Here is a 57671-nt window from a genome sequence, read left to right as displayed (position 1 = left end):
GTTATCGGTGCTTTTTTAGTCGCTCCTGCAGATGTCGATTCGCCAGAACACACGCCAGAATGCACAAGAAATTTTTCGCCAATTCCGCTTTATCACTTGCCTTTTTCTTCGGTAGTTGTGGCAAGCGAAAATGATCCTTATGCTTCTTTTGAAAGAAAAAAATATTTCGCTGAAAAATGGGGAAGTGATTTTGTAAATGTTGGCCAACAAGGTCACATTAATTCTGATTCCGATTTAAAATATTGGGAAGAAGGACAGGTTATTTTGCAGAAGTTGATTGAAAGGATTGAATAGTGGTCAGTATTTTAGTGGTCAGTGTTCAGTTTTTTTTTAGTATTCAGTATTCATTTTTAAAGAAAGCTCAACACTAATTTCTTTTCGCTCTTTTAAAACTGATCACTAAGAAACTGAACACTGATAACTTTCACTAAACTGATCACTAATAAACTGACCACTGAACACTTACCCAATACGTAATCCATTAGGAATCTTAAAATCTGGAGCCAATAAAATAACATCTCCTTCCTCGCCTACTGCGCCAAGCACCAGACATTCACTCATGAACTTTCCGATTTGTTTTCTTGGGAAATTGACAACTGCCACAATCTGACGATTTACTAAATCTTCCTTTTGGTATCGTTTTGTAATTTGTGCAGATGATTTTCTAATTCCGATTTCTGAGCCAAAATCGATCGTTAATTGATAGGCAGGTTTTCTTGCTTCAGGAAAATCATTGACTTCAATAATAGTTCCTACGCGCATATCTGTGCGCTCAAATTCATTCCAGGTTAAATCCATTTTTAAATTGTATTATTTACAAACCTATAAATTTTGTAATTAATGCGCCTAATTCTATAACCTATTTCTTCTACTTACGAGCTAATTTTACTTGAAGAAAAACGAAAATACTCACGTAAAAAGATATAACATGGAACATACTGAACCAAATGCATGCATGTCAATTAAGGATTTTGAATCTAATTTAAAACAGGTTCATACCGATAAATATATAGAAACTGCTCAAAATGTGAGGCTTTATGTAAAGGATTACGGTCAGGGAAAACCTGTTATCTTAATTCACGGCTGGCCGCTTTCTAATGAAATGTGGGAATATCAGATTGATCATTTAGTACAAAATAATTATCGCGTAATTGCCTACGACCGACGCGGATTTGGAAAATCTTCTCAACCGTGGGATGGTTACGATTATGATACTTTAGCAGATGATCTAAAGGAAATTATTGAGCAATTAGAATTAGAAAATGTAACTCTTGTTGGTTTCTCAATGGGCGGTGGCGAAGTGGTTCGTTATTTCAGCCGTCATGGCGGAAAAGGAGTTACAAAAGCAGCTTTGATTTCGTCAATCATTCCTTTTCTGCTAAAAACGCATGATAATCCAGACGGACATCCAAAAGAGAAAAGCGAAAATACGGCAGCAGCAATAAAAGAAGATAGAATTGCTTTTATTGATAATTTCGGAAAAACTTTTTTTGGCGTCAATATTATCAATAAACCTTTAAGTACGCCTTTATTAGAATACTACAGAGCTTTATGTTCAGCGGCTTCTCCACGCGCTACTTTAAAATGTGCTGAATCTTTTTCATTCACAGATTTTAGAGATGAAGTAGATTTCATTAAAGTTCCAACTTTAATCATTCACGGAGACGATGATAAAATTGTGCCAATTGACCTTACATCCAGAAAAGCAGCAAAATCTATAGCCAACAATACTTATATCGAATATGAAGGTGCACCTCACGGACTTTTTTATACCGATAGAGAAAAGCTAAATGAAGATTTACTGGCTTTTTTGAATTCATAAAAACTTAAAAAAGTATCCAAAGAAGCAAGCTGGATCAGCTAACTGCTTTCTTTGGGTATTTTTTATTATTGTGCTCTTTTATTTACAGATTTTTAAAGCTACTTTTGAAAATCAAATTTCGAATAAAATGGCACGAACTGAATCAACAATGCTTCCATTAGGAACAGTTGCACCTGATTTTTACTTAAAAGATACCAACTCGAACAATACTTTTTCTTTTGAAGATTTAAAAGGTTCGAAAGGCACTTTGGTAATGTTCATTTGTAATCATTGTCCATTTGTGCATCATGTAATAAGCGAAATTGTAATGATTGCAAATGATTATCGCGTTCAAGGACTTGGAGTAATTGCCATTTCTAGTAATGATGTTGTTAAATATCCTGAAGACAGTCCAGAATTAATGACGGACTTTGCCATGGAAAACAAAATTGATTTTCCTTATTTGTACGATGAAAGTCAGGAAACAGCAAAAGCTTATCAAGCGGCTTGCACTCCAGATTTCTATTTATTTGATAATCAAGACAAATTATTCTATCGCGGACAACTTGACGATTCAAGACCTGGCAACGGAATTCCTCTTAGCGGAAGCGACCTTAGAGGGGCGATTGACGCCTTAATTTACAACAGAAGTTTAAAAGAACCACAGAAACCTAGTTTGGGCTGTGGCATTAAATGGAAGTAAAACCTCACTAAATTCAAAAAGATTAACTATCTTTGCAAATCAATTTAATCCTCCTTATGGGAAATATAGTATCAATTACAGGCTCTATAAAGTCGTTTTGCTTAGCAAAACCGCTACCTGCTGTAATTATTTCACATAATAAGGCCTTTATTTTTTAGGCCTCCGTCTACTTCACTTTTCTTCTTTTTGACGGAGGATTTACATCAGCTTAAACATTTTATTATTTGACAAAAATCAATTTTTGATCAGATCTTTTTTTGTTTTTCAGATTAAACATTTCGATTCTGTTAAAGTCAGAGAAATTTTTACTTGTAGATTATTCTAAGAAGAAAACATCATTTAAAATTTTATAACAATAAATTCAATATAGATATGAAACCAACACCCACTTTCTGTAAATCAGATTATCAATTTTTAAGAGAATTGATTTTAAAAAGTAAAAACTCGACAAATACTAAAGAAGCCAATCAGCTTTCGCAAGAATTAGATCGCGCTGTAATTAGTAAAGAAAGCGAATTGGATAGTTCGGTAATACGAATCAATTCATTTGTAACGATAGAAGATGTAAAAGCCAAGAAACAAATGAAAATTCAAATCGTTTTACCTTCAGCAGCAGATGTAAAACAATCTAAAATATCAATTCTAGCACCTTTAAGTGTTGCTATTATTGGGTTTAAAGAAAATGACGAAGTTGATTGGGAATTACCCGCTGGCATCAAAACTTTAAAAGTAATAGCTGTAGATAACTCTGCAGTACATCATTCTTAAATTTAAAAACACCTCATTTTGTGACGGTGTTTTTTTTATATCTATTTGAAAACAAAAAAACTGTTCGATTGAACAGTTTTTTTTATTCTTATTACTTAAATCTAAATTACAATTGCGAATCAATATAATTTGTAATTGAAGCCATTTGAGTTTCGTTTAATTTTGCTTTTTTACCCATTTTTACCAAAATCGGCGTCCATTCTGTTTTTGTATACTCTTTTGGTTCATAGAGCTTATGACATCTCGCACAACTGTTCTCGTAAAGACTTTTGCCTTCTGCTAATTCTGGAGTTAATTCTTTTGTTTTAACTTCCTTTTCAACAGGAGCAGTTTCTGCGACAGCCGTTTTTTTAGTACCACATGCCGCTGCAAACAACATTATGGCCATTAAACTTAAAATCGTTTTTTTCATTTCTTGGTTTTGCTTTTTTTAATTCAAGTAAATATAAAAAAATCCCATACGCTACGGCGCATGGGATTATTATTTAAAACAATACTAAATTGTTTTTAAAGTCTTATTTTACGTCCATTAATTCAACGTCGAAAATCAAAGTTGCGTTTGGTGGAATAACTCCTCCAGCACCAGCTGGTCCATATCCTAAATCAGATGGAATAACAAAACGAGCTTTGTCTCCAACTTGCAATAAAGCAATACCTTCGTCCCATCCTTCAATAACTTGTCCAATTCCTAATTTGAATTCGATTGGTTTTTTACGTGGGTAAGAAGAATCAAATACTTTTCCGTTTTCTAGAGATCCTTCGTAGTGAACAGAAACTGTTTTTCCTGCTTCAGCTCTTTTTCCTTCTCCTTTTTGAATCATTTTATAACGTAAACCGCTTTCTGTTCTATCAAAACCAGCAGCTAATTGTTCCATTTTTGCTTCAGATTCTGCTTTTAAAGCTGCTTCTCTTTTTAGACGAGCACCTTTTAAACCAATGAAAGCTTCAATCGCATTCCATTTTTGAGCTTCTTCTCCAACTCTGATAATCTCAACTGACTCTAAATTGTCTCCTTGAGCAACAGCATCAACAACATCTTGTCCTTCAACAACGTTTCCAAAAACAGTATGTTTATTATCTAACCAAGGAGTTGCAACGTGAGTAATGAAAAATTGAGAACCATTACTTCCAGGTCCTGAATTTGCCATAGATAAAACTCCTGGACGATCGTGTTTTAAACTTGGGTGAAATTCATCATCAAATTTATAACCTGGATCTCCAGTTCCAGTCCCTTTTGGACAACCACCTTGAATCATGAAATCTGCAATTACTCTATGAAAAGTTAATCCGTCATAGAATTTTTGTCCTTGAGGCTTCACTTTATTTTCCATAATTCCTTCTGCAAGAGCAACAAAGTTACCTACAGTTCCCGGTGTCAAATCGTGCGTCAATTTTACTAAAATTGAACCTTTGCTAGTATTAAATTTAGCGTATATTCCGTTTTCCATGTTGTTATTTTTAATTTGAACGCAAATTTACAAATTAATTTTTTAATCAATTTGCGCTTTTGCCTTTTTAGATTTTGATTTATAAGTAAGTCCATAGACTATTAATGACAAAGTAGATAAAATCATACATCCAATAGCTACAGCGTGCCATCCGCCCCATTTCCATAGCATTAAACCATAAGCAGATCCTGCAGCGGTACCTAGAAAAGTAAGCGACATAAACACCGTATTTAATCTGTTTCTAGCTTCTGGCAATAATGAATAGACTCGTGTTTGGTTTGAAATGTGAACGCCTTGAATTCCGATATCAATAAACACAATTCCGATTGCAATACCGATTACACTTTCAATAGCAAAATAGAAAACTATAAAGCTTATTAAAACTAATAAACAGCCATAACCTACTGCAATTCTAGAGTTTCCTTTATCTCCTAATTTACCAACCAAAGGCGCAGCCAAAGCTCCAGAAGCTCCAACGATTCCAAACAGACCAATTGTAGCACTATTAAAATTAAAAGGTTCGCCAGAAAGCAATAAAACCATTGTAGTCCAGAATGCTCCAAACTGAGCAAAACTAAAAACATTAATTGCCGTTGCTTCGCGCAAAACAGGTTGCGTTTTGATTAGCGTAAATAAAGATTGGATTAATTGGCCGTAAGTTCCTTGAAACTGTGGTTTATTCTGCGGAAATTTACTTTGAATGACAAAAAAGATTAAAAGACAAATTCCGGCTGCGATATAAAACATCGATCTCCAGCCTAAAACTTGGCCGATAAATCCGCTTAAAGTTCGCGAAAGCAAAATCCCAACTAAAAGTCCGCTCATAATAGTTCCAACCACTTTTCCTCGTTCTTCAGGCGCGCTTAAAGAAGCGGCAAGAGGAAGAATAAGCTGTGGCACAATCGACGTGATTCCAATTAGCAATGAAGCAATTTGCAAAACAAGAAAACTTTTGGCTGTTGCTGCAATTAATAAAGCAATTACAGTAGCAAAAGTGGTCATTAAAATTTGCCTTTTTCGTTCTATTTTATCGCCAAGCGGAACCATAAAAAACAGTCCGATCGCATAACCTGCTTGAGTTAGATAGGTTATTGTTCCAGCGCTGGCTTCAGGAATTTTAAATTCGTTGGCAATTAAAACAATCAAAGGCTGGCAGTAATAAAGATTTGCAACTATAAGACCAGTGCAAACTGCCATAAAAAGTACATTTGTTTTAGATAAATTCATGCTGCAAAAATACCGATCTAATCTTAATTGAATCTTTAAAAAAGTTATAAAATTTTTAAATTTAAGATTAGATCAGGATTTTAAACCCAAAAATCAACTGATTTTAAACCTGTTATGATTTTAAAAAATCTTCTCTCGCAGGGCCAAAAACATCCGTTAGCATTCCTGTTTCCAAACAAACAACTCCATGAATTGCATGAGGCGGAATGTAAAAACTATCGCCTTCCTTTAACGTTTCGGTCACACCGTTTATCGTAACATCGAATTTTCCGCTTGCTATGTAAGTAACTTGTGTATGATAATGTTCGTGTAAAACACCAATTCCGCCTTTCTCAAAATGCACATTTACCAGCATCACTCTTTCATCAAAAGCTAAAATTTTGCGTTTTATTCCTTCTCCGACTACTTCCCACTCGATTTCATCTCCTTTTATAAATTCCTTGCTTGTTCCTATACTCATAATCTTTTTATTTTTATTGAATGCTTTTAAGGTCTTTTTCCATCAATTCTAAACCTTCATTTAATTTATTTCCCTTGAAGTACTTTTCTAACTCAAGTAACCTTTTTTTATTATCGTATTTTAATCCCGAATTTAGTTTTCTTTGACAAAGAGAACACAATCTAAGGGAATGCCTATCTGTTTCTACCATGCTATTTGTTCCGTTCATAACACAATTCGCTTCAATGCAATGATGCAAACCGAACATATGCCCTATTTCGTGTGAACAAATCTTCAATAATCGATCTAAACTCAAATTAAAGTCTGCTTCTTTTTGCATTCTGTACATCGAACTTACCGCAATTTTATCCCTATAAGATGCTAATCCAAAAACATAATTCCATTCTGGCTTTGGGTACAAATCTTTTTCTGTTATGGCCATTAAAGCAACTCCTTTATCGGGCTTTTCTTTTTTTAACACATCGGTTAAAATATAACCTGCTAAAAATTGTTCCTGCCCAACAGCTCCAATTCTTCTAGCATTATTCGGAATAATATCATTTGAAACATCTTTTAAAACTTTGGTTTCTAGCTGAAAAAATATTTGCAAATATTGACGAACCAATTCAATTTGTTTGACTTGCAACGAATTAAATGTTCCTATAGGCTGCAGATAAATAATATTTTCTTCTTTGGATGGAACAACATGTTTTGTTTTAATAAACTGCTCAAAAGTCTGCCCTTTTTCATTACGAGAATACAGCCAATTTCCAAAAACTGGCTCAGCAAGCTTAACATCATTAACTTTAATATCTACAAAATAAGGCTCAGGAGGTAATATTTGCTGTAAAGTTTGTTGTGGCAACGAACTTTCTTTTTCCTTTTTATCAGATTGACATGAACAAAGAATTACAAATACCAATAAAAAAAGTCTCTTCATAAACATGAATTAGATTAAATTTTTCGAAATAAAATCGCAACTCGTTTTAATGGATTCAAAAGAATTTGAAGCAAAATTATTCTCCTGTTCTACAAAAAAATGAACTATTCCCGATTGTTTTGCTTCTTTGAAAATAGGTTTAAAATCGATTGTTCCAGAACCAATTTCGGTATTTAGATCCTTATTTATTTTGTCTTTATCTTTTACGTGCCACATTTTAAAGCGGCCGGGATTTTCTTTGAATAATTTTAAAGGATCATTTCCAGAATGAATTACCCAATACAAATCCAATTCAAAAAAGACCAAATCTTTATCCGTTTCTTTTAATAAAATTTCATAACCCGTTACGCCATCGTGCTTTTGAAATTCAAAATCATGATTATGATAAGCCAGTTTCAAACCTGCACTTTTACACATTTTTGCGGCTTCATTTACACGAGCGGCTATCTTTTTATAATCTGCAATATTTCTTCTGAAAGGTTCATCAACCCACGGAACAGTTAGAAATTCGCTTTTTAGAATTTTAGCAGCTTCAATTGATGCAATTAGTTCCTCGGTGTTTCCATCGTACAAAAAGCTTCCTAAATTGTAATGTCCGCTAACGGCTTTCAATCCATTATCATATAAAATCTTTTTAAGTTCTTTTGGCGTTAATCCCCAAAACTGATCTTTTGTCGAAAAACCATATGTTTCGACATTGGTATAACCTGCTTGGGCAACTTTTTCTAAAGTTCCTTTTACATCTTTCGGAAGTTCTTCACGAAGCGTATACAGTTGTAAGCCTATTTCTTTTTTATTCATAGAAAATGCAAATGATGGTGAAGCCCAAACAGCAGTTGTAGCAAGACCTGTGGTTACGATAAAATTTCTTCTGCTAATCATTTTATGATATAAATTTCAGAAAGTAAATATATTATAAAAATTGATTCTTAACGTTTTCTGCAAAATTTTGAAGTGCTTTTGCAGTTTCTTCTGATGCGATTTCGCCTTCAGCGCTAACTTTTCCGCGAACTCCCTGAATTAAAAGCTGTGTTGCATCATCAAATTTAGCTTCAAGCGTTTTCATTACCAACAAAAGCTGCTCATGTCCCATTTCTCCAGAGGCAGAAGCTGTAATAAGACCTGTATTTTTGTTTGAAAAAATCGTGGTTGAAACACACCATTCTAAAGCATTTTTTAAACTTCCCGGAAGACTAAACAAGTATTCGGGCGTGCAAATAATAATGCCATCAGCATCTCTTATTTTATTTCTAAATGAAGTGATTTCTTGCGGAGGATTATCAGTATCTAAATCGGGATTAAAATGAGGAAGGCTTTCTAAATCTTCGAAAATTTCTATTTCAAAATTAGGTTTTAAATAATTTGAAATGTATTTCAGAATTTTGAAATTACTGGAATTACTTCTCGTACTTCCAGATATGGCAAGGATTTTTATTTTGGGTGAAGTCATTAAATAAACAATTCGTATTTCTAAATAAATCTAAAAATACGAATTGTATAAAAATATAGGCCAAAAAATTACTTAGAAGTCAATAAGTTTAGTCCTTCCATTTTTACAGAATCAATTGCTTGAGGCGGATAATTCTGTTTCTCTTGTCGTGTTGCCGTTACTTTACCAACTGTATTTATATAAATATAATTATAACGCCAGTAATTTGATCCGGCCAAAGACGTTGTTCCGTCTTCAGAAAAAACCTGATCTGCATAGACTAGTATTTCTCCATTTCGATTATTATCTAAGGTTCTTACCGGATTACCTAGGATCTTGAGGACTTTCGATTTTTCTTCTCCCACGGCTACACTTGCCGTATTGGTACTTGCACACGACATAAAGAGTGCAAATACAGCGGGAATTAGTATTGTTTTTTTCATAACTAAGTTTAAATTTATGTTCGGCATTTGGATATTATTATCTGATAATCAACATTGTAATAATAAATAAAGTTATTACTTTAAATTTTATACAATTCAAAAATTATGTTATATAATTATTACCAAAAGACTCTCTGCAATATTTGTATCTTTGCCAGAAAGAAAATTATCGAATAAAGATGCGAATTGACATTATTACACTTTTACCCGAATTATTAAGAAGTCCGTTTGAGGCCTCAATTATGAAACGCGCCATTGATAAAGGTTTGGTCGAAGTGCATTTTCACAATCTTCGTGATTACAGTACAAATAGACAAAAAAGTGTAGATGATTATCCTTTTGGTGGAGGTGCCGGAATGGTAATGACAATTCAGCCTATTGATGATTGCATTACGCATTTGAAAAGTCAGCGAGAATACGACGAAGTAATATATATGTCACCAGATGGCGAGACTTTAGACCAAAAAATGGCAAATAAGATGTCAATGTATGAAAACATTATCATTTTGTGCGGACATTACAAAGGTGTTGACCAAAGAGTTAGAGATCATTTCATTACAAAAGAAATCTCGATTGGCGATTATGTTTTATCTGGAGGAGAATTGGGCGCCATAGTTTTATCTGATGCTTTAATTCGATTAATTCCTGGTGTTTTAAGTGACGAAACCTCAGCCTTAACAGATAGTTTTCAGGACAATTTACTTTCAGGACCAATATATACAAGACCTGCAGATTATAAAGGATGGAAAGTTCCAGAAGTTTTAACCAGCGGACACGCAGCCAAAATCGACAAATGGCGAGAAGACATGGCGTATGAACATACTAAAAATAGACGACCAGATTTGTTGGAAGATAAATAGTAATCAGTGTTTAGTGTTCAGTTTTTAGTGACTGAGACCGAAAACTGTGACTGAGACTAAAATCTATCCGCTATAATTCATAGATGTAATGTGATTGCCAGATAGTTCTATGTCCAGCAAATGATCTCGGTAAAAATCATCTCCAGCAGTAACAGATGTGAAAGTACCATCATCATTAATAATTATTAAAACTCGATATAATTCTAAAGTATCATACCAATCAAGATCTGCTCTAATTTGCGAATCATATTGTTCTTTGTTATAAAAATCAATTAATTCGTTTTTACAATTTGAAAGCCAATTAATGTGCTCAACTATTTTATCAAAATACGCTTCAATATGATTATTTGGTAAGTAAATCGAAAATTTACCTTTTTCAAGAACCTTATTAAATACAACAATATTTTTGTTTTTAATTTTAAATTTCTTTTCGTCTTTTTTTGACTGTGAGAAATCATTCAGAACTAATTGCACTTTTTCTTTTTTCCCTCTAAGTTTCCTAAGATCCTTTATAATAAAATTGTTTTCATGCGAATTCGCTTTCTGCTCCAAAAAATACAGTTTAGAAGTATCCTTTGTGTTTTTTGAATCTGCAGCTTCTTTAAAAGTTTCAAAAGCTGATCTATGAAAACCCAAAAGAATATAAACATTTGAAAGAACTAAACTTTCCTGTTTGTTTTTCTCAATGCTTTCTAGTTCATACAAAAGGTCATACATTTTCTCAACACTTTCTTTAGAACCATTCGATTTTCTAAATTCATTAGAAAAATCGATATATTCTTTCATATAATTTTTATCCATCGTATTTTAATCAAAACCTATACAAATGTAAGATTTCACCTTAAATAACATAGCAAAAATACAATTCTCATGTTCAAACATTAATAACAACAAAAACCATAAATTAGAACCATAAAACACATTTTATCAAACAGTTAAAATAATTTACAATTTATAATTCATAATTTATAATTATTTTTTACATTTGCACCCGAATTAGACTAACCTCTGGCGAGATCCGTGAATGTTACTCTATTAAAAACAATAATAAAAAATTATCATGGCAGATTTATTAAAATTCGTTCAAGACGAATTCGTTGCTAGAAAAGATTTCCCTGTATTTGGAGCTGGAGATACTATTACAGTTTTCTACGAAATTAAAGAGGGTGAAAAAACTAGAACTCAGTTTTTTAAAGGAGTTGTTATTCAAAGAAGAGGTTCTGGTAACACAGAAACTTTTACTATTCGTAAAATGTCTGGAGCTATTGGAGTTGAGCGTATCTTCCCAGTAAACTTACCAGCTTTACAAAAAATCGAAATCAACAAGAAAGGTGCTGTACGTAGAGCTAGAATTTTCTACTTCAGACAACTTACTGGTAAAAAAGCTAAGATTAAAGATAAAAGAAGATAATCATTTATCAATCTGTTATAAAAAACTCGTTTCATATTGCTTGAAACGAGTTTTTTTTATGTTCTATTTCTACCACTAACAAAACCGTAATTTTTTAATACCAAAATCATCGATTTAGCAATTTAACGAGCTCGAAATAACAATCTGTTAATTTCGTCTTTTCTCATCAAAACTCAACCGTTTTCGTTGTGATTTTATTATATTTGCTCCGCTCATTTTGAGCCGAATATATCTTTTACATCGTTAACTCCTGACGATACGATTATAAAAAAAAAAGAAAATGAATAAATCAAAAATTTTTTACACCTTAACTGATGAGGCGCCGTTATTGGCAACTTACTCTTTGTTACCAATTGTTCAAGCTTTTACAGCAACAGCTGGAATTGAAATCGAAACCAGAGATATTTCGCTGGCAGGAAGAATTTTATCAAATTTCCCAGATTCTTTGACAGATGCTCAAAAAACTGGAGATGCATTGGCAGAATTAGGTCAATTAGCAACTCAGCCAGAAGCTAACATCATCAAATTACCAAACATTTCAGCATCTGTACCACAATTAAAAGCGGCTATTGCTGAATTACAATCGCACGGATACAACGTACCAAATTTCCCAGAAGATCCACAAAACGATGCTGAAAAGGAAATTAAAGCTAAATATGCAAAAGTATTAGGTTCTGCTGTAAACCCAGTTTTACGTGAAGGAAACTCTGACCGTAGAGCTCCAAGAGCAGTTAAAAACTTTGCAAAAGCAAACCCGCACTCTATGGGTGCTTGGTCTGCTGACTCAAAAACTAAAGTGGCTTCTATGTCAGGCGGTGATTTTTACGGAAGTGAAAAATCACTGACTGTAAATGAAGCTAATGATGTAAAAATCGAATTTGTTGCTAAAGACGGAACTGCAACTGTTCTTAAAGCAAGTACGCCATTAAAAGCTGGAGAAATTATTGATAGCTCTGTTTTAAGCGTAAGCAAATTAAAAGCTTTTGCTGCTGATGTTATCGCTGAAGCTAAAGCTGCAGGAGTGTTACTTTCTGTACACTTAAAAGCTACAATGATGAAAGTTTCTGATCCAATTATCTTTGGCGCTATCGTTGAAGTATATTTTGCAGATGTTTTCGAAAAATACGCTTCTTTATTTGCTGAATTAAACGTTGACACTAGAAATGGTTTAGGCGATATCTACGCTAAAATCGCTGGAAGACCTGAGCAAGCAGAAGTTGAAGCTGCTATCGATCAGGCAATCGCAAACGGACCAGCTTTAGCAATGGTAAATTCTGATAAAGGAATTACAAACTTACATGTTCCTTCAGACGTAATTGTTGATGCTTCTATGCCAGCAATGATCCGTACTTCTGGACAAATGTGGAATAAAGAAGGTAAAGCACAAGATACATTTGCTGTTATTCCAGATAGATCTTATGCTGGAGTTTATACTGCAACTATCGATTTCTGTAAAAAACATGGTGCTTTTGACCCGAAAACAATGGGAAGTGTTCCTAACGTTGGATTGATGGCTCAAAAAGCTGAAGAATACGGATCTCACGATAAAACTTTCCAAATTAAAGGTGACGGTGTTGTACGTGTGGTTGATGCAAACGGAAATGTTTTAATGGAGCAAAATGTTGAAGCTAATGACATTTTTAGAATGTGTCAAGCAAAAGACGCTCCTATTCAAGACTGGGTTAAATTGGCTGTAAACAGAGCTCGTTTATCTAGTACTCCTGCTGTTTTCTGGTTAGACGAAAATAGAGCACACGATAGAGAATTGATCGTAAAAGTTCAAAAATACCTTAAAGACTACGATACTACAAACTTAGATATTCGTATTTTAAACCCAATTGCTGCTACAGAATTTACTTTAGACAGAATCATCAAAGGTTTAGATACGATCTCTGTAACAGGAAACGTTTTACGTGACTACTTAACAGATTTATTCCCAATCTTAGAATTAGGAACTTCTGCTAAAATGCTTTCTATCGTTCCGTTAATGAATGGTGGTGGATTGTTTGAAACGGGTGCTGGAGGTTCTGCTCCTAAACACGTTGAGCAATTTACAGAAGAAGGATACTTACGTTGGGATTCATTAGGAGAATTTTTAGCTCTTGGTGCTTCTTTAGAGCATTTAGGACAAACTTTAGACAACTCTAAAGCTATTGTTTTATCTGAAACTTTAGATCAAGCTAACGATAAATTCTTAGCAAACGATAAATCTCCAGCTCGTAAAGTAGGTCAAATTGACAACCGTGGTTCTCACTTCTATTTAGCTTTCTATTGGGCTCAAGCTTTGGCTGCTCAAACTAAAGATGCTGAATTGCAAGCTATCTTTACTCCAATTGCTGCTGAATTTGAAGCTAACGAAGCTAAAATCGATGCAGAATTAATTGCTGCCCAAGGAAAAGCTCAGAACATTGGAGGTTACTACCAACCAACTCCTGAGTTAATAAGCAAAGCAATGCGTCCTAGTGAAACTTTCAACGCTATTGTTGCTAAAATCAAATAATTCAGAATACATCTGTATTTCGAAATAAACAAAAAGGACAACCCACAAAGGTTGTCCTTTTTTTATCTTAACTTATGTTTAACAAAAGTTCCGTAAGAATATTTAGTAAGAATTCATTATCTATGTAAATCAAAATCAATATAATGATTACAAAAAATACCTGTACATTTCTTCTTTTCATTTTAACGATCTTCACCTCATTTGCGCAGGAAAAATTTACTTTAAGCGGAACTATCAGCGACAGTAAAAACAACGAAACTTTAATTGGAGTTAATATCTTTATTCCAGCTTTAAAAATTGGAACCACAACCAACGAATACGGCTTTTATTCTCTTTCTGTACCCAAAGGCGAATATGAAATCGAAATTAGCTACGTGGGCTATCAAACCATTCAAAAAAATATTGTTTTAGATCAGAATATAAAAAGCAATTTCTCGCTCAAAGAAGGTGGCGAAGAACTGCAGGAAGTCATCATTACAGAAAACAAAAGCAAATCCAATATCAAATCGCCAGAAATGAGCGTGAACAAACTCTCCATTTCGACCATAAAAAAAATGCCTGTTGTTTTAGGAGAAGTGGACGTTTTGAAATCTATTTTATTACTTCCTGGCGTTACCAATGCAGGTGAAGGAGCTTCCGGATTTAATGTCCGCGGAGGCGGTGCAGACCAAAACCTTATTCTTTTAGATGAAGCGACTATTTTTAATTCGTCTCACGTTTTCGGATTCTTTTCGGTTTTTAATCCAGATGCTATTAAAGATTTAAAACTGTATAAAGGCGGAATTCCTGCACGCTATGGCGGAAGAGCTTCTTCTGTTTTAGAAATTTATCAAAAAGACGGGAGCAGTAAAGATTTTCATATGAATGGCGGAATCGGATTAATTTCGAGCCGTTTACTGGCAGAAGGTCCAATTGTAAAAGACAAAGGTTCTTTTTTGATTGGCGGAAGGGCTTCTTATGCGCATCTTTTTCTTAAACTTTCTGAAGACAACAAAGACAATGCTGCTTATTTTTATGATTTAAATACCAAATTAAACTATAAACTCAACGATAATAACAGTTTGTATTTATCTGGATATTTTGGACGAGACGTTTTCAGATTAAATAAAAGTTTTACCAATACTTATGGAAATTCAACTTTAAATCTGAGATGGAATCATCTGTATTCTGATAAATTATTCTCCAATCTATCCTTAATTTACAGTGATTACTATTACGGATTGGATCTTGATTTTGTTGGTTTCAATTGGGATTCAGGAATCAAAAACTATAACATCAAATACGATTTCAAACATTATCTTTCAGACAAATTAAAACTGAATTATGGCGTTAATGGAATTTATTACAACTTTAATCCAGGAACCATAAAACCAACTGGGGAAGATTCTGGTATTAATCCAGATCAATTAGACAGAAAATATGCTTTTGAGCCTTCTATTTATTTAGATGCCGAAAGTCAAATTTCTAAAAGACTTACTGTCGCTTACGGATTGCGTTACAGCTTATTTTACAGATTAGGCGCTTCCACTATTAATTACTACGATAACAATGAAGCCGTAGTTTTTAATACCGACATGCAGATTTACGAAAAAGGCACGCCAACTTCAACACAATATTTTGGCAAAAACAAAGTCATTACGAGTTACAACAATCTTGAACCCCGTTTTTCTATTTCGTACCAATTAAACGAAGAACAAGCTCTAAAAGCGAGTTACAATAGAATGGCGCAATATCTTCAATTAATTTCTAATACCTCATCTCCTACTCCGCTAGATGTTTGGATGCCGAGCGATAATTACATTAAACCTCAACTTGCAGATCAGGTGGCGCTAGGTTATTTTAGAAATATTTATAATGACGCTTATTCGCTAGAAGTAGAAACCTATTACAAAAAAATACAAAACAGACTGGATTATATTGACGGAGCCGATTTAATTGCCAACAATGCCATAGAACAGGTTATTTTAAATGGTCAGATGCGCTCATATGGTTTAGAACTGATGATAAAGAAAAACAAAGGCCGATTTAATGGCTGGATTTCGTACACGCTCTCAAGATCAGAACAACAGACTCCAGGAAGAACTCCAGAAGAAATTGGCATTAACGATGGCAAATGGTACGCATCTGCTTATGACAAAACGCATAATTTAGCGATTACATCTGCATACAATTTAAACGAAAAATGGTCATTTGGTGCTAACTTTGCATTGCAGTCAGGACAACCCGTAACATATCCGAACGGGCAGTACCAATATCTAGGCATTATAGTTCCAAGTTATGGTTTACGAAACGAAAATCGACTTCCTTCTTATAATCATTTGGATATTTCTGCAACACTAACGCCGCGCAACAACAAAAATAGAAACTGGAAAGGCGAATGGGTTTTCAGTATTTACAATCTTTATAATCGAATGAATGCCGCTTCAATCAACTTTAGGCAAAATGTCGATACAGGAGCAAATGAAGCAGTGAGATTATCCATTTTCGGAATTGTTCCTGCAGTAAGTTATAATTTCAAATTCTAAAAAAATCAGTTCAAAAACTAAAAATAAGCTTATGAGAAAATTAGTTTTTTTAATCGTATTTTTTACATCATTGTTTTTCACTAGTTGCGAAGAAGTAGTTGATGTTGACTTAGATACAGCTCCTCCAAAACTGGTGATAGAAGCCGCTATAACTTGGGAAAAGGGCACGACTGGAAAACAACAAGTTATCAGATTAACATCGACAACAGGTTATTTTGAGAATGTAATTCCTGCAGTATCAAATGCGGTGGTTTATGTGACAAATAGCAAAAATCAGAAATTTAATTTTATTGAATTTAATAATACAGGGCGTTATATCTGCCCTAATTTCAGACCTGAAATTAATGAAGAATATACTCTAACCGTTATCGACAAAGGAAACACTTACACAGCATCTGAAGTTTTAAAATCAGTAGCGCCAATTAATCGAATCGAACAAAAAAATAACAGCGGTTTTACAGGAGAAGATATCGAAATAAAAGCTTATTTTACAGATCCTGCAGAGGAAGACAATTTTTATTTATTTAAATATGTCTATTCGAATAAAGTAACTTCAAATTATTATGTGTCTGAAGATAAATTCTATCAGGGAAATGAAATTTTCAGCAGCGCCATTGATGAAGATTTAAAAGCAGGAGATGAAGTCGAAGTAACGCATTACGGGATTTCTAAGCAATATTATAATTACATGAACATCTTGGTAAGTATAGCGGGAAGTAATGTTGGAGGTCCGTTTCAATCGCCGCCAGCCACCGTAAAAGGAAACATCATCAATACAACAGACAAAAATAATTATCCGCTTGGGTATTTCTCTCTAAGCGAAACCAGTACACAGAAATACAAAATTGAGTAATTATGCTACCCATCATTAAAAACTTAACCGAGAAAAAACTCGTTGGACATTCTATCGAAATGTCATTTATCGAGAATAAAACTTTTCAATTATGGAGTGGTTTTATGCCCAATCGAAAAGAAATAAAAAATGCTATTGATGCCAATTTATATTCTCTAGAGGTTTATGCAGAAAATCATTTTGATAATTTTGATCCTAATGACAGTTTCCAGAAATGGGCCGCAGTAGAAGTTTCAGACTATCAAACTATTCCAGAAGGAATGAAAACTTTAATTGTTCCAGATGGTTTATATGCCGTTTTTCTTCATTTAGGCCCAGCAACAGAAGCTCATAAAACATATCATTACATTTTTGCAGAATGGCTCCCAAATTCGGAATACACGGTAGATGACAGACCGCATTTTGCCGTAATGGATCATAAATACAAAAAAGACGACCCAACTTCTGAAGAAGAAATCTGGATACCGATAAAAAACAGAAATTAAAATGGTTATAGAATCACTAAAAATTCTTTTTAATAGAGATCTTAACAAACTAAAATTTGAGATCGAATCTTACGAATTCGAAAAACAAATTTGGGTAATAGATAAAAACATTTCCAATTCAGCTGGAAACTTATGTTTGCATTTAATTGGCAATCTTAATACTTACATTGGCGCAGAAATAGGCAAAACAGGTTATGTGCGAAATCGTCCGTTAGAGTTTTCATTAAAAGATATTCCAAAAGTAGAATTGATTTCTAAAATCGAAGACACGATTGAAGTGATCAATAAAAGTTTAGATTCCTTAACTGAAAAAGATTTAGAACAGATTTATCCTCAGATTGTTTTTGAAAAAGAAATGACAACAGGTTTTTTCTTAATTCATCTTTCAGCGCATTTAGCGTATCATTTAGGACAAATCAATTACCACAGAAGACTTCTTGATTTCTGATTGTAGATTGTAGATTTTTACTACGATTTTAAAAAAATCTAAAATCTAAAATCATAAATCTAAAATTCTAACCCGTACCTTTACACCACATTCAAAAAAACGCTTATGTCATCACACCATATAGTTCGCGACGATCAAGAACCCGCTTTAATAATTGCAAATGGCGCAGCCTGCGATCCCGAATTATTAGGACAATTATTAGAATGGTCGCCACTGGTTATCGTATTAGATTCGGCTATTGAAAGAGTGATTGAATTAGGCATAAAAGTCGATGTGCTTTTGGGTGATTTTGACCGCGGTTTTGATCCTGAAATTTATAAAACTTCGCAATTTCCAATCGAAATCGTTCATACGCCAGATCAAGATAAAACAGATCTAGAAAAGGCTTTTGATTATCTTATCGAAAGAAAAATTCCTGCCGTAAATGTTGTTTGGGCAACCGGAAAACGCGCCGATCATACGATTACAAACCTTACACAGATTGTTCGTTACAGAAATTTACTCAAAATTGTAATCTTAGACGATCATTCAAAAATATTTTTACTTCCAACAAAATTTGAGAAATGGTATACCGCTAAAACACCAATTTCACTTATTCCAATTGGTGTTGTAAACGGAATTTCTTCTGCCAATTTAAAGTACGAATTAAACAACGACACACTTACAATGGGCTACAGAACCGGAAGCAGTAATTCTGTCGAAAAAGATGGCATTGTAACCATTACACATCTTGAAGGGGATTTGCTTTTAATGGAGTGTTTTGATTAGAAGCTAATTCCTGCTGTCCGCTATATCTTTTGTGGTGAACCCCACCACAAAAGGATGCCGCTCCCATCAGGGCTAGGCACTCATTTTCAAAACAACTCTTTCTACAAAAAAGGAATACCTATCTTTGCACTCGAAATCAATGAAAATGAAAACAAACGACAATTCCGAAAAAAGCAATTTACACCCAAGAAATCTTCATCGAAACCGATATGATTTTGAAAAACTGATTTCAAATTGCTCAGAATTGAAAGCTTTTATTTCTATAAATAAATACGGAATCGAAACTATTGATTTTAGTAATCCGTCTGCTGTAAAAACATTAAACAAGGCTTTACTGAAAACCTATTACGGCATTCAAAACTGGGATATTCCTAAAAATTATCTTTGCCCACCAATTCCAGGACGTGCCGATTATATTCATTATATCGCCGATTTATTGGCCGAAAGCAACAATAATCAAATTCCAGAAACTTCGCATGTTTTAGGATTAGATATCGGTACGGGTTCCAATTTAATCTATCCGATATTAGGGAATTCGATTTATAACTGGAGTTTTGTCGGAACAGATATTGATCAAAAATCAATCGAAAATTGCAGTAAAATTATCGAAGCCAATCTAGAATTAATCGATTCTATCAGTTTGCAACAACAGACTGAACCGCGATTTATTTTTAAAAATATTATCACGCCCGAAGATCGTTTTACATTCACGATGTGTAATCCGCCTTTTCATGCATCTGCAGAGGAAGCTAACAAAAGTACTTCCAGAAAAGTTTCTAATTTAAATCCGAAAGAAAAAAGAAATACAAATCCCGTTTTGAATTTTGGGGGACAAAATGCCGAATTGTGGTGCAATGGCGGCGAAATCGGATTCATCACGCAAATGATTTACGAAAGCGCTAAATATCCTTCGCAAGTTTTATGGTTTACCACTCTGGTTTCTAAAAAAGAAAATCTTTCTTCGATTTACAAAATCTTGAAAAAAGTAAACGCCGTTTCTGTCCAAACAATCGAAATGTCGCAAGGACAAAAAAATAGCCGAATTGTGGCTTGGAGCTTCCTAAATGATACTGAGCATAACTCTTGGAAATTTTAAGATTTTCAAAACCAATAGTATCGTTTTGTTTTGTAACTTCGATAAAATTATGCAATCATGAACACTCTCGAGCTTAAAAATATTTTAATTTCTGAAATTGGAAAAATTGATGACGATCAATTTTTATCTGCACTAAAAACAATTTTAGATAGTCGTAAAACTCCTGTCAATTATTCTGAAAGATACAATGAAGATTTAAAAGTTGCCGAAGAAGATATTCAAAGTGGCAATTTCTACTCTCATAATGAAATTAAGGATCAAATTGAGCAATGGAAAAAGAAATAATTTGGTCTAAAGCTGCTAAAAATCAGCTTGAAAAGATATACTTTCATATATTTAAAGAATCTAAAAGTAAGAATATCCCAAACAAAGTAATTGATACTATTTACAACTCCGTAACAATCTTAAAAACAAACTGGGAAATTTACGAATTGGATGAAATGAAAATTCCAAACAATGGAGATTATCGCGCATATGAAATCTACAGTTATAGGATATCATACAAAATAACTTTCAATGAAATTCATATTTTAAGAATTCGCCATACAAGTCGTAATCCCAAGAAATTATAATCCTTTTTCTAACTAAAGAACTCATTTCCAAAACAAAACCTTGATTTTATAATTAGCTTTTGCTACATTTATTGTAAACTATTTAAAATCAAGATTATGGCAGAATACATTGGTTATCTCGCATCTGTATTTATCGTTGGAGGTTTTTTGCTAAAAAACCTTAGAGCAATCCGATTCATTAATATGTTGGGCTGTATCTGTTTTGTCATTTACGGCATTTTTTTAAATGATTACAGAGATTTCAACCAATGGCTGTGGCCGGTAATTATTCCGAACGCGATTTTAGCTTTTGTACAGATTTATTATTTGACCTCCAAAAACGATAAATCTTAAAATTATGATATTTTAAAATAAAATTCTGATACCCTTTTCACCTACTCTAATCGTAACTTTAAGCTGAAAATTGAATTTTATTATGATATTAAAAATATATTCCCGCTTAGCAATTGTACTTTTTTTAGTGACAAGTTGTGCTTCAAAAAAAGCAAAATTTGACGATTACGTTTTTAAAACCAAAGCCGAAGAAGCAAAATACCAAACTGCTTACGACAAAGCTTTAAAACTTTGGAACATTCCATACACTGAAGAAGACGTAAAAACAAGTTTTGGAACCGCACATATTGTAATCGCAGGGCCAAGAAACGGGAAAAGCCTAGTCTTACTTCACGGAATGGACGCGAGTTCTACCATGTGGTACCCAAACATTAAAGTTCTAGCCAAAAATCATCGCATTTACGCCATCGATTTTATCATGGAACCCAACAAATCCCATCTAACCGCAAAACCGCTTTCATCTGATGATATTGTTGTTTTTTATAACGAAATTTTCGATCATTACAAATTAAAGAAATTTGATCTAATCGGGGCTTCACGAGGCGGATGGATTGCTACATTATTAGCAACTCAAAAGCCAAATTCGATAGATAAAATTGTTTTATTAAGTCCTGCACAGACTTTTAAATTTCTTGATAAACCCAGAAAAACGACTTCTGCATTAATGCTGAAACTTTTTCCGAGCGAAAAGAAATTCAGCAAAACCGTATCCACTTTTTCAACTCATCCTGAAAACATAAGCCGTATTTATAAAAGACAGTTTTATTTGGCTAATAAATATGCAAAATCCAATTCTAGTATGCTTAAAATGATGCCTTTTTCAGATAAAGAATTAGAATCGATTCAAAATCCTGTTTTGGTTTTAATTGGAGATAAAGACGTTATCAATTCAGAAGAAAGTCTAGAAAGGGCGAAAAAACATTTGTTAAAAAGCGAAACTAGAATCATCAAAGATGCAGGACATTTTCTAACTATTGATCAGCCCAAGATTGTAAATGACGCTGTTATTAATCTTTTAGATTAAGAGTTTTTTCTGTCACACATTTTTACAAATAAGCTTTGCATTTACATTGGTTTCACAAACAAAATTAGTGCAAATTAGTACAATTCGGGACAGACATTAAACTGCTTACTTACACAAACTTCGTATCTTTACAAAACCAAATTTTCAGTATACGCAAATGAAATTTCAAGTTTCTTCAGAATATAGTCCAAAAGGAGATCAGCCACAAGCCATACAAAAATTGGCGCAAGGCGTGGTTGACGGAGATAAATACCAAACATTATTAGGAGTTACCGGTTCCGGAAAAACGTTTACTGTTGCCAATGTTATTGAGGAAGTGCAAAGACCCACTTTGGTTTTGGCACACAACAAAACTTTAGCAGCGCAATTGTATTCGGAGTTCAAACAGTTTTTTCCAAACAATGCGGTGGAGTACTTCGTTTCTTATTACGACTATTATCAGCCAGAAGCTTTTATGCCCGTAACGGGAGTTTTCATTGAAAAAGATTTATCTATCAATGAAGAATTGGAGAAAATGCGTTTAAGCACCACTTCTTCCCTACTTTCAGGAAGACGTGACGTTTTGGTTGTAGCTTCTGTTTCTTGTCTATATGGTATCGGAAACCCTGTTGAATTTCAGAAAAACGTAATTGAAATTAAACGTGATCAGGTTATTTCGAGAACTAAATTATTGCATAGTTTAGTTCAGAGTTTATATGCCAGAACTGAAGCCGATTTTAATCCTGGAACTTTTAGAATTAAAGGAGATACAGTAGAAGTTTATCCGAGTTATGCCGATGATGCGTATCGAATTCATTTTTTTGGAGATGAAATTGAAGAAATCGAAGCATTTGATGCCAAAACTTCTCAGGTAATAGAAAAATTTCAGCGCTTAACAATCTATCCTGCCAATATGTTTGTGACTTCTCCAGAAGTTTTACAAGGCGCGATTTGGCAAATTCAGCAGGATTTAGTGAAACAAGTTGATTATTTTAAAGAAATTGGAAAACATCTTGAAGCAAAACGTTTGGAAGAAAGAACCAATTTTGATTTAGAAATGATTCGCGAATTAGGTTATTGTTCTGGAATTGAAAATTACTCAAGATATCTTGACGGACGTGAAGCAGGAACAAGACCTTTCTGCTTGTTAGATTATTTTCCAAGTGATTATTTAATGGTGGTTGATGAGAGTCACGTGACCGTTTCGCAAGTTCATGCCATGTACGGAGGTGACCGAAGCCGAAAAGAAAACTTGGTAGAATATGGTTTCCGTCTTCCTGCAGCAATGGACAACCGACCTTTGAAATTTGAAGAATTTGAAGCGTTGCAAAATCAAGTGATTTATGTTTCTGCAACTCCTGCAGATTACGAATTGCAAAAATCGGATGGTATTTATGTTGAGCAAATTATTCGCCCGACTGGATTATTAGACCCTGAAATTGAAGTTCGTCCAAGCTTAAATCAGATTGATGACTTGATTGAAGAAATTCAGGTTCGCTGTGAATTAGACGAAAGAGTTCTTGTTACGACTTTAACCAAAAGAATGGCCGAAGAATTGGCCAAATACTTAACAAAAGTAAGCATTCGATGCCGTTACATACATTCTGAAGTTGATACTTTAGAACGTATTGAAATCATGCAAGACTTGCGAAAAGGTATTTTTGATGTTCTTATTGGAGTAAACTTACTTCGTGAAGGTTTAGATTTACCAGAGGTTTCTCTCGTTGCCATTTTAGATGCCGACAAAGAAGGTTTCTTGCGTAACCATAGATCTTTAACACAAACTATTGGTCGTGCAGCGAGAAACTTAAATGGTAAAGCAATTATGTATGCTGATAAAATTACAGCGAGTATGCAGCGAACAATTGACGAAACCAATTACAGAAGAACCAAACAGATTAATTACAACGTAGAAAATAATATAACTCCTCAAGCTCTAAACAAGAAAATCGAAAGCGCTTTCACCAAAAACCCATTGGTAGAATATGAATTAGGCCATCCAATTCCTGTTGCTGCTGAGCCAGAAACTGCCTATTTATCTAAAGCTGAATTGGAAAAAATGATTCGTGAAAAGCGTAAAACAATGGAAAAAGCGGCAAAAGAACTAGACTTTTTGCAAGCCGCAAAGCTTCGTGACGAAATTAAAAAATTACAGGAACAGCTGCCTTAAAAAAACTTTATTTCAAAACAATTAAACCCATAATAAAGAAATTCATTTTTTAAAAATTAACCAATCTAATCTTTTTAAAATTCATTAGATTTATCAAAATTTTTAAATTCTAGAATGAAATATTACATACTCTTTTTTGTTTTTTTAATTTTTAGCTGCGTATCAACAGCACAATCAAATAAAAGTGATTTTTGGAATGAAGAATTAGAAAATTCATCCGACATTATAAAACCTAATACTCTTTCGACTCATCCATTTGGTATTTATATATCAAGATTAAACCACAATTTCAACGTTCGCTCGACTGACAAATATTCATTCGCATTTGAAGCTTCAAGCGGAAACGTGGTGCTTCCTTATGTAAAATCATACGAACTAACTGATCCGAATGACCGCGAAATTTCTAAAAACCAACCTTGGCATACGCGCGAATTTTCATTTGATTTAGATAAAGTGCCATCCAAAATTAAAGAATTTGAAGCCGATGGCGTTATTCGATCGTATCGCTTTAATTTTACCTTACCACTTACAGTTAATCACGAATTGAGTTTCAGCCTTCGAGCTAACTCACTCGATCGAGGTAAATATCCGTATTCTATTTTTACTTCAGATGAATCAATCGAATGGTTTCATCGCAATATTGCAGGCGGAAAAGATCCTTTTTCTAGATACCATTATGGTATAAACCAAGCTGGAATAGCTTATAAAGATGAAAATAATAAGGTCTTAACAATGGATAACAATGACTTTCTAATTTCCGGGCTTGATATAAATTATACGTATTACCCTAAATTAGAGATGAATGAAAAACATCATATTTACTTAAATTTTGGCGCTCAGCTGGGTATTAATACTTCTAAATATAATCCTGCTTCAGATTTCGGAATTTCTTCTTCTATCTTAAAAAAAATGATCATTAAGGATAAAAATATTCTAAGTTTCGGATTAAGTTTAGGTGTTTTACGTCAGCACATTTTTGAATATGGAGATGGTGTAAATCTTAGCAATCAAGATTTTTTATGCAGTTTTGAAGGTCTTATTAATTACAAAGTAAAACTTAAAAACAACAATCGAATTTCATACGGTATCAATTATAATTTCCAGAATTCTTACAACAAGAAAAAAGATATGGATTATATTGTTCTAACGGGCCAAAGAATAAATACGCACTGGCAAAAGACCATATCTCATTTGTATGAAGATTTAGAAGGATGGAGTGCAATTTGTACTTATTCTACGAAGCGATTTTCTTATTTTGTGTATCTTCGGGAAGATTTAAATCTAGATAATGCACCAGATTTACAAACAGGCATTGGTATAAAAATGTCAATCAAAAAGAGTTAGAATTCTATTTTTTAAACAGAAACACAAAACAAGGATTAGCCATGAAACTAATTTTAAGAGAATACAATCTAAAACTAAAACACACTTTTACGATTTCTAGAGAATCTATAGATTTTCAGCCTTCCTTAATTGTAGAATTACAAAGTGATGGTTTTTCTGGTTTTGGAGAAGCTACTTCAAATCCATATTATCATATTACGGTTCCAATGATGATCGCTGATTTGGAGAAAATTAGATCGATTATTGAAAACACAGAAAATGAAACTCCAGAAGTTTTTTGGTCAAAAATTCATCCGTATTTAAAAGAGGATATGTTTGCTTTATGCGCTTTAGATTTAGCTTATAATGATTTATATGCTCGTAAAAAAGGAAAGAAATTATACGAATTATGGAATTACAAAACCGATCATAATCCGTTGACTGATTATACGATTGGAATTGATACGATTGAAAAAATGGTTTTTAAAATGCAAGAACTGCCTTGGCCTATTTATAAAATTAAATTGGGAACAAAGGAAGATATTGCTATTGTAAAAGAACTTAGAAAACATACCAATGCCATTTTTAGAATTGATGCCAATTGTGGATGGACGGTTGACGAAACCATCAATAATGCGGCCGAATTAAAAAAATTGGGTGTTGAATTTCTAGAACAGCCAATGAAGGCTGATAATTGGGAAGGCCACAAAGAAGTCTTCAAACATTCTGTCCTTCCTGTAATTGCTGACGAAAGCTGTATTATTGAAGAAGATGTGGCGAAATGTTTTAACCATTTTCATGGCGTAAATGTAAAACTCGTAAAATGCGGCGGACTAACCCCAGGAAAACGCATGATCGAAGAAGCCAAAAAACTAGGTTTAAAAACAATGGTGGGCTGTATGACCGAATCTACTGTAGGTATTTCTGCTATTGCACATTTGCTTCCTCAATTGGATTATGTTGATATGGATGGCGCCTTGCTTTTGTCTGAAGATATTGCAACTGGTGTAACAATTGAAGACGGTGTAGTCAATTATTCAAATCTTAACGGAACAGGAGTTACATTGCTGTAAAATGATAGTCGAAAAATTTCCAGATCGAATCATTGAAATCGACCAAAAACAGTATCTGTATTTTGGAGGAACTGCCTATTTGGGACTTCCAACAAATAAGAAATTTCAAGATTTAGTAGTTCAGAACATTTTAAAATGGGGAACAACTTACGGAAGTTCGAGAACTGCGAATATTAAATTGAGCGCTTATACTGCTGGCGAAAATTTTTTAATTCAACATATTGGTTCTGAAGATGCTGTAACCGTTTCTTCTGGAATGTTGGCTGGGAAATTGGTTCTAGAAAAATTGAAAAAACAAACCGATTGCTTTTATCATTTAAACGAAATTCATTCGGCTATTCAAATTGAGAATAGTTTTCCTGTTTTTATAAATGAAAAATTGAATGAGCACTTATTAGATCCTAAATCAGAAAAAATAACCATTTTGACCGATGGCGTTCCTTCCTTCCAAACCAAACCTGTTGATTTATCTTTCTTAAAACAGATTTCAAATCATAAAGAAATTACCTTGGTTGTTGATGAATCACATTCGTTGGGAATTATTGGCAAAAATGGTTCTGGAATCTATTCCTCAATTGATTTTCCAATTAAAAGAAAAATCCTGGTTTCGTCTCTAGGAAAAGCTTTCGGATTAACAGGCGGAGTGATGGCTTCAGATTCGAAATTCATCAAAGAAATAAAAGAAATTGAAACTTTTACAAGCGCCGCAGGAATGAATCCCGCTTTTGTACAAACACTTTCTGATGCTTCTGAAATTTATAAAATACAGCATCAAAAACTGAAAGATAATTTGAGTTATATCGATTCTATTTTAATTAAAAATAAGAACGTTAAGTTTGATGCAGATTATCCTTTAATTTACTTATTACCAAAAGAATTAATTAGCCAATTAAAAAACGAAAATATAATTATTGCCAGTTTTAAATATACTAAAGAAGCTGAACCGCTTAATCGCATTGTAGTAACCGCAAATCACACAAAAGAAGATTTAGATAAATTGGTTGGCGTTTTAAATGAATTTAATTCTCAATTTTAATCATTTTAAAAAACTACCTTTGTAAAAAATAAAACAATGACGAATAACGATATACTTAAAAAACTTCGCGTGGCTTTGATGCTCCGTGATGACCAAATAATTGAAATTTTAGAATTAGTAGATTTTAGAATTTCAAAATCAGAATTGGGCGCTTTTTTTAGAGCAGAAGATCATCCAAATTACATGGAATGTGGCGATCAGGTTTTAAGAAACTTCCTAAACGGATTGGTTATTCATCTAAGAGGAACTAAAGAAAATCCTAAAAATCCTAATGATGTTTTAGCAAAACATAAATCTGAAATTCCGAAGAAGGAAACTTCTAAAGAAAGACCAGAATTTAAAGCTACTCCCAAAGATTCAGAAAAATATAGAGGAGATCAAAGTTCTTCAAAGTCAGGTTCATCAGCTGGAAAACCTAAAAAGAAAGCATTCCCAAAAGGAAATGGAAAACCAGTTGTGGTAGAAAAAGTGGTTTTCAAAAACGGCAATAAGAAAAAATCGTAATTGAGGATTTAACCGCTAAGAACGCTAAGATTTACGTAAAGTTCGCAAAGTTTTATTCACAAAGCTTTGCGAACTTTGCGTTTGTATTTACAATACTTAGTCAAAAATCCTTGCGCACTTTGCGGTTAAAAAAAATTAAATTTTATTCTCTTCTATTTTATCAAAAAAAGCATCTTTAAAAGTAGCTCCAATTGGCAATTCTTTTCCATTTATAAAAACCGAAAAATTATCTGTCGATTCTATATGCTGCAATGAAACCACATACGATTTATGTATTTGAATAAAATCTTTTTCTGGTAATGATTCAATAACATTTTTTAATGACGAATGTGTAATAATCTGCTGCTTTACAGTATGAATGCAAACATAATTCTGTAAACTTTCTACGTACAAAACTTCGTTCAAAAAAACTTTCTGAAATTTATTTTTTCCATCGGTTTTTATAAATAAAAAATCTGGTACAGTGCTGTTACTGGTGCTCGAAACTTCTATTTTCGGTTCAGAGTTTAATTTAGAAACAGCTTGATAAAAACGTTCGAATGCAATTGGTTTTAATAAATAATCGACTGCATTCAACTCAAATCCTTCTAAAGCAAAATCTGGATAAGCTGTTGTAAAAATGACTTTTATATCTTTAGAAATAATTTTAGAAATCTGTAAACCTGTTAATTGAGGCATTTGAATATCTAGAAAAATAACATCTACAGATTGTGAGTTTAGAAATTCTAATGCTTTTAACGAATCATTAAAAACGCCAACCTTCTCCAGAAAATTCACTTTTCCGATGTAATTTTCCAATATTCGCGTTGCAGGCGGTTCGTCGTCGACAATTATGCATTTAAAAGTCATAAATTATTTCTTTAGCGGTATTTTTAAGTAAGTTTTAAAGATATTATTTTCTTCTGTTTTTTCCAGAATAAATTGGCTTTTATAGGTGTATTCCAGCCTTTTTGTCAAATTATCAAAACCAATTCCTGTTGAAGAATAATTTTCTCCTTCAATGAAATAATTGAAAGTTGAAATTTCTAGAAAATCGTCCTTTATTCGAATTGAAATAATGGCTTTCTCTTCTTCATTATTAAATTTCCCATGCTTGAAAACATTCTCAACAAAATGAACCAAAGCCGATGAAATGATTTTTTCGTTTGAATAATTTCCTTCAACCGAAAAATCTAAAAACAACTGATCTTCAAATCTTTTCTTTTGCAAATGAATATAGTTTTGAATGAATTGAATTTCTTTGGAAAGTATTGCTTCATCTTTGTCTGTTTCTGTAATAACATATCGAAGTAAATCAGAAAGAACCAAAATATCATCAGCCATTTCATCTTCTTTTAAAACCAACTGGCTATAAAAAGAATTCAGCGTATTAAACAAAAAATGCGGACTAACCTGTGCTTTCAGCATTTGAAACTCTGCTTTTTTATTCTCCAGAAGCAATTCCTGATTTTGATGTTGCGTAGTATGAAACTGCCAAAATAAAAAAGTCAGTGCGCTTAAAAGTACAGCTGGCAATCCGAAGAAAAAATTGTCTTTTATGTAATAACCTATTTCTCTAGCTTCTTCATAGTAGTTGTGCATTCCGGTAATATTAAACATAACCACTTCTTGCAAAAAATAGCGAACAGCCGCAAAAAGCAATAGCGAAACTGGAATTGTCAGAATATAAAAAACTAATTTCTTCCTGTTTAAAAACCATTCACAGAAGTAATAAAAATTAAGAATGTAAATACAAAATATTGCTAACAAATGAGTTGGCGTAATTCCATAACATATTGCTTTTATTACAATTTCTATTTTTTGATCATTAAGTCCAATATCCCAGAAAATATACGTTAGAAATAATAATAAGAAAAAGACAATGTGATAGTAAAAAGGGATTCTTGATTTCATAGTTTTATGATAATTAGCTCAAAAATACAATTAAGCCTGCAATCGAAAATGACATTTATTTAAAACATGCTTTTTTAGGGATGAACTATCAAAAACTTTACATGAAATTATTAAACTGCAAATTTCATGTGTTTATAAAATGAAATTCTATGTTCATCAAAAACAAAAAATAGAGGTCAAAAGAGGGAATACATTTGTCATGAATTTAAAAACAAAACGTCATGCACAAAATCATTTTATTACTCGCAATTATTACATTAAACTTAACTTCTGCTCAAACTAAGAAAAAACAAATTTTATTAATTGGAACTTTTCATTACGCCAATCCTGGTCATGATGTTGCCAAAATAAAAACTTTTAATGTAATGTCTGATAAAAGCCAAAAAGAGCTCGAAATTATGAGTGACAAAATCAAGAAATTTGGTCCAGACAAAATATTTGTAGAATGGAAATTTAGCAAACAAGCTGAGCTAGACAAGTATTACAATAAAAACACCGACAGTTTACTTAAAAAAGATCTAAATGAAATTACTCAATTAGCATTACGTACTGCTAAAAAACTGAATCATAAAAAGATGTACGGGATTGATTATCGTACCCGTTTTCCTTATGATAGCTTGATGATGTCAATGGAAAAAGCAAATCAGAAGGATTTAATGAAAAAAAACACGGAGTCAACAGAAATGTTTGTAAAAGATAATAACGAAAGAATGGCTAAAAGCTCTTTAACAGATCTTATGCTTTACTACAATGAAAAAGCGTCTAATGAAGATAACATCCAATGGTATTTAGAAGTAGCAAACAGAACTGGAAATCCAGATGACTTTACTGGTGCTTCTTTAGTTTCAAATTGGTACAAAAGAAACTTATACATGTATTCTTTAGTTCAGAAATTAACCGAAAGCTCAGATAATAAAATCATGGTTTTACTTGGAGCCGGACACGCTGCAATGCTAAGAGAATTTCTAGCACATGATCCAGAATTTGAAATCGTAGAATTATCGACTGTTTTGAAATAATATTTTTTTAACCACATCATTAAACTTTGCGTAGACTGCAGTGTGCCTCTACGATATACATTATCCATAAAAACAAAAAATCATGCAAAAAATTATTCTATTACTAGCTCTTATAACATTTAACATGGCATCTGCTCAAACTAAGAAAAAGCAGATTCTATTGGTTGGAACATTTCATTACGCCAACCCTGGTCTTGACGTTGCTCAATTAAACAGTTTTGATATCTTGTCTGAGAAAAGCCAAAAAGAACTCGAAATAATGAGTGACAAAATCAAAAAATTTGGCCCAGATAAAATATTTGTAGAATGGGAATTTAACGAGCAAGCCGATTTAGATAAGTTTTACAATAAAAACACCGACAGTCTTTTTAAAACTAACAAAAACGAAATAACACAACTGGCACTCCGTACGGCTAAAAAACTGAATCATAAAAAATTATACGGAATGAATCTCTATACTTCTTTTCCATATGACAGTTTACTGATGTCAATGGAAAAAGCAAACCAACAGGATTTATTGAAAAGAAATAATGAGTGGAAAAAAAGAAATGAAAAAGATCATAATGAAAGAATAACAAAAAGCTCGTTACAAGAACTCATGCTGCATTACAATAAAAAAGAAACCGAAAATAAAAACATCCAATGGTATTTGGAAGTAGCAAATAGAGCTGGAAATCCAGATGATTTTACGGGACCGTCTTTAGTTTCAAATTGGTACAAAAGAAATTTATATATGTATTCTTTAATTCAGAAACTAACTGAAAGCACAGATAACAAAATAATGGTTTTAGTTGGCGCTGGTCATGCTGCATTGATAAGAGAATTTATAACCCATGATCCAGAATTTGAACTTGTAGAACTATCTACAGTTTTGAAATAAACTTGATGATTTAACCGCAAAGAGCGCAAAGAATTACGCAAAGTTCGCAAAGTTTTTTTTAGCCACGAATTCACGAATTTTATTTTTTTACAATCTTTGAAAATAATTCGTGAATTCGTGGCTATTTTCAACATACAGCTTTGCGAACTTTGCGTTTGTATTCATAGTCCTTGGCAAAAAACCTTGCTAACTTTGCGGTTAAATAGACTCCAAAAAAAATCCCTCCGAAGCACGGAGGGATTTTCTATATAAATTGATTTCTTATTTAATTAAGAAAGAGCAGCTTTAACTTGGTCAGCAGCTTCTTGGAATTGAACTGCAGATAAGATTGGCATACCAGAGTTGTCAATTAATTCTTTTGCAATTTCAGCATTTGTTCCTTGCAAACGAACGATAATTGGCACTTTAATAGCGTCTCCCATGTTTTTGTAAGCGTCAACAACACCTTGAGCAACACGGTCACAACGAACGATTCCTCCGAAGATGTTAATTAAGATAGCTTTTACGTTTGGATCTTTCAAGATAATTCTGAAAGCTGTTTCAACACGTTTTGCATCAGCAGTTCCTCCTACGTCAAGGAAGTTAGCAGGCTCAAAACCAGCATATTTAATTAAATCCATAGTTGCCATTGCAAGACCAGCTCCATTTACCATACATCCTACAGTACCGTCAAGGTCAACATAGTTAAGACCAACTTCTTTAGCTTCAACTTCGATTGGATTCTCCTCACGGATATCTCTCATTTCAGCATATTTAGGTTGTCTGTATAAAGCGTTATCGTCGATGTTAACTTTAGCATCAACAGCTAAGATTTTGTTATCAGAAGTTTTTAAAACTGGGTTGATTTCAAACATAGAAGCATCAGAACCAATGTAAGCATTGTAAAGTGCATCGATGAATTTAACCATTTCTTTGAAAGCATTTCCAGAAAGACCTAAGTTGAAGGCAATTCTTCTAGCTTGGAAACCTTGTAATCCAACAGATGGATCGATTTCTTCAGTAAAGATTAAGTGTGGAGTATGCTCAGCAACTTCTTCGATATCCATTCCACCTTCAGTAGAATACATAATCATGTTGCGTCCTGTACCTCTATTCAATAAAACAGAAACATAAAATTCAGAAGTTTCGCTTTCACCTGGATAGTAAACATCTTCTGCAACTAATATTTTGTTTACTTTTTTACCTTCAGGCGGAGTCTGAGGTGTAATCAACTGCATTCCGATGATTTGTTCTGCTAACTCTTCAACTTGTTGTAAGTTTTTTGCCAGCTTAACTCCACCACCTTTTCCACGACCACCTGCGTGAATTTGCGCTTTTATTACATGCCATCCTGTACCAGTTTCGGCAGTTAATTGTTTTGCAGCAGCTACAGCTTCAACCGCATTGTTAGCCACAATTCCGCGTTGTACGCGTACTCCGTAACTCGCTAAAATTTCTTTTCCTTGATATTCGTGTATGTTCATAATATAGAATTTGTCTGGTTCTGAATTTATTTCAGAATAAAAGTGCGACAAAAGTAACAAAATACAACTTAATAGTAAAATCTTTTTCAATTAAATAAATGTTATATATAGGTATTAGGCGTTGATAATTTTTCAAAGTAAACAAATCGTTAACGGAACAATTTGTTAATGTTAACACAATTCGCATAAAACGTTTGATATTTAACAAAAAATTCATTGGTTTTATTGGCCTACCGACGATTTTTCCTAATATATTTTAAGAGTAATTATATTTTTAGCAATTCGGGATGCTTTATATCATAATATTAATAATTAAGAATGCTTTTTCTAATATTACAGCAAAAATGAAAGCAAAAGCACTAATTCACTACATTATGTTTAACGAAATCTTTATTTTTGTAAAAAAAATATCAAGAATGAGAGTTAAAGAACAAGGGCTTTATCTGCCTGAATTTGAACACGACAATTGTGGTGCAGGATTTATTTGTAATTTGAATGGTATTAAGTCAAATGATATTATTCACAAAGCATTAGACATCTTAATTAAATTAGAACATCGTGGTGCCGTTAGTTCTGATGGAAGAACTGGTGACGGAGCCGGAATTTTATTCGACATTCCTCATGATTTTTTTAAGAAAGTTTGTGACTTTGAAATCCCAGAAGCGCGTGAGTATGCAGTAGGAATGGTTTTTTTACCAAAAAGCAAAAACCAAGTTTCTTTTTGTATCAATGCCTTTGAAGCAACAATCAAAGACCAAAACTTAAAAGTTTTAGGTTGGAGAGATGTACCCGTTGACGTTGAAAATCTAGGTGAAATTGCCGCAGAAAAAGAACCAACTGTTAAACAAGTTTTCGTTTCTAAAAACGGACAGGATTTAACTGAACAAGAATTTAATGCAAAACTTTTTGCAGCTAGAAAAATTGCTGAACATGCCGTAAGAGGATCAAAAACTTCTGAAAGCCACATGTTTTATTTTACTAGTTTATCGACAACTACTATAATATATAAAGGTCTATTGATGCCAGAAGACATCAGCCGTTATTATATAGATTTGAAAGATCCAGACTTGGTGACTCGTTTAGCACTTGTACACCAGCGTTTCTCTACGAATACATTCCCATCTTGGGACTTAGCTCAACCGTTTAGATACATGTGTCACAATGGTGAGATCAATACACTTCGTGGAAACGTAAGCCGTATGCGTGCTCGTGAAGAGCTTATGCAAAGCAAAGTTTTTGGCGATGATATCAAAAAACTATTCCCAATTATCTTAGAAGGAAAATCAGATTCTGCTTCTATGGATATGGTAATTGAACTTTTATTAATGACAGGTCGTTCATTGCCAGAGGCAATGATGATGGTTGTTCCTGAAGCTTGGGAAAAACACCAGACAATGTCTGAGGAGAAAAAAGCATTCTACGAGTTCAACGCTTGTATCATGGAGCCTTGGGATGGTCCTGCTTCTATTCCGTTTACAGATGGTAACGTAATTGGTGCTTTACTAGACAGAAACGGATTGCGTCCTTCTCGTTATACATTAACGAAAAGCGGATTCGTAATTATGTCATCTGAAATTGGTGTATTAGACATTGATCCAGAAGATGTAATTCAGCACGGACGTTTGGAGCCTGGAAAAATGTTCTTAGTTGATATGAATGAAGGACGTATCATCGAAGACGAAGAAGTTAAAAAAGCGATCGTTACAAAACGTCCATACAAACAATGGGTTGATGAAAACTTATTGCCATTGGCTAGCGTTCCTTATACAAACAACCCTACTCCTGTTGAAAAATTAGATTTCTTAACAAGACAGCGTTTGTTTGGTTATACTATTGAAGATTTAAAAACAATCATTAACCCAATGGGTAGCGACGGAGCTGAAGCAATTAGCTCTATGGGTAATGATACACCTTTGGCAGTTCTTTCAGATCAGCCGCAGTTGTTGTACAATTACTTCAAACAGTTGTTTGCTCAGGTTACAAACCCGCCTTTAGATGGTATTCGTGAAGAAATCATCACTGATATTAGTTTAGCGATTGGTGGAGATTTCAATATTTTCGAAATTGAATCTAAACAATGTAAAAAATTAAAAATCCAGAATCCAGTTGTTTCTAATGAGGATTTGGATAAAATTAGAAATATCGATCACCCAGATTTCAAATCGGCTACTATTTCTACTTTATATAAAATAGAAAAAGGAGTTAACGGTTTAGAAAGAGCTCTTGAAAAATGTGTTCAGGCAACTTTTAAAGCGGTTGAAGAAGGATGTAACATCATTATCTTATCAGATAGAGGGGTAAGTGAAGAATTAGCTCCAATTCCAATGTTATTGGCTTGTTCTTACATTCACCACTCTTTAAACATTTTACAAGTTCGTTCTAAATTCGGAATCATCATCGAATCTGCAGAACCAAGAGAACCTCATCATTTTGCTTTATTGTTCGGTTACGGTGCAAGTGCAATCAACCCTTACATGGTAAATGAAATTATTCACGATCAAGTTGAAAAAGGTTTCATCACAAAAGTAAAAGCTGATTATGCTGTTGTAAACTACAACAAAGCGATTGCAAAAGGAATCGTGAAAATCATGAACAAAATTGGTATCTCTACTTTACATTCGTATAGAGCTGCTCAGATTTTCGAGATTTTAGGTTTAAACAAAACATTTACCTCTAAATACTTCCCTTACACTCCATCAAGAATTGAAGGTATTGGTTTAATGGAAGTGGAGAAAGAGGTTAAAAAACGTTTCCAAAAAGCTTTCCCAAATTCAAAAGTTGCTAGTTTGCTTTCTCTTGAAATTGGAGGTATTTATAGATGGAGACGTGGTGGTGAAAAACACATGTTTAACCCGACCACTATTTCTAAATTACAACAAGCGGTTCGTTTAAACAGCCCAGAAAGTTATAAAGAATACTCAAACGCCGTTAACGAGCAAAGCTCAAACTTAATGACCATTAGAGGTTTATTTGAATTCAATAATTTGGATCCTATTTCTATTGATGAAGTAGAGCCTTGGACAGAAATTGTAAAGAAATTCAAAACGGGTGCAATGTCTTACGGATCTATCTCTAGAGAAGCACACGAGAATTTAGCGATTGCAATGAACAGAATTGGCGGAAAAAGTAACTCTGGAGAAGGTGGAGAAGATCCAAAACGTTTCCAGAAAGAAATTAACGGAGATTCTAGAAATAGTGCTATCAAACAAGTTGCGTCAGGACGTTTTGGTGTTTCGATCAACTATTTGACAAACGCTAAAGAAATCCAGATTAAAATGGCTCAGGGAGCAAAACCTGGTGAAGGTGGACAGTTACCTGGAGAAAAAGTAGTGCCTTGGATTGCTGAAACTAGAAACTCTACTCCTTATGTAGGTTTGATTTCGCCTCCTCCTCACCACGATATTTACTCAATTGAGGATTTATCTCAGTTGATTTACGATTTGAAAAACGCAAACCGTGAAGCTCGTATTAACGTAAAATTAGTTTCTGAAGTTGGAGTTGGAACCATCGCTGCCGGTGTTGCCAAAGCAAAAGCTGACGTTATCTTAATTTCTGGTTACGACGGAGGAACGGGAGCTGCACCATTAACATCTTTACAGCACACAGGTATTCCGTGGGAACTTGGTTTAGCTGAAGCACAACAAACTTTGATCTTAAACGATTTAAGAAGCCGTGTAGTTCTTGAGTGTGACGGACAGTTAAAAACAGGTCGTGACGTGGCGATAGCTGCTTTATTAGGAGCTGAAGAATTCGGTTTCGCAACTGCACCGCTTGTAGCTTCTGGATGTATAATGATGAGAGCTTGTCACTTAAATACCTGCCCAGTTGGTATTGCAACTCAGGATCCTGAATTGAGAAAGAATTTCAAAGGAACTCCAGAGCACGTAATCAACTTCATGTATTTTATTGCTGAAGAGTTAAGAGAAATCATGGCGCAGTTAGGTTTCAGAACTTTAAAAGAAATGGTAGGCCAATCACAAAAATTAAATGTGAACAAAGCCATCAAACATTATAAAGCAAATGGTTTAGACTTGTCATCAATTCTATACAAACCGGAAAAAGCGAAAACAGAGCCTAATCATAATACAACTACTCAAGATCACCAACTTGAAAATGTATTGGATTTTGACATCATCAAAGAAGCAATTCCGTCGATCTATAGAAAAGAGAAAACAAGAGTAACCTTTAAAATTAAAAATACAGACCGTTCTGTAGGTGCGATTTTGAGTAACGAAATCTCAAAAATCTACGGCGCACAAGGATTACCTGATGACACTATTTTAGTTGATTTTGAAGGTTCTGCCGGACAAAGTTTTGGTGCTTTTGCAACAAACGGATTGTCATTTAAAATTCACGGAAACTGTAATGATTATTTAGGAAAAGGTCTTTCTGGAGGAAAATTAATTGTAAAAGTACCTCCTACTGCTACTTTCAAACCTGAAGACAATATCATTATTGGAAACGTTGCCCTTTACGGAGCTATTACCGGAGAGGCTTATATTAATGGAATGGCCGGAGAGCGTTTCTGTGTGAGAAATTCTGGAGCAACAGCAGTTGTTGAAGGAATTGGAGATCACGGATGCGAGTACATGACTGGTGGTACAGTAGTAGTTTTAGGAAAAACAGGAAGAAACTTCGCGGCTGGTATGAGCGGTGGTGTGGCTTATGTTTACGATCCAAATAAGAAATTCGATTCTACAGTTTGCAACATGGAAATGGTTGCATTCGACCCAATGGAAGAAGAGGACGTTACGAAACTAAGAAAACTGATCAAAAATCATTCATTGTACACCAGCAGTCCATTAGCAAAAAGAATTTTAGCAGACTGGGAAAACCAACAGCAGCACTTCGTAAAAGTAATGCCAACTGATTACAAAAAAGCATTACAAAGAATTGCAGAAGAGAAAAAAATAGAAGAATTAATAGCGGGATAAATGATTTTAGAATTCAGATTTTAGATTTTAGATTTATCTACAATGTCTTCCTGAGCGAAGTCGAAGGATGAAATTGGAATTTGGAATTTTAAGAATTGGAATTTTAATCATTTAGATTTAATTAAAATGTCATGGGTAAAATAGGCGGATTTAAAGAATATAACAGAGCCGATGAAAGTAATTTAGCAGTAGCAGAACGTGTTTCTAACTACAACGAATTTACTATTCCGGTACCAAAAGATAAATTAAAAGAACAAGGATCAAGATGTATGGACTGTGGAATTCCTTTTTGCCACAGTGGTTGTCCGTTAGGAAATTTAATTCCTGACTTCAACGACATGGTGCATCAGGAAGAATGGCAGAGTGCATTAGAGATTTTACAATCGACTAATAACTTTCCTGAATTTACAGGTCGCTTATGCCCTGCTCCATGTGAGAAATCATGTGTATTAGGAATCATCAAAGATCCAGTTTCTATCGAAAACATCGAAAAAAGCATTATCGAAAGAGGTTTTGCTGAAGGATGGATCAAACCTCAACCACCAAAAACAAGAACTGGTAAAACAGTTGCCGTTATTGGTTCAGGACCTGCTGGTCTTGCAGCTGCTCAACAATTAAACAGAGCGGGTCACACCGTTACTGTTTTTGAAAGAGACAACGCAATTGGAGGTTTATTACGTTACGGAATTCCAAACTTCAAATTAGAAAAAGGAATTATCGACCGTCGTGTAGTTGTTCTTGAAGCAGAAGGAATCACTTTCAAAACAAATGTAAATGTTGGAGTTAACTTCAGCGTAGAAGAATTAAACGCATTCGATTCTATCGTTTTATGCGGAGGAGCAACTGAAAGAAGAAGCTTGCCAACTAAAGGAATCGAAAGCAAAGGCGTTGTTCAGGCAATGGATTTCTTGACACAGCAAACTAAAGTTTTATACGGAGAATCAATTCCAGATCAAGTAAAAGCAACTGGTAAAGATGTAATCGTTATTGGTGGTGGAGATACTGGTTCTGACTGTATTGGAACTTCAAACAGACACGGAGCTAAATCGGTAACTAACTTTGAGATTTTACCAAAACCTCCAGTTGGAAGAAGCGAGTCAACTCCTTGGCCTTTCTGGCCGTTGCAACTTAAAACATCATCTTCTCACGAAGAAGGTTGTGACAGAAACTGGTTGATCAACACTAAAGAATTCATTTCTAACGATAAAGGCGAATTAACGGGATTAAAAACTGTTGAAGTGCAATGGAAAATGACTCCTGGTCAGCGTCCTGAATTAATCGAAAAAGAAGGTTCTGAGAAAATCTGGCCTTGCGATTTAGCTTTATTAGCTCTTGGATTTACAGGTCCGGAGAAAACATTAAGTGAGCAATTAGGAATCGAAACTGATATGAGAAGCAATTACAAAGCGCATAACTATCAGACAAACGTGCCTCACATTTTCACTGCTGGTGATATGAGAAGAGGACAATCATTAATCGTGTGGGCTATTTCAGAAGGTCGCGAAGCAGCAAGAGAAGTAGATTTATTCCTTATGGGATCTACAAACTTGCCTACTAAAGGAAAAGGAGATTTACCGAGTTTATAAATCTAAGGTTCTGAGATACTAAGATGCTAAGGTTCTAAGCTTTTTTCCTTGCATTTTATTAATCTTTTCCGATAAACAACATAACTACTAACAAACCCTTGAATTTAATATTCAGGGGTTTTGTTTTTTTTTAGCCACAGATTATTTTTTCCGCCACGACTCGAGCGATAGCGAACAGACGAAGCAAATCTGTGGCAAAAAACAATTTTAACAGCATTTAAGAATAAGTTAATTCGCGAATTCGAGCCAAAAAAACTTAGTAACTTAGCATCTTAGAACCTCAGCACCTCTAAAAAGGTTATAAAATTCGAAAAACAGCAACTTTTTGTTTAAAATAAAACAATTTGTTATAATTTGTTATTTTTCTACAAATTATTTGCTGATAGATAAAAGTGTAATAACTTTGCCCAAAATGATTTAAAAATGCAAGCAAAAGATTTACTGCAGTTAGCAGACCAATTTGGAAGTCCATTGTATGTTTACGATGCTGAAAAAATCCAATCTCAGTACAACAGATTAACTAAAGCTTTCTCTAAGGTAGAAAACTTAAGAGTTAATTACGCCATGAAGGCATTGTCAAACGTTGCGATTCTACAGTTATTAAAGAACATGGGGTCTGGTTTAGACACTGTATCAATTCAGGAAGTTTTATTAGGACTTCATGCTGGCTATGAACCCGAAAGAATTTTCTTTACACCAAACGGAGTTTCTCTAGAAGAAATCGAAGAAGTTGCCGCAATGGGTGTACAAATTAATATCGATAATTTATCTATTCTGGAGCAATTCGGAACAAAACATCCACATATTCCGGTATGTATTCGTATCAATCCACACGTAATGGCGGGCGGAAACGCTAACATTTCTGTTGGACATATCGATAGTAAATTCGGAATTTCTGTTCACCAGATTCCGCATATTTTGCGAATTGTGGAGAATACAAAAATGAGCATTGTTGGAATTCACATGCACACAGGATCTGATATTTTAGATATCGAAGTATTCTTGTATGCTGCCGAAATCTTATTTGATACAGCAAAACATTTCAAAGATTTACAATTCTTAGATTTCGGAAGCGGATTCAAAGTTCCTTACAAAAAAGACGATATTGAAACAGACATCGAAGAACTAGGTAAAAAATTATCTAAAAGATTCAACGCTTTCTGTACTGAATACGGAAGAGATTTAACTTTGATTTTCGAACCAGGAAAATTCCTAGTGAGCGAAGCAGGTCATTTCTTAGTAAAAGTAAACGTAGTAAAACAAACAACATCAACAGTTTTCGCTGGAGTTGACAGTGGTTTCAACCACTTAATTCGTCCAATGTTGTACGGATCTTCACACCATATTGAAAACATCTCAAACCCAAAAGGAAAAGAGCGTTTTTACTCAGTTGTAGGATACATTTGCGAAACAGATACTTTTGCAAACAACCGCAGAATTCAGGAAATTACTGAAGGAGACATTTTATCTTTCAGAAATGCAGGAGCATATTGTTTCTCAATGTCTTCAAACTACAATTCAAGATACAAACCAGCCGAAGTTCTTTGGATGAACGGACAAGGAATCTTGATTCGCCAAGCTGAAACATTTGAAGATTTACTTAAAAATCAAATTCCGTTGCCAGAAGAAGTTGCTGCTACAGTTTAACAATAGAAAAAAAGAGAATATCACTTTAATCCCGTTTCTTAATTGAGGCGGGATTTTTTTTATGAAATTTCATCTCAAAAAAAAAATTGAATACATTTATAAAAGCTTTAAATTTGTAAGAATTTTACATGTAAATGAATTACAAAAATTATACTCTTATTAAAAATGAATTATCTACAGTATTTAATTTTGTAAGCACTGGACGTAAAGGCAATTTTAGAAAAGTAGTTGTTTATTCCCCTACTACAAACCCAAATGTATACAATCTTGGTTTTGGAGATTTAAAATACGATTCTTTAAAAAAGAAATACATTGTAGATGATCAAGTCATAAATGATAATGGAGACATTAGAATGGTTTTGGCAACCGTAGTAAAAACTGCATACGAATTTACAAGTGTTAATCCGCACATAACAATATTTTTTAGAGGAAGTGACACCAAAAGAACAAACACTTACAAAAGAGCCATAATGTTAAATCTAAAGGAATTATCAGAAACTTTTGATATATTTGGTGCAAGAATGATTGAAAATAATAAAATCATAGATGAGCCATTTGATTATAAAAAAGACTATGATGGTTTTTTAATTAAAAGGAAAAGAAGATGAAAAGTGTAAAAAAAATAATTAAGACTAAAAGATTAACTACAAAAGACTCAAAGATTATTGTTGACACATCTCTCAATAATCTTAAAAATATTGAGTTTCAATCTGGAAAACAAGATGAAATTAATAAAATCGAGTTTAAACTAAGCTTTTAATCTTAAAACCAAAATATCATCGAAGTCCCGTTTCTTAATAGAGGCGGGATTTTTTTATTTTAGATTTTTGAGTTCAGATTTTAGATTCCTAAACGTCTGTCCGGCTGAGCGAAGTCGAAGCCCACGCAAAGTAATTGCAATATTTGTCATTTGACAAGAATAAGAGTATACTTGATCCAAAATAAAAAATATTTAATATCTTACCTGAATACTTTCAATACTTACAAAAATGGACTTTGAAGTACTTAACATACGAAAAATAGACTCATCAACTGGAAATTTAAAATTACATGAAGACTACATTCTTTCGTATGACCAGTTTGATGGTTGGACAGAAAGATTATTAAGATTAGGAATTTATATTGATATCATTTTTGAATGTAAGATCGACATGACGTTTCGTACAAAAAAAATTGAGAAATTTGAAAAGCAATTCGAATGCGAAATACCTTCTGAAATTAAAAACATAATTTTAGAAATACAAAAACTCGATCATTTAGAATTGAAACATTATTATTCTGATATATTTATGGAGGACCAAGCCAAGGAAGATTATGTTATTAATCATTTGGGCAAATCACACAATATCAGAATAGGAAATTTGTTCAAAAAGCCGCAACCTGAAAATTCATCCGAAAAATTATTTTTTGACTTAATTGAACTTTTTGAAAAATGGCAAGAAGAAATTTATCAGCAATGTTTAAACGAATTAACACCATCCAATCAAATTCCCATTAATGAAAAGCGTAAACGAAGAAGATAAAAGTTTTTAAAAGAAAAATTAAAATTCTATCAGAAAAAACATCTTTTTACTTTATTCAAATAATCAAAATTTTAAATACCTTTGAAATTATGAGCACAACATCAAAACCAAAACATATCGGCAGAAACATCAGCCGAATCAGAGAGCTTAAAGGTATGAAGCAAGAAGCGCTTGCAATTGCAATTGGTTTAAGCCAACAGACGATTTCTAATATTGAAGCAAGCGAAACTGTTGATGAAGATAAACTTGTTGAAATTGCAAAAGCTTTAGGTGTAACAACAGAAGCAATTGAAAGCTTTTCAGAAGAAAATGTGATTAATTATTTCAATACATTTAATGAATCTGTTTCTGGAAGTTTCATAACTAATAATGAATGCACTTTCAATCCACTTGACAAAGTTGTAGAACTTTACGAGCGTTTGGTTCAGGCTGAAAAAGACAAAGTTGAATATTTAGAAAAATTACTAAAAGGAAAATAATTCCTTAGAAATATAAATTTTACAAAAGCACAGAGATTTACTTTGTGCTTTTTTTAAGCCCAGAAACAAAATGTCATATCTTCTTCTTGCCCTTTTTATTGTCCTACTAAATTGCTCCATTTTTTATTTTCTAAAATCTGAAAATGGACTAAAAAAAATACTTTTGTACGCATTAGTCTATTTTGTAATTGCAATAGTTTTTACCAAAATTTATACTTTACTAAACATCGAAGAAATGCCAAATGGCTTTGCGTTTTTTGTACTTTTAATGTTTAGCTGGTCAATCGTATTAATGCATTTCTTAAAAACCCTAAATAACAGAAGAGTAAATATTGCAAAACAATTACAGATAGAAAACAATAAACTTATTAATTCTTCTGCTTATCTCACACTTATTACGATTTCTATAACTGCCTTTCAATTGTATTTAATTTTATCAAAAACTATTAATGTTTTTAGAAGTTAGTTCGAATTTTAAAATCGATCTCAATAAAATAAAATCTTATTTTAGCATCCCAAATCAAAACCCAAAACCATGAAAATTACGATTCCCCTATCGGCACTATTCGTGTTATTTACAGCAAATTTATTCAGCCAAACTCTTGCTGATTTAAAACTTAAACCAAAAGAAATTCCAAAAGGTGGTTATATGGTAAGCGACGGTAATATTTGCATAACGCCACAAGCTTGTAGTTTTTACAACGATATTGAAACCTACAGTAACATTGTTGGAACTGTAAAAAGTAAAGCGATTCAGAGTTTTAAAAGCAAAGCAGATCGTGGTTCAATTATGTATTTTGAATTTGATCATGTTTTTAAAGGCGATAGATTCCTGCAAGGTTTACTTTGGGGAAAAGCTGGCGAGCCAACAGCTGAACATCCAGAAGAATATATAGCAAAAGGTAGATTTCTAGTTATTTGGAGTCTGCAGCCAGATAGTCCGTTAAAAGAAAAATCGGAAACTAAAGTAGAAGCGCTTTTAGAATAAACAAAAAATGAAAAAGTTGAGAAACTTAGTTAAACGTTCAAAACATGACTAAAACATACAGACAAGGCACCATCGGAGCTTTACTTGATGAATACGAAAGAGCAATTTTAGATTTAAGTAAAACAATCTCTTGCATTAACGCTACTGCAATTACTACAACAATCAATAATCTATCTGTTCAATCGATTCTTGCGCATGTTGTTCGTTCTGGATATGCTTACGCTTTGTATGTTCAAAAATTATTAGGAGAGCAAAACGAAGTTCCTAATCTTGTTTACAGAAATACTATTTCTGATTATCAAAATGATCTAACTGCTTTTTTTGTTTTCACAGAAAATGTAATTAAAAATTTTAGCGACAGTCAATTAGAAGAATTAGACAATCAGAAAAAAATAATAACTTCTTGGGGACAAGTTTATGATATAGAACAAATTATGGAGCATGCTATTGTGCATATTTTACGTCACAGAAGGCAAATTGAAAAATTTAAAATCGAGCTTGATAATTTATGAAGTTCTAGGGTTTCACAATGCATTCAACATTTAGTATTATCTTCGTATAAAAAATATTATCATTAAAAACATCAAAATGAAACCTCAAGTACGAATCCTGATTTACTCTATTCTTTTCTTTTTATACCTTACTTCTACGCATTTTTTTCTTGAATTAAATGAGAAATTTAAAGGTGATGGTTTTGTAACTCTTGGAGTTGGCTTTGGTATCTTGAATCTTATTTATGCTTTTACAGCCCTAAAATGGAAACCTTTGCTTAATGTACTTTGCGCTGTCGGAATTGCGGCTTTGGCTATGTTTCTAGCTTTACAGTTTACCAATTTGCATCTGCTTGTAGATTATGATCCGTATCAGGTTAAAACGGCCATTTTTGCGAATGCGGTTCTTTCTATTATTTTTTGGGAAATTGTATATCAGGTCAAGATTAGAAAATCTAAATAAATATATTTTTCCATTGCCTCCAGCTTTAGCTGGAGGTTAATAATAAAGTCTTTCTCATAGGGCTTTAGCCAAATCTTTTTTTGGCTAAAGCCTTTTTACTTTTATCAAATATACCTCCAGCTAAAGCTGGAGGCAATTCATTTACAATTACTAATATTGCTTAAATACTTAAAAAATAATTCATTAGATTTACTCTTAAGTATTTAAAAATCAAACCCATGAAACGACAGCCATCAATCGACATTGTCCGCGGAATTGTAATGATTATTATGGCGCTCGATCATGTTCGAGATTTGATGCATGTTGATTCTATTACGCAAAGTCCAACCGATTTAACAACTACTTCACCTTTACTGTTTTTTACGCGTTTTATAACTCATTTATGCGCGCCTACTTTTGTTTTTCTGGCCGGAACTTCGGTTTATCTTTCGCTTCAAAACAAAAATAATGTTTCTGAAACCAGAAAGTTTTTACTCAAAAGAGGAATTTGGTTAGTTGTCCTTGAATTTACAATTGTCAATTTTGGTTTATTCTTCGATATTGGTTTTCATTCTCTTTTGTTTGAAGTGATTGCAGCAATAGGTTTTGGTTTTATCATTTTAAGTGCATTACTGAAAATCCGTTCACAGACATTAGGAATTATTGGACTTCTTATACTCTTTTTTCACAATCTCACACCGCTTATTCCATTTGCAGAAAATTCGATTTTAAAAACTGTCTTAGCACCGCTATTTAGTCCAATAGTATTTCCGTTTTCAGGAAGAGCTTTTATAATGGGTTATCCGCCGATTCCGTGGCTTGGAATTATGCTTGTTGGTTTTGCAACTGGTAAATTCTTTGAATGGACTGAAGAGAAAAGAAAACAACTATTTACAAAAATTGGTTTAACCGCATTAGTCTTATTTATCATAATTCGTTTTGTAAATATTTATGGAGATCCAGCTTTATGGGCCACACAAAAAAATGTCGTTTTTACTTTTTTGTCATTTATTAATGTGACAAAATATCCTCCTTCTCTCCTATTTTGTTTAGCAACTTTAGGAATTATGTTTTTGCTTCTAGCATTTGCAGAACAATTCACAAACAGAATCAAAAAAGTGTCTTTGGTCTACGGAAAAGTACCTTTATTTTATTTTGTCGTTCATTTTTATGTTATTCATTTTCTAACACTTCTTATGCTTTTTGCTCAAGGTTTCAACTTTTCGCAATTTGAATTTGCAACCGGAATTTTTGGAAGGCCAAAAGGCATAGAAAGCGGTTTATCTCTTTGGTTAATTTATCTAATTTGGATTTTTGTTGTTGTCCTACTTTATAAACCTTGCCGATGGTTTGGAAAATATAAATCGGAACATACATATTGGTGGCTACAATACATTTAAAATTTATCAAAAGTCAGCGTATAAAATTCATTACGTCATTTAAGAACTACTAAAAAACACTTTAGATTCTGTACGTATTTTTTTATATTAGCCTTGAATTTTTCAAAGCCAAAATAATAAAATAATGAAAATCCAAACTTTATTGCTTTTGTCCCTAATTGTAATTTCATGTAAAAATGAAACTAAAACCGAAACACCCTCAACTACCCAAAAAGATTTAGAAGTCGCATTAAAACCGAAAACTAATGCTGAAATTAACATTGAGGAAGCTGATACATTGGTAATTTCTAAAAAACATAAAACCAACCAAATAAGTTGCGATTTAGACGGAGATGGAAAAAACGAACTCGTAGAAATTATCAGAAGTACAAAAAATGACAAAAGCGGCCTAAAAATAACTTTTGGAAATAATAAAAGAACTGATTATTTCGGATTCGGAAATACTGTTTTAAATCAAGGATTTGACGAAATTGACTGGGTCGGAATATTTGAGAAAGCACCAAAAGGAGAAATTGTCTGGAACAATGTAAACGATGACGGTGAAATTATGGGCGAAGAAGAAATTAAAGAAGAAGATAAAATAAAACTTCCAAATGATGGGATTTTTATTCATGCCGAAGAAAGCTGTGGAGGCGGAATTATTTATCTAAAAAACGGAAAATACGAGTGGATTCAGCAGGAATAAGCTCATAAACATAAACTCCTAAATTATTGAATATGAAAAGTACAGTAGAAATTGCCAATCGTTTTAGAGAAGTCATTTTAAACGGAACTTGGATTGCGAACACCAATTTTAGAGATCAGCTCGAAAATCTAGATTGGAAAATTGCAGTTAGTCCCGTTCAAAACTTAAATACAATTGCGGTTTTGGCGCAGCATATTCATTACTACATAAACGGAATCAATCAGGTTTTTAAAGGCGGAACTTTGGACATAAAAGACAAATTTAGTTTTGATTTTCCGTCAATTCATTCTCAAGAACAATGGAATTCTTTTCTAACTCGATTCTGGAATGATGCTGAAGAATTTGCATCTTTAGTAGAACAAATGCCAGTCGGAAAACTGGATGAAGGTTTTGTAGAAGTCCAGTACGGAACTTATAAAAGAAATATCGAAGCTATGATTGAACATAGTTATTATCATTTAGGGCAAATTGTTTTGATTAAAAAACAGCTTAACAACTTAACGTAAAATTTTCTTTCAAATCATTAAAAGTCATTAAATTAGAGTTCAACTTTAAAAATTTAAAAATGAAAAAATTAATCTTAGCATTTCTGTTTTTAATTGGCTTATCTGCATCAGCGCAAACTTCTAAAGAACTTATTGGAAAATGGCAATTGGTAAAATGGACTAAAAACGGAAAAGAAAAAAGCATTGAAAAACGTTTTAAAACAGATCAGGTTTTTCAGGTTTTTAAAGAAAATGGCGATTTTGAAAGTGTTATTGGAGAGGAATCGCACAAGGCAAAATGGAAATTATCTAAAGACAATTCTCAATTGACAATTGTTTCTGTTATTCTGCCAGTTGTGTTTACGATAAATTCTTTTGACAGTCAGAAACGTGTTATAACCAATCCTGAAGTGGGTACTTTTGAATATAAAAAAGTGGAAGAATAAGTTAGTTTTTTCTTGTTTCCTCTGAAATACAAAAGCTGTAATCTAGCCCCGATGGAAGCGGTATCTCCCGATTTAGAAAAACAAGGCTATTTCAGCCGTAGTTTTTGTTAATCGGGAATTTAGCGGACAGCGGGAGTAAACGTTCTTATGAAAATAGCTTTTTCTGCTCCTTAAATAAATTAGAAAAAGGCATAGTTGTTGAAAGTTAAATAAAATATATTTGCAACTTCAAAAGACACACTATGCAAAAAATTACTTTTCTCGTTTCTATATTGTTTTTAGCCCTTTCTTCTTGTGGGGTAAAAACAACACAATCAATGCTTAGCGATGGAAATTACGACGGTGCAATTGATCGCGCCGTTGAAGCGCTTCGCACCAAAAAAGATTCTAAAGGAAAACAAGATTATGTTTATCTGTTGGAAGAAGCCTTTGCAAAAGCCAAAGACCGCGATTTGCGTAATCTAGAAATGCTGAATAAAGAAAATAATCCGGCAAATGCCGAACGTATCTATAATACTTATGTACAGCTAAATAATCGTCAGGAAAAAATTAGACCTATTTTGCCTTTGCCTTTATTGAAGCTGGGAAGAAATGCAAATTTTCCGTTTGATAATTATTCGAATGAGATTGTAAATAGCAAAAATGCACTTTCGAAATATTTATATGAAAACGCATCTACTCTTTTGAAATCAAATAACAAATTGGATTTTAGAAAAGCTTACGATGATTTTGCGTATTTGGAAAGCATTAATCCTGGCTACAAAAACACCAAAAAACTGATGGATGACGCTCAGTTTAAAGGAACTGATTTTGTGGATGTTTATGCTAAAAATGAAACCGAAATGGTGATTCCGAAAATGCTTCAGGAAGATTTATTGGATTTTAAAACCTACGGATTAAACGATAAATGGACGGTTTATCATAGCACAAGACAAAAAAATGTGTCGTACGATTATAGTTTGATTCTTAATTTCAGACAAATCGCGATTTCGCCAGAACAAATTAAAGAGAAAGAATTTGTTAAAGAAAGACAAGTTAAAGATGGCGTAAAAACGCTTTTGGACAACCGCGGAAGACCTGTAAAGGATAGTTTGGGTAAGGAAATTAAAGTGGATAATTATAAAATACTTCGCGCAACGGTTTATGAATTCAGACAATTTAAGTCTTGTCTGGTAACTGCAAAAGTGGACTATGTAGATTTAAAAAGCAATCAGCTAGTCCAGACTTTCCCGATAAGCAGCGAATATGTTTTTGAAAATGTGTATTCGACTTACAAAGGGAACAGAAACGCTTGCGATGATAATTATTTAGGGTATTTTGACAAACGCGCTATTGCTTTTCCGAACAACGAACAGATGGTGTATGATACAGGTGAAGACCTGAAAGCCAAGCTAAAAGACATCATTGTAAAGAATAAATTTAGAAGGTAATTATATAACACAATTATAAAGAAAAAGGTGCATTTTTGATGCGCCTTTTTCTTTTTGCTTTAAACTTTTTCAATAAAAAAATGTCTTTTTGAATTGTGCAACCAAAAAGTTGCGTATATTTGCAACTGATTAGTTGCGAATAAATATTCAAAAAAATGAAAAGAGATATTTTTCAAGCTATTGCCGATCCGACAAGAAGAGCAATATTGGTTTTGATTTCCTCAACTGCATTAACGCCAAATGCTATTGCAGAGCAGTTTCAAACTACAAGACAAGCGGTTTCTAAACACATTAAAATACTGAATGAATGTGATTTATTGGAAGAAAAGAAATTGGGCAGAGAAATTTATTATCAGCTCAAAATTGATAAAATGAAAGAAATTGATCAATGGCTGGAGCAATTTAAGGCAATTTGGGAACAGCGTTTTAGTCAATTAGATCAAGTATTACTTAACTTAAAATCTAAAGAAAATGAAGACTGATTTATTAATGAATTTTTCTGTAGACAAGGAAAATAAAAGAGTGAGCGTAAAACGCGAATTCGATGCCCCGTTATCAAATGTTTGGTCTGCATGGACAGAACCTGAAATTCTAGATTTATGGTGGGCGCCAGCTCCGTTTAAATCTAAAACCAAAAACATGGAGTTTAAAGAAGGCGGTAGAAGATTATATGCCATGGTTGGTCCCGACGGTGCTGAGCGCTGGAGTTATTTTGAATATTCTTCAATTTCTCCTAAAACAAACTTTAAACATTCTGCTACTTTTTCTGATGCCGAAGGAAATCCGAATTCTGAATTTGGAAGTTCGTTTTGGGATATTACTTTTTCTGAACACGGCACTTCTACAATTGTTGACATTGTGATTAAACGTGACAGTTTTGAAGAACTGCAAAAAATAATTGAAATGGGCTTTAAAGAAGGATTTACTTCTGCAATGCAAGGTTTGGACAAAATCTTAGCAGAAAAATAAAGTCAATTCAGCCGAATTATTATTAACGAATTAAAAATCTTAAGAAAATGAAATCAAATCTTTTAATGAATTTTACTGTTGATAAGGAAACTAATACTGTCAATGTAAAACGCGAATTTAATGCCTCTTTGTCTCAAGTTTGGTCTGCATGGACAGAAGCTCCAATATTGGATTTATGGTGGGCGCCAGCTCCGTGGAAATCGGAAACAAAGAGTATGGAATTTAAAGAAGGCGGACGCAGATTGTATGCCATGGTTGGACCAGAAGGCGAAAAGCATTGGGCCATTGCTGATTTTACTTCAATTAGTCCGAAAACTAATTTTAAATATTTAGATGCTTTTAGCGATAGCGAAGGAAATTTAAACAAAGAATTTCCGCGTTCTGACTGGGATGTAACTTTTTCTGAAAAAGAGGGTTCTACTTTTGTAGATGTTGTTATTAAACATGAAAAACTATCTGATTTGGAAATGATTATCCAAATGGGCTTCAAAGAAGGTTTTACTATTGCAATGGAAGGTTTGGATGCTATTTTTGCAGAAAAAGCAAAATAATCATCTAATTACATACAAAAGGTCAAAACAAAAGAAGAATTTACTGATATTAAAATTGTAATTTCGTTTTACATAAACATTTTTACTTTACTATCAATGAACAAATTTTTTGCTCTGGCCTTTTTGCTTTTTTCTTCTACTTTAGCATTCAGCCAAAAGAATAAAACTAAAACCATAGAAACTTCAAAGCCTTTTGTTTTAGGCGTTATCGACGAAATTCAATCGAAAGAATTAAACGAAAAAAGAATTCTAAACATTTATCTTCCTGAAGGCTATAATCCAACTGAAGCTACAAAATACCCCGTAATTTATTTACTTGACGGTTCTGCCGACGAAGATTTTATTCATATTTCTGGATTGGTGCAGTTTAATAGTTTTGAATGGATCAATCAGGTTCCAAAATCAATAGTTATAGGAATTGCAACTGTTGACAGAAAAAGAGATTTTACCTTTCCTACTACTATCGAAAAAGATAAAACTCGTTTTCCTACAACTGGTCATTCGGATCAGTTTATTGCTTTTATCGAAAAAGAACTACAACCTTTTATTGAAAAAAAATACAAGACAAACGATTCTAAAACCATCATCGGCCAATCTCTTGGCGGATTATTAGGAACTGAAATCTTACTCAAAAAGCCAGCTCTTTTTAATAAATATGTTATTGTAAGTCCGAGCTTATGGTGGAACAATGGTTCTTTGCTTGATTTGGATGCTGAAATGCTGAAAGAAAATTTTAAACAGTCAACCGAAATTTATATTGCTGTCGGCAAAGAAGGATTAGCTCCAACAGCAATTCCGCATGTTATGGAAGTTGACGCCAATTTACTGGCAGAAAAATTAAAAGCATCCAAAAGCAAAAATGTAAAAACGTACTTCGATTATTTCCCCGAAGAAAACCACGGATCGATTCTGCATACAGCTGTTTTTAATTCTTTCAAATTCTTTTATCCAAAAAATAAGGAATAGACTTTGTCATATTGTAAAATGTGAAATGTGAGATGCTAAAGTCTCCATTTCACATTTCACATTTCACATTTCACATTTCACATTTCACAATCAACAATTTACCCCAACCACCCTTCTCTATCCAAACTTCTATATTGAATAGCCTCGGCAATATGTGAAGAAACAATATTTTCTGAATGATCTAAATCGGCAATGGTTCTCGAAACTTTCAAAATTCGATCGTAAGCTCTTGCAGAAAGATTCAATCTTTCCATGGCTGTTTTTAGCAATTCTTTTGAAGCTTCATCTAAAACACAAAATTCACGAATTAGTTTACTGCTCATTTGCGCGTTGTAATGAACATTTTCTACCGTTTCAAATCGTTTCGTTTGAATTTCTCTCGCTGCTGTAACTCGTTTGCGAATTTCTACACTGCTTTCAGATTTTCGCTCATCTGATAATTTCTCAAACGGAACTGGAGTAACTTCTATATGAATATCGATTCTGTCTAATAATGGCCCTGAAATCTTACTCATATAACGTTGCATTTCGTGCGGTGAAGAAGTATTGGGCATACTTGGATCATTAAAGAATCCGCTCGGACTTGGATTCATGCTTGCCACTAGCATAAAAGATGACGGATAGGTTATAGTAAATTTTGCGCGCGAAATTGTTACTTCACGATCTTCCAAAGGCTGGCGCATCACTTCTAAAACATCGCGTTTGAATTCTGGCAATTCATCCAAAAATAAAACACCATTATGCGCCATCGAGATTTCTCCTGGCTGAGGGTAACTTCCGCCTCCAACCAAAGCGACATTAGAAATCGTATGATGCGGACTTCTAAAAGGTCTTTGATTCATCAATCCGACTTCTTTTAATTTTCCTGCAACGCTATGAATTTTGGTAGTTTCCAATGCTTCACGCAAAGTCATTGGCGGTAAAATACTCGGAACACGTTTGGCCAGCATCGTTTTTCCTGCTCCTGGCGGACCAATCAAAATTATGTTATGTCCACCAGCCGCTGCAATTTCCATACAGCGTTTAATGCTTTCTTGTCCGCGGACATCTGAAAAATCATGTTCAGGAAAATCGAGTGTTTTATAAAATTCCGCTCTTGTATCGATAACTGTGGGTTCGAGTGTGCCTTTTCCTGCGAAGAAATCAATTATTTCTTTTAGATTTTCAACCCCATAGACATCTAAACCCGCTACGATAGCCGCTTCTTTTACATTCTGAATTGGGAGAAAAAATCCTTTATAACCTTCTTCTTTGGCTTTGATTGCAATGGGTAACGCTCCGCGAATAGGCTGTAAACTTCCATCCAAAGAAAGTTCTCCCATAATAATATAGCGTTCAATTTCTGGCGCTTTAATCTGATCTGAACCGACCAGAATTCCCATTGCCAATGTCAAATCGTATGAAGAACCTTCTTTTCGAAGGTCTGCAGGCGCCATATTGACTGTAATTTTCTTTCCTGGAAAACTAAAACCGTTATTCTTTAAAGCAGCGGCAATTCTAAAACTGCTTTCTTTTATAGCATTATCTGGAAGTCCAACTAAATGATAACCAATTCCTTTATCCATATGAACCTCAACTGTAATCGTTGTGGCTTCAACTCCAAAAACGGCACTTCCGTAAACTTTTACTAACATAAAAACTCATCTATTATTGAAGAGTAAAAGTATTACAATTAGAAACAAAATTATTCATATTTGTAAATATTTTATTACTTTTTATTTTTATGAAAATAGATTTTTAACTTAGATAATATATTTAAATTTACTTTTCTTTTAAAATCAACTGGCAATGGATGAAATAGAAAAAATAAAAAGAGTACTAGAAAAAAATGCGACTGAATTTATAGCTGGCGGGTTCAAGCCAAATAATTCAATTACTTAAAGCTGGATTGGAAAAGTTTATTTATATAATGAAAACGAACAAATTCCATTAGATCAAAAAGGGAACTTAATGCTTCCTTTATTTCAATTATATTTCGATCAGTTTCCTTTTGTACCCGACATTTTAAAAGAAACTAAAATTATTACCGTTTTTATATCTCAGGATTTCCCTATGGATTTAACACCTAACGGAAATGATTGGGTTTTGCGCGAATACAAAAACACAGATAAAATTGTTATAAAGGATTTACAAAATGATGCATCGTTTATAAAAGCTTTTCCTTTATCTAATAAATTAATTGAAGAAGATTATCCGGTTTGGGAAGATACTTCCGGGATTTCAGATGAAATCACAAACAAAATACTGGAACTAGAAGACTCTGGCACTATTGGCTCTTATTATGATTTTTTTGAAAACAGTAATGGTCATAAAATTGGAGGATATGCAAGCTATCGTCAGTCAGGAATTGATTTTGGCGAAGATTATGAATTTGTATTTCAAATTTCTTCTGATGAAAAAGCAAACTTAAATATCATTGACAGCGGTAACTTCTATTTTGCTAAAAATAGAAAAACTGGTGAATGGATGTATTATATTGATTTTTATTGATTATGATTTATTCTTAACTTCCTCCACTATCCTACTCAAATCCAAACAATTTTGATGCGACCAAAGTTTACTTTCAATTTCATTACTCAGAATACAATTTTGACATTCGATTATTTCATGAGAATATCCTTTTCCTAAAGCTGGTAAAGTAAATGTGGCTTCTTTTTCTTCATTTATATATAAAGAATAGCCATCGGCAATAAACCACGGAGCATTTAATTCTATTCTCCCTTTTGTTCCTGCAATAACGGCTTTCATATCAGATTCAGAAACTATAGAAGCATGCAAAACCGATTGAGCTGTTTCGTATTGCAAAATCATCGAAGTCTGTAGATCGATATCATTTTTATGTTTAATCGCTTTCGCGGCAATCTCTTTTGGGTATCCTAATAATATATAGGACAGAAACAAAGGGTAAACACCAATATCAAATAGCGCTCCTCCTCCTAGTTCTTTATCAAAAAGTCTTTTGTTTTCTGTTTCACTTCCGTGAAAAGCAAAATCGGCTTTTATGTAGTTTACGTCTCCTATTATTCCGTTGCTTATTTTCTGAAGCACATCTTGAACAGAAGGAATAAATCTTGTCCAGAATGCTTCCATAAAAAACCTATCGTATTTTTTAGAAGCATCTATTATTCTTTGCGTGTCCTTAAAAGATAAAGACATTGGCTTTTCGCAAAGCACGTGCTTACCACTTTCTAAAGCTTTAATAGATAATTCGGCGTGCGAATTATGAGGAGTTGCAATGTAGACGATTTCAACTTCTGAATCTTCAAAAAGTAAATCATACGAATTGTACATTCTTAAAGCATTAAATTTTCCTCCAAATTCCTCCGCTTTAGCTAAATCTCTTGAAGCAACTGCCGTAAGCTCAGCATTTTCAATCAATACTAAATCTGATGCAAATTGGTTTGCAATGTTTCCTAATCCTACTATTCCCCATTTAATACTTCTATTTCTCATCCTTATATTATAATCATCAAAATTGTTAAAAAGATTAAAAAATATCCACTACAACATGCAACAGACGTTTTTTAAACAACAAATATCTATTATCCTACAAAAAATAGCAATCAATTACCCCAAAAATTATCAAAAATGATGGTAAGTGAAAAAAAAATGTTGCCAAATTGTAAATTTTAAGTTTGTTTTAAGAAATTCATGCAAAATGAAAGGGGTTAAATTTTAAATTTAACAAAAATAAAGCATACAACCCTATTTTTTTAGGGGGTATCAAATCATTTTATACTTTTATAAAAAATTTAAAACTAAATAACTATGCGAAAAATTATTTTAAGTGTGATTCTTATCACGATTTTGGTACTAACCTTTATTTCAAACTTTATTATTGCAGACAACCCAATACCTGCAGAAGCTGTAAAATTTGATACTGGAGATACTGCCTGGATGATCGTTGCCACTGCTTTTGTATTGCTAATGACACCTGGATTAGGATTTTTCTACGGAGGTATGGTAGGTAAGAAAAACGTAATTAGTACTATGCTTCAAAGTTTTATGGCAATGGTAATTGTTACTATTCTATGGACAGTTGTTGCTTTTGGATTGGCTTTTGGACCAACAATTGGAGGAATTATCGGAAACCCGTCTGAGAATTTGTTCTTTGCAGGAGTTGGAACTAATACCGCATGGAGCCTTGCACCAACAATTCCATTTATATTATTCGCATTATTTCAGGCAAAATTCGCCATCATTACTCCTGCGTTAATTACAGGTGCTTTTGCAGAACGTGTACGTTTCTGGGCTTATTTGCTATTCATGGTTTTATTCATATTATTGATATATGCTCCGCTTGCTCACATGACTTGGCATCCTGATGGAGTTTTCTTCAAAATGGGAGTTCTTGACTTCGCTGGAGGAACTGTAGTACACATGAGTGCTGGATGGGCTGCATTGGCTGGAGCTATGTTCTTAGGAAAAAGAAAAGTTCAAAAAGTTAATCCTGCTAGAATTACTTATGTATTATTAGGAACAGGTTTACTTTGGTTTGGATGGTTTGGTTTCAACGCTGGATCTGCTTTAGGAGCTAATGGTCTTGCTGCTCAAGCTCTAGGAACTACTACTGTTGCTGCCGCTGCCGCTGCAATGGCTTGGGTTTTCCTTGATAAAATTTTAGGACACAAATTATCTGCTCTTGGCGCTTGTATCGGAGCTGTTGTAGGTCTAGTTGCTATTACACCTGCTGCTGGATTTGTTAGCATCCCTCACGCAATCTTCATCGGATTATTCTCTGCAATTGTAAGTAACATCGTAGTAAGCAAATTCCCTAAAGGAAAAATCGACGATGCTCTAGATGTATTTGCTTGTCACGGTGTTGGTGGTATGGTAGGAATGCTTTTAACTGGTGTTTTCGCATCAAAAGCAATCAACCCTGCAGTTGGAGATAATCAAGGTTTAATCTTCGGAACTCCAACTTTATTCATCAATCAATTGACTGCTTTAGTTATTGTTTCAATCTTTGCTTTTGTAGCTTCTTATGCTTTATTCTTCATCGTAAATAAAATTACTCCTCTAAGAGTTACTGAAGAAAAAGAAGAACTAGGATTAGACATCTCTCAACACGGAGAATTCTTATAAGAATAAATTCCCTTCTCACATTACTTGATAAATAAAAAAGCACTCTAAATTTGACTTAGAGTGCTTTTTGAATTAAATACCTTTTATGATTGTAGAATATAGATAATAGAATATAGATAATAGAATATAGATAATAGAATATAGATAATAG

The 57671-nt window shown here is 33.4% G+C and carries 60 protein-coding genes and 1 pseudogene (1 of these 61 running past the window's edge); 46 read left to right on the top strand and 15 right to left on the bottom strand.

Annotation, left to right across the window (positions count from 1 at the left end; genetic code table 11):
* Positions 1–294, top strand: partial view of an alpha/beta hydrolase gene (locus tag BSF41_RS20590; protein ID WP_095931382.1) — the 3' portion only. Its footprint begins 252 nt before the window's first position; the window shows 294 of its 546 coding nt (coding positions 253–546); the start codon falls outside the window, past its left edge; its stop codon occupies positions 292–294.
* Positions 295–462: 168 nt separating this feature from the next.
* On the opposite strand, the gene BSF41_RS20585 is transcribed toward BSF41_RS20590, so the two are convergent.
* On the bottom strand, positions 463–798 hold the full coding sequence (locus BSF41_RS20585; protein ID WP_095931381.1) for a tRNA-binding protein: 336 nt from the start codon (positions 796–798) through the stop codon (positions 463–465).
* 130 nt (positions 799–928) lie between these two features.
* Between BSF41_RS20585 and BSF41_RS20580 the strand changes: the two genes are divergently transcribed.
* The 3 genes from BSF41_RS20580 to BSF41_RS20570 all read left to right on the top strand — a co-directional run bounded on the left by BSF41_RS20580 (position 929) and on the right by BSF41_RS20570 (position 3272).
* Positions 929–1822 (top strand): alpha/beta fold hydrolase, encoded by an 894-nt coding sequence (locus BSF41_RS20580; RefSeq protein WP_095931380.1) that lies wholly within the window; start codon positions 929–931, stop codon positions 1820–1822.
* Positions 1823–1949: 127 nt separating this feature from the next.
* Complete coding sequence (locus BSF41_RS20575) at positions 1950–2504, top strand: thioredoxin family protein (protein ID WP_095931443.1); 555 nt, start codon at positions 1950–1952, stop codon at positions 2502–2504.
* Positions 2505–2876: 372 nt separating this feature from the next.
* Entirely contained in the window at positions 2877–3272 is a 396-nt protein-coding gene (locus BSF41_RS20570) for a GreA/GreB family elongation factor (RefSeq protein ID WP_095931379.1), read from the top strand.
* 106 nt (positions 3273–3378) lie between these two features.
* Here the strand turns inward: BSF41_RS20570 and BSF41_RS20565 are convergent, their stop codons facing one another.
* From BSF41_RS20565 to BSF41_RS20530, 8 genes are all read right to left on the bottom strand, one after another.
* Positions 3379–3684 (bottom strand): cytochrome C, encoded by a 306-nt coding sequence (locus BSF41_RS20565; RefSeq protein WP_095931378.1) that lies wholly within the window; start codon positions 3682–3684, stop codon positions 3379–3381.
* 103 nt (positions 3685–3787) lie between these two features.
* On the bottom strand, positions 3788–4720 hold the full coding sequence (locus BSF41_RS20560; protein WP_095931377.1) for a peptidylprolyl isomerase: 933 nt from the start codon (positions 4718–4720) through the stop codon (positions 3788–3790).
* Between the two features lie 42 nt (positions 4721–4762).
* Positions 4763–5917, bottom strand: coding sequence for an MFS transporter (locus BSF41_RS20555; RefSeq protein ID WP_253251866.1), 1155 nt, complete (start codon positions 5915–5917; stop codon positions 4763–4765).
* A 142-nt stretch (positions 5918–6059) separates the two neighbouring features.
* Positions 6060–6410 (bottom strand): cupin domain-containing protein, encoded by a 351-nt coding sequence (locus tag BSF41_RS20550; protein ID WP_095931375.1) that lies wholly within the window; start codon positions 6408–6410, stop codon positions 6060–6062.
* A gap of 10 nt (positions 6411–6420) precedes the next feature.
* A complete protein-coding gene (locus BSF41_RS20545; RefSeq protein WP_095931374.1) occupies positions 6421–7326 on the bottom strand; it encodes a reprolysin-like metallopeptidase in 906 nt (301 codons plus the stop codon).
* A gap of 9 nt (positions 7327–7335) precedes the next feature.
* Positions 7336–8208, bottom strand: a complete 873-nt coding sequence (locus tag BSF41_RS20540; protein ID WP_095931373.1) for a sugar phosphate isomerase/epimerase — start codon at positions 8206–8208, stop codon at positions 7336–7338.
* A gap of 31 nt (positions 8209–8239) precedes the next feature.
* Complete coding sequence (locus BSF41_RS20535; RefSeq protein ID WP_095931372.1) at positions 8240–8776, bottom strand: NADPH-dependent FMN reductase; 537 nt, start codon at positions 8774–8776, stop codon at positions 8240–8242.
* Between the two features lie 68 nt (positions 8777–8844).
* Positions 8845–9198 carry a hypothetical protein gene (locus tag BSF41_RS20530; RefSeq protein ID WP_095931442.1) on the bottom strand — a complete coding sequence of 118 codons (354 nt, stop codon included), beginning with the start codon at positions 9196–9198 and terminating at the stop codon, positions 8845–8847.
* A 179-nt stretch (positions 9199–9377) separates the two neighbouring features.
* Between BSF41_RS20530 and trmD the strand changes: the two genes are divergently transcribed.
* Positions 9378–10058 carry a tRNA (guanosine(37)-N1)-methyltransferase TrmD gene (gene trmD / locus BSF41_RS20525; protein WP_095931371.1) on the top strand — a complete coding sequence of 227 codons (681 nt, stop codon included), beginning with the start codon at positions 9378–9380 and terminating at the stop codon, positions 10056–10058.
* A 63-nt stretch (positions 10059–10121) separates the two neighbouring features.
* Here the strand turns inward: trmD and BSF41_RS20520 are convergent, their stop codons facing one another.
* Positions 10122–10859 carry a hypothetical protein gene (locus tag BSF41_RS20520; protein ID WP_095931370.1) on the bottom strand — a complete coding sequence of 246 codons (738 nt, stop codon included), beginning with the start codon at positions 10857–10859 and terminating at the stop codon, positions 10122–10124.
* Positions 10860–11118: 259 nt separating this feature from the next.
* Between BSF41_RS20520 and rplS the strand changes: the two genes are divergently transcribed.
* The 17 genes from rplS (at position 11119) to BSF41_RS20435 (ending at position 28158) form a co-directional block, all read left to right on the top strand.
* Positions 11119–11469, top strand: coding sequence for a 50S ribosomal protein L19 (rplS, locus tag BSF41_RS20515; protein ID WP_095931369.1), 351 nt, complete (start codon positions 11119–11121; stop codon positions 11467–11469).
* A gap of 280 nt (positions 11470–11749) precedes the next feature.
* A complete protein-coding gene (locus BSF41_RS20510) occupies positions 11750–13969 on the top strand; it encodes an NADP-dependent isocitrate dehydrogenase (RefSeq protein ID WP_095931368.1) in 2220 nt (739 codons plus the stop codon).
* A gap of 143 nt (positions 13970–14112) precedes the next feature.
* Positions 14113–16494: a TonB-dependent receptor gene (locus BSF41_RS20505; RefSeq protein WP_095931367.1), complete on the top strand. Its 2382-nt coding sequence runs from the start codon at positions 14113–14115 to the stop codon at positions 16492–16494.
* Positions 16495–16525: 31 nt separating this feature from the next.
* Positions 16526–17347 (top strand): DUF4249 domain-containing protein, encoded by an 822-nt coding sequence (locus tag BSF41_RS20500; protein ID WP_095931366.1) that lies wholly within the window; start codon positions 16526–16528, stop codon positions 17345–17347.
* Between the two features lie 2 nt (positions 17348–17349).
* Positions 17350–17832 carry a GyrI-like domain-containing protein gene (locus BSF41_RS20495; protein ID WP_095931365.1) on the top strand — a complete coding sequence of 161 codons (483 nt, stop codon included), beginning with the start codon at positions 17350–17352 and terminating at the stop codon, positions 17830–17832.
* A gap of 1 nt (position 17833) precedes the next feature.
* Positions 17834–18280, top strand: coding sequence for a DinB family protein (locus tag BSF41_RS20490; protein WP_095931364.1), 447 nt, complete (start codon positions 17834–17836; stop codon positions 18278–18280).
* Positions 18281–18385: 105 nt separating this feature from the next.
* A complete protein-coding gene (locus BSF41_RS20485; protein WP_095931363.1) occupies positions 18386–19048 on the top strand; it encodes a thiamine diphosphokinase in 663 nt (220 codons plus the stop codon).
* 145 nt (positions 19049–19193) lie between these two features.
* Positions 19194–20144: a 23S rRNA (adenine(1618)-N(6))-methyltransferase RlmF gene (gene rlmF / locus BSF41_RS20480; RefSeq protein WP_095931441.1), complete on the top strand. Its 951-nt coding sequence runs from the start codon at positions 19194–19196 to the stop codon at positions 20142–20144.
* Positions 20145–20201: 57 nt separating this feature from the next.
* The gene (locus BSF41_RS20475; protein ID WP_095931362.1) at positions 20202–20429 is read left to right on the top strand and encodes a hypothetical protein; all 228 of its coding nucleotides are present in this window, start codon (positions 20202–20204) and stop codon (positions 20427–20429) included.
* Positions 20414–20716, top strand: coding sequence for a type II toxin-antitoxin system RelE/ParE family toxin (locus BSF41_RS20470; RefSeq protein WP_095931361.1), 303 nt, complete (start codon positions 20414–20416; stop codon positions 20714–20716). Before BSF41_RS20475 ends, BSF41_RS20470 begins: the two co-directional genes overlap by 16 nt.
* Positions 20717–20812: 96 nt before the next feature.
* On the top strand, positions 20813–21049 hold the full coding sequence (locus tag BSF41_RS20465; protein ID WP_095931360.1) for a uroporphyrinogen decarboxylase: 237 nt from the start codon (positions 20813–20815) through the stop codon (positions 21047–21049).
* Positions 21050–21131: 82 nt separating this feature from the next.
* Positions 21132–22073 (top strand): alpha/beta fold hydrolase, encoded by a 942-nt coding sequence (locus BSF41_RS20460; protein ID WP_253251865.1) that lies wholly within the window; start codon positions 21132–21134, stop codon positions 22071–22073.
* A 157-nt stretch (positions 22074–22230) separates the two neighbouring features.
* Positions 22231–24222 (top strand): excinuclease ABC subunit UvrB, encoded by a 1992-nt coding sequence (gene uvrB, locus BSF41_RS20455; protein ID WP_095931359.1) that lies wholly within the window; start codon positions 22231–22233, stop codon positions 24220–24222.
* A gap of 114 nt (positions 24223–24336) precedes the next feature.
* Positions 24337–25566: a hypothetical protein gene (locus tag BSF41_RS20450; RefSeq protein ID WP_095931358.1), complete on the top strand. Its 1230-nt coding sequence runs from the start codon at positions 24337–24339 to the stop codon at positions 25564–25566.
* 41 nt (positions 25567–25607) lie between these two features.
* A complete protein-coding gene (locus BSF41_RS20445; protein ID WP_095931357.1) occupies positions 25608–26618 on the top strand; it encodes a dipeptide epimerase in 1011 nt (336 codons plus the stop codon).
* 1 nt (position 26619) lies between these two features.
* A complete protein-coding gene (locus BSF41_RS20440) occupies positions 26620–27654 on the top strand; it encodes an aminotransferase class I/II-fold pyridoxal phosphate-dependent enzyme (RefSeq protein ID WP_095931356.1) in 1035 nt (344 codons plus the stop codon).
* 36 nt (positions 27655–27690) lie between these two features.
* Positions 27691–28158 (top strand): DUF1456 family protein, encoded by a 468-nt coding sequence (locus BSF41_RS20435; RefSeq protein WP_095931355.1) that lies wholly within the window; start codon positions 27691–27693, stop codon positions 28156–28158.
* Between the two features lie 135 nt (positions 28159–28293).
* Here BSF41_RS20435 and BSF41_RS20430 read toward each other — a convergent pair whose 3' ends face one another.
* Both BSF41_RS20430 and BSF41_RS20425 read right to left on the bottom strand, forming a co-directional pair.
* A complete protein-coding gene (locus tag BSF41_RS20430; protein WP_095931354.1) occupies positions 28294–29007 on the bottom strand; it encodes a LytTR family DNA-binding domain-containing protein in 714 nt (237 codons plus the stop codon).
* Between the two features lie 3 nt (positions 29008–29010).
* Complete coding sequence (locus BSF41_RS20425) at positions 29011–30051, bottom strand: sensor histidine kinase (RefSeq protein WP_095931353.1); 1041 nt, start codon at positions 30049–30051, stop codon at positions 29011–29013.
* A gap of 221 nt (positions 30052–30272) precedes the next feature.
* On the opposite strand from BSF41_RS20425, the gene BSF41_RS20420 reads away from it, so the two are divergent.
* Both BSF41_RS20420 and BSF41_RS20415 read left to right on the top strand, forming a co-directional pair.
* Positions 30273–31070, top strand: coding sequence for a DUF5694 domain-containing protein (locus BSF41_RS20420; RefSeq protein ID WP_095931352.1), 798 nt, complete (start codon positions 30273–30275; stop codon positions 31068–31070).
* Positions 31071–31152: 82 nt separating this feature from the next.
* The gene (locus tag BSF41_RS20415) at positions 31153–31950 is read left to right on the top strand and encodes a DUF5694 domain-containing protein (RefSeq protein ID WP_095931351.1); all 798 of its coding nucleotides are present in this window, start codon (positions 31153–31155) and stop codon (positions 31948–31950) included.
* 269 nt (positions 31951–32219) lie between these two features.
* Here the strand turns inward: BSF41_RS20415 and sucC are convergent, their stop codons facing one another.
* Positions 32220–33413 carry an ADP-forming succinate--CoA ligase subunit beta gene (gene sucC, locus BSF41_RS20410; protein ID WP_095931350.1) on the bottom strand — a complete coding sequence of 398 codons (1194 nt, stop codon included), beginning with the start codon at positions 33411–33413 and terminating at the stop codon, positions 32220–32222.
* A 416-nt stretch (positions 33414–33829) separates the two neighbouring features.
* On the opposite strand from sucC, the gene gltB reads away from it, so the two are divergent.
* The 20 genes and pseudogenes from gltB to BSF41_RS20315 all read left to right on the top strand — a co-directional run bounded on the left by gltB (position 33830) and on the right by BSF41_RS20315 (position 52435).
* Positions 33830–38347, top strand: a complete 4518-nt coding sequence (gene gltB, locus BSF41_RS20405) for a glutamate synthase large subunit (RefSeq protein ID WP_095931439.1) — start codon at positions 33830–33832, stop codon at positions 38345–38347.
* A gap of 131 nt (positions 38348–38478) precedes the next feature.
* Positions 38479–39933, top strand: a complete 1455-nt coding sequence (locus BSF41_RS20400; protein ID WP_095931349.1) for a glutamate synthase subunit beta — start codon at positions 38479–38481, stop codon at positions 39931–39933.
* A gap of 420 nt (positions 39934–40353) precedes the next feature.
* Positions 40354–41580, top strand: a pseudogene (gene lysA, locus BSF41_RS20395) (diaminopimelate decarboxylase); the annotation flags it as partial.
* A 134-nt stretch (positions 41581–41714) separates the two neighbouring features.
* Complete coding sequence (locus tag BSF41_RS20390; protein WP_095931347.1) at positions 41715–42188, top strand: hypothetical protein; 474 nt, start codon at positions 41715–41717, stop codon at positions 42186–42188.
* The gene (locus tag BSF41_RS23825; protein ID WP_172426947.1) at positions 42185–42340 is read left to right on the top strand and encodes a hypothetical protein; all 156 of its coding nucleotides are present in this window, start codon (positions 42185–42187) and stop codon (positions 42338–42340) included. The genes BSF41_RS20390 and BSF41_RS23825 overlap by 4 nt, the downstream gene beginning before the upstream one ends.
* 229 nt (positions 42341–42569) lie before the next feature.
* Complete coding sequence (locus BSF41_RS20385; protein WP_095931346.1) at positions 42570–43103, top strand: hypothetical protein; 534 nt, start codon at positions 42570–42572, stop codon at positions 43101–43103.
* 89 nt (positions 43104–43192) lie between these two features.
* A complete protein-coding gene (locus BSF41_RS20380) occupies positions 43193–43582 on the top strand; it encodes a helix-turn-helix domain-containing protein (RefSeq protein ID WP_095931345.1) in 390 nt (129 codons plus the stop codon).
* 163 nt (positions 43583–43745) lie between these two features.
* Positions 43746–44048, top strand: coding sequence for a hypothetical protein (locus BSF41_RS20375; RefSeq protein ID WP_141248173.1), 303 nt, complete (start codon positions 43746–43748; stop codon positions 44046–44048).
* A 69-nt stretch (positions 44049–44117) separates the two neighbouring features.
* Positions 44118–44570 (top strand): hypothetical protein, encoded by a 453-nt coding sequence (locus BSF41_RS20370; RefSeq protein WP_095931343.1) that lies wholly within the window; start codon positions 44118–44120, stop codon positions 44568–44570.
* A gap of 44 nt (positions 44571–44614) precedes the next feature.
* Positions 44615–45082: a damage-inducible protein DinB gene (locus tag BSF41_RS20365; RefSeq protein WP_095931342.1), complete on the top strand. Its 468-nt coding sequence runs from the start codon at positions 44615–44617 to the stop codon at positions 45080–45082.
* A gap of 76 nt (positions 45083–45158) precedes the next feature.
* Positions 45159–45524 (top strand): hypothetical protein, encoded by a 366-nt coding sequence (locus BSF41_RS20360; RefSeq protein WP_095931341.1) that lies wholly within the window; start codon positions 45159–45161, stop codon positions 45522–45524.
* A gap of 218 nt (positions 45525–45742) precedes the next feature.
* Positions 45743–46903 (top strand): DUF1624 domain-containing protein, encoded by a 1161-nt coding sequence (locus tag BSF41_RS20355; RefSeq protein WP_095931340.1) that lies wholly within the window; start codon positions 45743–45745, stop codon positions 46901–46903.
* Between the two features lie 124 nt (positions 46904–47027).
* Positions 47028–47588, top strand: coding sequence for a hypothetical protein (locus BSF41_RS20350; protein WP_095931339.1), 561 nt, complete (start codon positions 47028–47030; stop codon positions 47586–47588).
* A 32-nt stretch (positions 47589–47620) separates the two neighbouring features.
* Positions 47621–48094 (top strand): DUF1572 domain-containing protein, encoded by a 474-nt coding sequence (locus BSF41_RS20345; protein WP_095931338.1) that lies wholly within the window; start codon positions 47621–47623, stop codon positions 48092–48094.
* 59 nt (positions 48095–48153) lie between these two features.
* Positions 48154–48519, top strand: a complete 366-nt coding sequence (locus BSF41_RS20340; protein WP_095931337.1) for a hypothetical protein — start codon at positions 48154–48156, stop codon at positions 48517–48519.
* 242 nt (positions 48520–48761) lie between these two features.
* Entirely contained in the window at positions 48762–49949 is a 1188-nt protein-coding gene (locus BSF41_RS20335; RefSeq protein WP_095931336.1) for a hypothetical protein, read from the top strand.
* Positions 49950–50104: 155 nt separating this feature from the next.
* Positions 50105–50431 carry a helix-turn-helix transcriptional regulator gene (locus tag BSF41_RS20330; RefSeq protein ID WP_095931335.1) on the top strand — a complete coding sequence of 109 codons (327 nt, stop codon included), beginning with the start codon at positions 50105–50107 and terminating at the stop codon, positions 50429–50431.
* On the top strand, positions 50421–50918 hold the full coding sequence (locus tag BSF41_RS20325; RefSeq protein ID WP_095931334.1) for an SRPBCC domain-containing protein: 498 nt from the start codon (positions 50421–50423) through the stop codon (positions 50916–50918). The genes BSF41_RS20330 and BSF41_RS20325 overlap by 11 nt, the downstream gene beginning before the upstream one ends.
* 47 nt (positions 50919–50965) lie before the next feature.
* Positions 50966–51469, top strand: a complete 504-nt coding sequence (locus BSF41_RS20320) for an SRPBCC domain-containing protein (protein ID WP_095931333.1) — start codon at positions 50966–50968, stop codon at positions 51467–51469.
* Positions 51470–51565: 96 nt separating this feature from the next.
* Entirely contained in the window at positions 51566–52435 is an 870-nt protein-coding gene (locus BSF41_RS20315) for an alpha/beta hydrolase (protein ID WP_095931332.1), read from the top strand.
* A gap of 98 nt (positions 52436–52533) precedes the next feature.
* Here the strand turns inward: BSF41_RS20315 and BSF41_RS20310 are convergent, their stop codons facing one another.
* A complete protein-coding gene (locus BSF41_RS20310; protein WP_095931331.1) occupies positions 52534–54069 on the bottom strand; it encodes a YifB family Mg chelatase-like AAA ATPase in 1536 nt (511 codons plus the stop codon).
* A gap of 253 nt (positions 54070–54322) precedes the next feature.
* Between BSF41_RS20310 and BSF41_RS20305 the strand changes: the two genes are divergently transcribed.
* Positions 54323–54925 carry a DUF1963 domain-containing protein gene (locus BSF41_RS20305; RefSeq protein WP_256385531.1) on the top strand — a complete coding sequence of 201 codons (603 nt, stop codon included), beginning with the start codon at positions 54323–54325 and terminating at the stop codon, positions 54923–54925.
* Here the strand turns inward: BSF41_RS20305 and BSF41_RS20300 are convergent, their stop codons facing one another.
* On the bottom strand, positions 54926–55888 hold the full coding sequence (locus tag BSF41_RS20300) for a Gfo/Idh/MocA family protein (RefSeq protein ID WP_095931330.1): 963 nt from the start codon (positions 55886–55888) through the stop codon (positions 54926–54928).
* Positions 55889–56203: 315 nt separating this feature from the next.
* Here BSF41_RS20300 and BSF41_RS20295 point away from each other — a divergent pair, with 315 nt between their 5' ends.
* Positions 56204–57520 carry an ammonium transporter gene (locus BSF41_RS20295; RefSeq protein ID WP_095931329.1) on the top strand — a complete coding sequence of 439 codons (1317 nt, stop codon included), beginning with the start codon at positions 56204–56206 and terminating at the stop codon, positions 57518–57520.
* The last annotated feature ends 151 nt before the right edge of the window (positions 57521–57671 follow it).

Origin of the sequence: Flavobacterium sp. ACN2 (genome assembly GCF_002303885.1) — a bacterium.
In the GTDB taxonomy this organism is placed as follows: domain Bacteria; phylum Bacteroidota; class Bacteroidia; order Flavobacteriales; family Flavobacteriaceae; genus Flavobacterium.
This window is presented reverse-complemented; position numbering and strand designations above follow the sequence as displayed.

What these genes read in the sequence shown, in the direction of transcription:
- BSF41_RS20585 (WP_095931381.1), bottom strand. Translation starts at nt 798, where the DNA reads ATGGATTTAACCTGGAATGAATTTGAGCGCACAGATATGCGCGTAGGA.
- BSF41_RS20580 (WP_095931380.1), top strand. Translation starts at nt 929, where the DNA reads ATGGAACATACTGAACCAAATGCATGCATGTCAATTAAGGATTTTGAA.
- BSF41_RS20575 (WP_095931443.1), top strand. Translation starts at nt 1,950, where the DNA reads ATGGCACGAACTGAATCAACAATGCTTCCATTAGGAACAGTTGCACCT.
- BSF41_RS20570 (WP_095931379.1), top strand. Translation starts at nt 2,877, where the DNA reads ATGAAACCAACACCCACTTTCTGTAAATCAGATTATCAATTTTTAAGA.
- BSF41_RS20565 (WP_095931378.1), bottom strand. Translation starts at nt 3,684, where the DNA reads ATGAAAAAAACGATTTTAAGTTTAATGGCCATAATGTTGTTTGCAGCG.
- BSF41_RS20560 (WP_095931377.1), bottom strand. Translation starts at nt 4,720, where the DNA reads ATGGAAAACGGAATATACGCTAAATTTAATACTAGCAAAGGTTCAATT.
- BSF41_RS20555 (WP_253251866.1), bottom strand. Translation starts at nt 5,917, where the DNA reads ATGGCAGTTTGCACTGGTCTTATAGTTGCAAATCTTTATTACTGCCAG.
- BSF41_RS20545 (WP_095931374.1), bottom strand. Translation starts at nt 7,326, where the DNA reads ATGAAGAGACTTTTTTTATTGGTATTTGTAATTCTTTGTTCATGTCAA.
- BSF41_RS20540 (WP_095931373.1), bottom strand. Translation starts at nt 8,208, where the DNA reads ATGATTAGCAGAAGAAATTTTATCGTAACCACAGGTCTTGCTACAACT.
- BSF41_RS20535 (WP_095931372.1), bottom strand. Translation starts at nt 8,776, where the DNA reads ATGACTTCACCCAAAATAAAAATCCTTGCCATATCTGGAAGTACGAGA.
- BSF41_RS20530 (WP_095931442.1), bottom strand. Translation starts at nt 9,198, where the DNA reads ATGAAAAAAACAATACTAATTCCCGCTGTATTTGCACTCTTTATGTCG.
- trmD (WP_095931371.1), top strand. Translation starts at nt 9,378, where the DNA reads ATGCGAATTGACATTATTACACTTTTACCCGAATTATTAAGAAGTCCG.
- BSF41_RS20520 (WP_095931370.1), bottom strand. Translation starts at nt 10,859, where the DNA reads ATGGATAAAAATTATATGAAAGAATATATCGATTTTTCTAATGAATTT.
- rplS (WP_095931369.1), top strand. Translation starts at nt 11,119, where the DNA reads ATGGCAGATTTATTAAAATTCGTTCAAGACGAATTCGTTGCTAGAAAA.
- BSF41_RS20510 (WP_095931368.1), top strand. Translation starts at nt 11,750, where the DNA reads ATGAATAAATCAAAAATTTTTTACACCTTAACTGATGAGGCGCCGTTA.
- BSF41_RS20505 (WP_095931367.1), top strand. Translation starts at nt 14,113, where the DNA reads ATGATTACAAAAAATACCTGTACATTTCTTCTTTTCATTTTAACGATC.
- BSF41_RS20500 (WP_095931366.1), top strand. Translation starts at nt 16,526, where the DNA reads ATGAGAAAATTAGTTTTTTTAATCGTATTTTTTACATCATTGTTTTTC.
- BSF41_RS20495 (WP_095931365.1), top strand. Translation starts at nt 17,350, where the DNA reads ATGCTACCCATCATTAAAAACTTAACCGAGAAAAAACTCGTTGGACAT.
- BSF41_RS20490 (WP_095931364.1), top strand. Translation starts at nt 17,834, where the DNA reads ATGGTTATAGAATCACTAAAAATTCTTTTTAATAGAGATCTTAACAAA.
- BSF41_RS20485 (WP_095931363.1), top strand. Translation starts at nt 18,386, where the DNA reads ATGTCATCACACCATATAGTTCGCGACGATCAAGAACCCGCTTTAATA.
- rlmF (WP_095931441.1), top strand. Translation starts at nt 19,194, where the DNA reads ATGAAAACAAACGACAATTCCGAAAAAAGCAATTTACACCCAAGAAAT.
- BSF41_RS20475 (WP_095931362.1), top strand. Translation starts at nt 20,202, where the DNA reads ATGAACACTCTCGAGCTTAAAAATATTTTAATTTCTGAAATTGGAAAA.
- BSF41_RS20470 (WP_095931361.1), top strand. Translation starts at nt 20,414, where the DNA reads ATGGAAAAAGAAATAATTTGGTCTAAAGCTGCTAAAAATCAGCTTGAA.
- BSF41_RS20465 (WP_095931360.1), top strand. Translation starts at nt 20,813, where the DNA reads ATGGCAGAATACATTGGTTATCTCGCATCTGTATTTATCGTTGGAGGT.
- BSF41_RS20460 (WP_253251865.1), top strand. Translation starts at nt 21,132, where the DNA reads ATGATATTAAAAATATATTCCCGCTTAGCAATTGTACTTTTTTTAGTG.
- uvrB (WP_095931359.1), top strand. Translation starts at nt 22,231, where the DNA reads ATGAAATTTCAAGTTTCTTCAGAATATAGTCCAAAAGGAGATCAGCCA.
- BSF41_RS20450 (WP_095931358.1), top strand. Translation starts at nt 24,337, where the DNA reads ATGAAATATTACATACTCTTTTTTGTTTTTTTAATTTTTAGCTGCGTA.
- BSF41_RS20445 (WP_095931357.1), top strand. Translation starts at nt 25,608, where the DNA reads ATGAAACTAATTTTAAGAGAATACAATCTAAAACTAAAACACACTTTT.
- BSF41_RS20440 (WP_095931356.1), top strand. Translation starts at nt 26,620, where the DNA reads ATGATAGTCGAAAAATTTCCAGATCGAATCATTGAAATCGACCAAAAA.
- BSF41_RS20435 (WP_095931355.1), top strand. Translation starts at nt 27,691, where the DNA reads ATGACGAATAACGATATACTTAAAAAACTTCGCGTGGCTTTGATGCTC.
- BSF41_RS20430 (WP_095931354.1), bottom strand. Translation starts at nt 29,007, where the DNA reads ATGACTTTTAAATGCATAATTGTCGACGACGAACCGCCTGCAACGCGA.
- BSF41_RS20425 (WP_095931353.1), bottom strand. Translation starts at nt 30,051, where the DNA reads ATGAAATCAAGAATCCCTTTTTACTATCACATTGTCTTTTTCTTATTA.
- BSF41_RS20420 (WP_095931352.1), top strand. Translation starts at nt 30,273, where the DNA reads ATGCACAAAATCATTTTATTACTCGCAATTATTACATTAAACTTAACT.
- BSF41_RS20415 (WP_095931351.1), top strand. Translation starts at nt 31,153, where the DNA reads ATGCAAAAAATTATTCTATTACTAGCTCTTATAACATTTAACATGGCA.
- sucC (WP_095931350.1), bottom strand. Translation starts at nt 33,413, where the DNA reads ATGAACATACACGAATATCAAGGAAAAGAAATTTTAGCGAGTTACGGA.
- gltB (WP_095931439.1), top strand. Translation starts at nt 33,830, where the DNA reads ATGAGAGTTAAAGAACAAGGGCTTTATCTGCCTGAATTTGAACACGAC.
- BSF41_RS20400 (WP_095931349.1), top strand. Translation starts at nt 38,479, where the DNA reads ATGGGTAAAATAGGCGGATTTAAAGAATATAACAGAGCCGATGAAAGT.
- BSF41_RS20390 (WP_095931347.1), top strand. Translation starts at nt 41,715, where the DNA reads ATGAATTACAAAAATTATACTCTTATTAAAAATGAATTATCTACAGTA.
- BSF41_RS23825 (WP_172426947.1), top strand. Translation starts at nt 42,185, where the DNA reads ATGAAAAGTGTAAAAAAAATAATTAAGACTAAAAGATTAACTACAAAA.
- BSF41_RS20385 (WP_095931346.1), top strand. Translation starts at nt 42,570, where the DNA reads ATGGACTTTGAAGTACTTAACATACGAAAAATAGACTCATCAACTGGA.
- BSF41_RS20380 (WP_095931345.1), top strand. Translation starts at nt 43,193, where the DNA reads ATGAGCACAACATCAAAACCAAAACATATCGGCAGAAACATCAGCCGA.
- BSF41_RS20370 (WP_095931343.1), top strand. Translation starts at nt 44,118, where the DNA reads ATGAAAATTACGATTCCCCTATCGGCACTATTCGTGTTATTTACAGCA.
- BSF41_RS20365 (WP_095931342.1), top strand. Translation starts at nt 44,615, where the DNA reads ATGACTAAAACATACAGACAAGGCACCATCGGAGCTTTACTTGATGAA.
- BSF41_RS20360 (WP_095931341.1), top strand. Translation starts at nt 45,159, where the DNA reads ATGAAACCTCAAGTACGAATCCTGATTTACTCTATTCTTTTCTTTTTA.
- BSF41_RS20355 (WP_095931340.1), top strand. Translation starts at nt 45,743, where the DNA reads ATGAAACGACAGCCATCAATCGACATTGTCCGCGGAATTGTAATGATT.
- BSF41_RS20350 (WP_095931339.1), top strand. Translation starts at nt 47,028, where the DNA reads ATGAAAATCCAAACTTTATTGCTTTTGTCCCTAATTGTAATTTCATGT.
- BSF41_RS20345 (WP_095931338.1), top strand. Translation starts at nt 47,621, where the DNA reads ATGAAAAGTACAGTAGAAATTGCCAATCGTTTTAGAGAAGTCATTTTA.
- BSF41_RS20340 (WP_095931337.1), top strand. Translation starts at nt 48,154, where the DNA reads ATGAAAAAATTAATCTTAGCATTTCTGTTTTTAATTGGCTTATCTGCA.
- BSF41_RS20335 (WP_095931336.1), top strand. Translation starts at nt 48,762, where the DNA reads ATGCAAAAAATTACTTTTCTCGTTTCTATATTGTTTTTAGCCCTTTCT.
- BSF41_RS20330 (WP_095931335.1), top strand. Translation starts at nt 50,105, where the DNA reads ATGAAAAGAGATATTTTTCAAGCTATTGCCGATCCGACAAGAAGAGCA.
- BSF41_RS20325 (WP_095931334.1), top strand. Translation starts at nt 50,421, where the DNA reads ATGAAGACTGATTTATTAATGAATTTTTCTGTAGACAAGGAAAATAAA.
- BSF41_RS20320 (WP_095931333.1), top strand. Translation starts at nt 50,966, where the DNA reads ATGAAATCAAATCTTTTAATGAATTTTACTGTTGATAAGGAAACTAAT.
- BSF41_RS20315 (WP_095931332.1), top strand. Translation starts at nt 51,566, where the DNA reads ATGAACAAATTTTTTGCTCTGGCCTTTTTGCTTTTTTCTTCTACTTTA.
- BSF41_RS20310 (WP_095931331.1), bottom strand. Translation starts at nt 54,069, where the DNA reads ATGTTAGTAAAAGTTTACGGAAGTGCCGTTTTTGGAGTTGAAGCCACA.
- BSF41_RS20300 (WP_095931330.1), bottom strand. Translation starts at nt 55,888, where the DNA reads ATGAGAAATAGAAGTATTAAATGGGGAATAGTAGGATTAGGAAACATT.
- BSF41_RS20295 (WP_095931329.1), top strand. Translation starts at nt 56,204, where the DNA reads ATGCGAAAAATTATTTTAAGTGTGATTCTTATCACGATTTTGGTACTA.